Source organism: Tissierella pigra (assembly GCF_009695605.1).
GTDB classification, from domain to species: domain Bacteria; phylum Bacillota; class Clostridia; order Tissierellales; family Tissierellaceae; genus Tissierella; species Tissierella pigra.
Window position 1 is genome coordinate 1 of sequence record NZ_VUNQ01000023.1, and the last position, 57,671, is coordinate 57,671.

The window sequence follows — 57,671 nt, forward strand, 5'->3', positions numbered from 1 at the left end:
ATTTAACCTTTGATTTTGTTTATAATTCATAGTAGATCCTCCTTTAAATTAAGAATTGTTTTCTCTCAATTACAATTATACCTTAATTTATTTGTGAGGATTTTCTATTTTTATCGTATCACAGGAAGCTCGTATAGTATGAAGATGTTTAGTGACTTTTTCGTAAGGGTATATTATCAATACTCAAGGACAATATCAAATTGACATATATATTATTGAAGGGAGAAATGATGATGGAAAAAGTTAAATTAGCAGTAATATACTATAGTTCAACAGGGATAAATTATAAATTAGCTAAAATGGCAGAAGAAGGAGCCTTAGAAGTAGGGGCAGAAGTCAGGGTCCTTAAAGTTCAAGAGCTAGCACCAGATGCTGCTATAGATTCCAACCCAGCATGGAGAGCCAATGTAGAGGCAACAAAGGATGTACCCATAGCTACATCGGCAGATTTAGATTGGGCAGATGCTATAATATTCTCAATGCCAACTAGATTTGGAAACTTACCTTCACAAATGAAACAATTCTTAGATATGCAAGGTGGAATGTGGGCACAAGGGAAGCTTACAAATAAAGTAGTTTCAGCAATGGCATCAGCTGGAAATCCTAACGGTGGGCAAGAGGTTACAGTAAAATCACTATATACGTCAATGATGCACTGGGGAGCAATTATAGTGCCACCAGGATTTACTGATGATTCAATATATAAAGCAGGAGGAAATCCATACGGTACATCTGTTACACAGGGGCAAGATGGAAACATGGTTGAGGATGTAAACGACGCAGTGAAACATCAAGCAAAGAGAACGGTAGAAGTAGCCAGTTGGATTAAAAAAGGGAAGTAATTGCAGAATAAAAAACTAGGTAATATATTACCTAGTTTTTACTTTTAATGGGGTAGTAGGAATTCTTTAGCATTTCATAGTAAAAATATTGTATAAAAATAGGAAAATTCATATAATTGATATAAAGATAATACCTTACTATATTAATATGAAATATTTATCTTTTATAAAAAGGAAAGGGGCAATGGATTCACTGCCCATAAGTGCTACAGGTTTATTTACTGTATTTTTAGCACCATGGTTACTTCAAATATTAATTTAATTAGGAGGTTTTTAAAATGATAAAAAGATCTGATGAATTAAGAAAAGACGTAGTTGTGAATTTAATGCAGGGAGAAGGAGAAATTAATAGAACTCATTTATTTGAAGTGGAAGATTTCTGCGGACATGGTAGATTATTTGCAAAGCATACAATAGAACCTGGAAAATCCATAGGATTCCATAAACATGAAGGAGAGCAGGAAGCTTATTATATACTTAAGGGTCAGGCTCTTTATAGCGATAATGGGAGTGAAATAACCATTAAAGAAGGAGATTTCACTTTATGTAAAAGCGGTGAAGGACATTCAATAAAAAACATTGGAAATGAAGATTTAGAATTTATAGGCTTAATTATAAAGGCTTAAATAATATAAAATAAAGGGAGGAATATAGGATGAAACCTAGGAAATTAGTTATGATTCCAGGACCAACACCTGTTGTAAGGTCTATTCAAAATCAGATGGGAAGAGAAACAGTTGCCTTTGGAGATCTAGGATTTATAAATGACTATAAAGAATTACTTAAAGATATGAAGGAATTATGGAAAACAGAAGGAGAAGTATTTGTTATTGCAGGAACTGGCACCATGGCAATGGAAATGGGTATAGCAAATACTTTAAAATCAGGAGATAATTTACTTATTGTATCAAATGGGTTCTTTGGAGATAGATTTATTGATCTAGCCGAAAGAAAAGGTATAAATGTAGATGTAATAAGTAGTGAATGGGGAAAAATCGTACCTATAGAAGATATTGAAGCAAAATTAAATGAAAAAAAATATGATGGAATTACAGTAACTCATGTGGATACATCAACGGGGGTTTGTGCTCCAATAAAAGAGATCGGTGAAATGCTGAAAAAATTCCCTGAGACAATATATATTGTAGACGGAGTTTGTGCTACAGCAGCTGAACCAGAGTATGTAGATGATATGAATATAGATATTCTGATTACTGGATCACAAAAAGCTTTTGGAGTAGCACCAGGACTTGCAATAGTATGGGCAGGGTCTAAAGCGATGGAAAAAAGAAAAGAACTTGGAAGAATTCCAGAGTATTATATAGACTTTGATAAATGGCTTCCAATTATGCAAGATCCTTCAAAATACTTTGCAACTCCAGCTGTAAATATGATTTGGGCACTTAAAGAATCAGTGAGAATTATTAAAGAAGAAGGAATCGAAAATAGATACGAAAGACATAGTAAAAATGCTAAAGCAATGCAAGCAGCATTAGAGGCCATGGGCTTTACATTACTAGCAGATAAAGACCATAGAGCAGTTACATTATCAAATGTTCTATATATGGAAGGAGTAAATGATTTAGAATTTAGAAAGATTTTAGGAGAAGAAGGAGTAGTCGTAGCAGGAGGATTAGCAGCCTACGCAGGAAAAATGTTTAGATTAGGTCATATGGGAAATATAGATATTCACGATATGGTTTCAACAATAGCATCCATAGAAAGAGCCTTATATAGATCAGGAATTGAAGTAGAACTTGGTAAAGGCGTAGGAACATTAATGGCAGAATTGCTTAAATAATAGATAGAAGAGGATGGTAGTAGTCCTTCTTTTTTCTGTAAAGATAAACTCTGTTAAATTTTATTGAAAGCATAATTCCCTGATATAATGAAGATATAAAGTCGAAAACTAGGTGAACTTCACCTAGTTTTTTTAATAATATAAATATATAATAGAAGTAATTGAGAGTGAGGGGGAAAAATATGCAAACTTCTTTTGTAATACAGCAGGTTGTAGTATTAGCTTTACTTATGGCAGTAGGATATATAGCAACAAAGAAAGATATAATAAATGAAAATATATCTAAGGGTATGACTCAGATACTTACAGCAATAGCATTACCTGCACTTATAATTTCATCCTTTAATATGAGCTATTCAAAGGATACATTGAGGGGAGTGTTATTGATATTCGGATATTCTATAGGAATACACATTATCACTCTATTAATATCCAAGATTCTTTTTATAAAATATCCTAAAGAGAAAAAAGCTGTTTTAATATTTGGTACAGCATTTCCTAACTCTGGGTTTATGGGACTCCCATTGATATTGGAACTGTTTGGACAAGAAGCAGTACTTTCTGCCTCTGTATTTATGATACCTTATCATACTATATTGTGGACCTATGGAGAAAAAATGCTTTCAAAGGAAAAAACACAATCTCCATTTAAAGTATTAGTGAAAACTCCAGCACTGATTGCAGTATTTCTAGGTACAATAATGTTCATACTAAAAATAGAGATGCCTTATGTAGTTAGCAAGCCTCTTACAATGTTAGCAGCACTTACCTCACCATTATCAATGTTAATATTGGGTGAAAAAATGACTAAGCTAAAATTAAAAGAAATAATTGGAGATAAGGATATATATTATGGTTGTTTTATTAAATTAATTATAGCACCGATTACTGCATTATTGCTTCTTAAGGCCATAAATGCCCCACAACTTCTTACAAGTATAGTAGTTACAATGCAGTCCTTACCAACAGCAATACTACTTGTAGTCTTGACTCAAAAGCATGATTGTGAAATAGAGTTTGCTTTAAAATTCAATATAATGAGCCATATATTATCTATATTGACTATACCAATAATTTCAGTACTACTATAAAAAGATTAATAGATGATTATCTAAATTAGAAATGGGTGATTAATATGCTTATAACAGTAAAAGATGTGCTAGAATTAGACGGATTTAAACATTCTAGAATAATTGCTGGTAAAAATGGATTATCTAATGTTGTAGATAATGCGACTTTAATGGAGGTTCCAGATATATTTCCTTATGTAGATACTCGTAGTCTGCTGATTACCACTTTATATCCAATATATAACAATGAAACTGCCACTAATGAACTTATTCCAAAATCAGCAGAGCTAAATTTAGCTGGAATATGTATAAAACCTATTAGATATATAAAAGAAATACCACCAACCATGATAAAGCAAGCTAATGATTTGGATTTTCCCATTATAGAGTTACCTCCAGATGCTAATTTATCTAAGCTGGTAACAGAAATCCTTGAATTGTCCCTAAATAAACATATAAATATACTAAATTTTAGAAATCGTGTTCATGAAAGTCTAATGAAGCTTTTTCTAAAGGGAGAAGATATAGATTCATTAGTAAATAATTTATCTGAAATAGTAAAGCTTCCAGTTCTCTTATTAGATAATGATTTAAATATTACATATATGTCTAAAAATCTAAATGAACAGGAAGTTTCTATAGTATCATCCCCTAATAATCATGGAAACAATAGATTTAAAATTAAAGTAGAAGCCACAGAGTATGAAGAAGAATCTTATATAAAACACTATATAAATGCAGGAAAGACTAGATTTGGATACATCGTACTGCTAAAAGGAGAAGTTAATAATCAGAGTTTAGTAGTGGCTGTTGAACAAGCTTCTCTATTAATAGCTTCTGTGTTTTATAAGAATTATGCTGTATTAGAAAAGGAGAAAAGCTTTCAAGATGCGTTTATTAGAGATATACTACAAGGAAAGATAGATTCTCCTATAGATACTATCAATAAAGCTAAAACCTTTGGATGGAATATGGAATTTCCAGAGGTAATAATGATTGCAAAATTATTAATGGAAGATGATAAAAAGAAGAAGCTATTATATGAATATATTTTAGACTCCAAATATATAGAAAAGATTCTTGAGGAAAAATTATTAATAAATAGTAATAAAATTAAAACGGTTTATATAGATGATTCCATTGTAATTTTTATCAATGTTATATTTATGAATAATATTAAAGAGAATTGCATAGAAGTGGGAAAGCTAATTGTCGAAAGGCTAAGAGATAAAGTTAAAGTAGGGATAGGAATATCTAATACAGCAAAGGATATGGACAGTTTTGCCTTAGCTTATAAAGAAGCTCAAAGCAGTTTAATTACAGGCTCTATTTTAAATCAGAATTCCTTCGTAAGTCATTATAGTGATTATGAAATGTTTAATATTATAAAAGAAGTAAAGGATACAGAGATTCTAAATAGATATGTAAACAATAAGCTAGGGAAAATAATAGAATATGATAAGATAAATGATATGAGGTTAATGGAGACTTTGAAGGTCTTAATAGAGGAAAATTTTAATGTTAAGAAATCAGCAGAGAGTTTGTTTATACACTACAATACTTTAAGATATAGAATAGATAGGATAAAAGAATTAGGCATAAATATAAATAATGGATTTGAAATTGGGGAATTGGTATTAGCATATAATATTTACTTATGGCTTGCATCAAATCAAAGATAATTATATATATATAATAATGGAAATAGTAATAAAACGAGTATCATTGTCAATAGTTGACAATGATACTCGTTTTTTTTGGCTAGATATAATGATGACTATAAAAAATGTATATGATATGCTTTTGTCAAGAGAAAATTTAAAATATTTTTAATTACAAATAAATTATTAAATTTTAACCAATGAAGGAACACTAATCAATATAAATAAGGAGGAGAAAGCAATGATGGATGTAAAAGTATATAAAATTCCAATGGCAGGCCCAGATGATGTAGTTGGTTTGAAAGAATTAATAGAAGCAGGTGAGATTGTACCTGAAGAAATTGTAGCTGTTTTAGGTAAAACAGAAGGTAATGGTTGTGTAAATGATTTTACAAGAGGATTTTGTACAGCTTCCTTTAGAAGTTTTTTAGCTGGAGAGTTAGGGAAAACTGAAAAAGAAGTAGAAGAAAAAGTTGCTTTTGTAATGTCTGGTGGAACTGAAGGAGTAATGACTCCCCATGCTACTATTTTTACTAAAAAAGAAGTAGAAGAAGTGAAAACAGAAGAAAAATCTTTAGCTGTAAGTGTAGGTTTTACTAGAGACTTTTTACCTGAAGAAATGGGTACTTTAACCATGGTTAAAGAAGTAAAGAGAGTGGTTTTAGAGCTTATGGAATCAGCAGGAATTGAAAAAAAGGAAGATGTACATTTTGTACAGATAAAATGTCCTTTATTGACTTCTGATAGGATAATAGAAGCAAAATCAAGAGGAAAGTCTGTTGTTGTAGAAGACACTTACAAATCAATGGGATATACAAGAGGAGCTTCTGCTTTAGGAGTGGCTGTTGCTTTAGATGAAGTAGAAGAATCAAAAGTTACAGAAGAAACCATATTAAAAGATTGGTCTTTATATTCAAAGGTGGCTTCAACTTCTGCAGGTGTAGAGTTAATGAACTGTGAAATCATATTGATGGGTAATTCTAAAAAATCTATTAGTAAATATAGAATAGGTCATAGTGTTATGAAGGATGCCATAGATTTAGAAGGAGTTATTGAAGCTATGATTGATAGCGGATTAAATATAGATAAACTGCCAACTGAAGAAGATAAGAAAAGGATAATGAATATACTTGCCAAGGCAGAAGCTTCTCCAGATGGATATGTAAGAAATAGAAGAAATACCATGTTAATAGACTCAGATATAAATCATACTCGTCATGCTAGGGCAGTAGTAAATGGTGTTATAGCCTCAATTGTAGGAGACCCTATGGTTTATGTATCAGGTGGTGCAGAACATCAAGGTCCAGCTGGTGGAGGTCCTATAGCTGTTATCATTGAAAAATAATATAAGAGTTGAGGTGGCCAAATGAACTATATCTTGAAAAATGGATATTTGCCTTTTATTAATGAAATACAAGATGTCTATATTAAAGATGGATTAGTTGAAAAGATTGGAAGAGATATTAAACCTATAGACTTAGATACTAAAATCATAGATTTAGAAAATAGGATAGTGATAAATGGATTTGTAGATGGGCATATGCACCTTGATAAAGCTTTAATAGGAGAAAAAGTAATAAATAAAAGTGGTACCTTATATGAAGCAATTGAAATTATGAGTAAATATAAACATAGTATGACCAAAGAAGATGTAAAAGAAAGGTCTAAGAAGATCTTAGATCTTTCTTTTAGAAATGGAACTAGGTTCCTTAGAACCCATATAGATGTAGACCATAAAATTCAACTAAAATCAATAGAAGCTTTATTAGAATTAAAAGAAGAATATAAAGAATTAATAGATATTCAAATAGTGGCTTTTCCTCAAGATGGAATAATAAAAAATAGTAAATCTTATTTTTATCTGGAAGAAGCTTTGAAGATGGGAGCCGATATAGTTGGTGGAATACCAGCAATAGAAGAAGATTCAATAAAGCATATGAATATGATATTTGATTTAGCAATGAAATATGATGTAGACATTGATATGCATATAGACGAAACCGATGATGCCAGTTCTTTAATAATAAATGATTTGGCAAAGTTAACTATAGCCAATGGATATATTGGTAGAGTAACAGCAGGTCATTGTTGCAGTCTAGCAGCAAATGAAGAGGAAATTATATTACCTATTGTTGAGTTAATTAAGAAAGCAAAGATAAATATAATTTCATTACCTTCCACTAACCTATATCTACAAGGAAGAGGAGATAAAATAAATATTAGAAGAGGCATAGCACCAGTTAAATATTTATTAGATCATGATATACCTGTAGCAATTGGATCTGATAATATTAGAGACCCCTTTAATCCTTTTGGAAATGGAAACTTATTAGAAGAAATATTAATAGCTGCCCATGGATGCCATATGGGTGGAGAAAAAGACCTAAATAAATTATTTGATATGGTGTCTATTATTCCTGGGGAAGCTTTAAAATTCCAGTATAATATCAAAGAAGGAAATAAAGCAAACTTCATAGTTATAGATGCTAAAACTAAAGCAGATTCAATAATTAGACAAGCTAATATATATGGATATTTTAAAAACAATGTTTTCGAAACTAATTTAATAAATAATTAATAAGGAGGGGACTAGGCATGAGTTTGTTAATAAATATAATACCATTAGTCGTAATACTGGCACTTTTATTTAAAAAGCAGCATATGCTTTTTGCAGGACTGGTGGGAGGAATTCTAGCCGTTTTAATAGGTGGATTAGAAATGTCAAAGGCAACTCAAATGTTTGTTGATGGTATAACCAATATGTTGGGCATTACAGTTCCAATAATTTATGCTGCCTCAGCTGCAATGGTTTCAAAGGCTGGAAGTATAGAGTCATTGGTAGAATTAGCTAGAAGAAGTTTAAAAGGAAAAATAGGCATACTAGCAGGAATTATAGTTTTAATACAAGGTTTTGCAACATATATGGCAGGAATGGGTGCAGGAAATACCATGGTTACTGCACCATTAGCAGCAGCTGCTGTAGGAGCAATTCCTGAGGTTATTGTGGCAATGGCAATTGTTTCAGCAGTGGGATTTACCACATCCCCAGCTTCTACAGAAACAGTATTAGCAGCAGAAAGTGCTGGAAGAGATGTAATAGCCCATGCAGCGGCTATGAGACCATATACTATAGCTTTCTATTTACTAGCTGCTGGACTAGCTATTTACGGTGTTTATAAAAGAGGTGTTCTAACAAAAGACAACGGAAAAGAAGAAGATAAAGATGATGGCAAAAGCAATGGTACATTACTAAAACAATCTATACCAGCCATCGCATTATTAGTTATGGTAGTAGGTGGCAGTAAGCTAAATTCATTAATTGGAATAAACTTGTTTTCACCTGCAACAGCTGTTATTTTTACAAGTATTTTAACAGTACTCTTAACTCCTCTTACTATAGATGAGACTTGTGAATCCCTAATTGATGGTTCAAGATTTATTTTGACTACTTTATTTGCAGTAGGAATGTTTTTATCCTTTATAAATATGATTGGAGAATTGGGAACCTTCGAGCAAATAGCAGCCTTAGCAAGTAATGTTCCAGAAGCAATAATACTACCTGTGGCAATGATTATAGCATTTTTAATAGCTATTCCTTCTGGAGCATTTGCAGCCGGAGTTCTAACATTGATACTTCCTACCTTATCAGCATTAGGATTACCTTCAGAAGCTATGGGTTTTGTAGCTATAGCAACAGGACTTGGAACTCAAGTAAGCCCGGTTCAGATAAATGTTGCAGCATTAGCAAAAGGTTTCGAAATAGACATAATAGACGTTATAAAGGGAAACCTAAAATATATATTGGGAGCTTTAACTCTTCTGATTATCATTGCAGTTATAGTAATATAAAAAAACTATATGAAAGGGATATAGCATCACTATATCCCTTTCATAAAATAGAGGTGATATTATGGAAAATAAAAAAACGGAAATGGATATTGTTTATGGTATTGAGGATAAGCCAGAGTTATCAAAAGCCATACCTTTAGCATTCCAACATATATTAGCTATGTTTGCTGCCAATATTACTGTACCTCTTTTATTATCAACGTTATTAGATTTACCTCCAAGTGAAACAACATTTTTAATACAATGTGCTTTATTTATGGCTGGAGTAGCGACCTTTATTCAGATAATGAAATATAAAGGGATAGGCTCAGGGCTTCCTATAGTAATGGGAACTAGTAATGCTTTTATATCTACAGTTCTAATTATAGCTAAAGATTTTGGAATAGGTGGAGTTTTAGGTGCAAGCTTCATCGGAGGATTATTTGAAATACTTTTAGGGAAAAATCTCCTAAGATTAAAGAAAATATTCACACCTTTAGTAGCAGGTATAGTAGTACTAACAATAGGAGTAACACTTATACCTGTTGGTATAAAACAAGCAGCAGGTGGAAGTACCAATATGGGGGATCTAAAAAGCTTACTAATTTCAACAACAGTTTTGGTTATAATAATTTTATTTAATCAGAGCAAGAATAAGTTCTTAAAATCCTCATCAATATTAGTAGGATTAGTATCTGGATATTTAATATCTTATTTTCTAGGAATGATAGATGTAACACCAGTTATGGAATCAAGTTGGGTTTCACTACCTAAGCCTTTTGCATATACATGGTCATTTAAACCAACTGCTATTATAGCAATGCTTTTCATGTACGTTGCCACAGCAATAGAAACCATAGGAGATATATCTGCCCTTACTATTGGAGCAGAAGGTAGAGAAGCCACTGACGAAGAAATGAGTGGTGGAGTAATTGCCGATGGATTAGGAAGTAGTATAGCTGCTTTATTTAATGGATTTCCCAATACTTCCTATACTCAGAATATAGGAGTAGTTAATTTGACAGGTGTATTTAGTAGGCATGTGGTAAAAATAGGAGGAATTATTTTAATAGTTCTATCTATATTTCCTAAGTTTGGTTCCTTAATAGCTATAATGCCAGAACCAGTATTAGGAGGGGCAGCTATTGCCATGTTTTCTATGGTGGCTGTATCTGGTTTATCTTTATTGAGAAATATAACAATGAATAGTAGAAATATGCTTATAATAGCAATATCTTTGGGACTTGGTATAGGACTAAATATAGTACCAGAAGCAACTCAAAATTTGCCTAGAGATATACAACTTTTCTTGACATCTGGAGTAGTTCCAGCAGGATTAGTATCAATAATCTTAGATCTATGTCTACCAAATAATGATTAAGGATTAACTAGGAGGAAGGGACGATTTATGGAGAAAGATGAATATGAAATTATAAGTTTTAGTGCTTATGCCTATGATAAACATTTCATTGAGTTTTTTAATGAAAATAAGAATTTAAAGGAAGTAGGCAAAATCCACAGCATCTACTCTAGAACTATAAATTTTTTAGATAATAAAGACAATATGTATACCATAGGATCTAAAAATATAGATAATAGTCCCTTCACTTTGAGAATAGATAATAGAAATATAAGTTTTGAAGATTTGGATTTAGAAGAAGGAAATAGATTATTTAAAATAGACAACAGCCTCATTATAGAGGATAAAGTAAGAATAGATTTGGAGTCTAATTGTATATTGTGGAATCCTAATGTAGAAAAGAGAAGAGATTTAAATAGAAACCTAATAATGGAGAATATAGGATATTTCAATGATTTTATTTTAAAAAAGGGTTCAAATGGTGGATGTAGATATTTTTATTTAGAAAATTTTTTAAAAGTAAAAGCTTATACCCCTGGATTAATTGAAAAAGAATTATCAAGGAGAATAGAAGTATTTTTAGATGCTTTAGAGGATGGAAATATAGATGAAGTTAAGATTAACTCCTTAATCGGATTTGGAATTGGATTAACACCTTCTGGAGATGATTTTCTAACAGGTTTTTTATCTGTACTAAATATAATCTCAACAGATTATTCCAATAAAATAAAGAGAAAATTAATAAATTTAATTGATATAGATAAAATCGCAACTACAGATGTAAGTAAACAAATGCTTTCAATTACTTTAAGAGGCGAATCTAGAGAATATATTTTAAGTTTTATAAATGGATTCCTAGATGAAGATAAAAAACAGTTTCTTTTATTTTTGGAGAGATTACTGAATATTGGGTCTTCTTCAGGGACTGACTTAGCTGTTGGAGTAGTTACTGCATTTATTTTATTAACAAACAATTTCAATATGGAGGAATAAGAACTATGAAAAATACAATAATTAGAAAAAATGCTTATTATGACTCTGTTACTTTGATGTCTTTATCCAGTAAAATACTAGATGTAAATGGAGTAGAAGAAGCAGTAGTATCTATGGCAACAGAAATGAATAAAGAATTGCTACAAAATGTTGGACTAGCTACAAAGGAGTCAGATGATGCTGGAAATAACGATTTAATAATTGCTATAAAAGCAGAGAATGAAAATAGCTATGACGAGGCTTTAAGATTAGTAGAAGAACTTTTAAGTCCAAAAAATAAGAAGAAGAATAAAGGAGAGCTAGAAAGTCCTAAGACAATCGATTCAGCACTAGAGCAAATGGAAGATGCTAATTTAGCAGTAATTTCAGTACCGGGACGATATGCAGCTAGGGAAGCAAAAAAGGCTTTAGAAAAAGGTCTTCATGTAATGATGTTTAGTGACAATGTAACTCTAGAAGAGGAAAGAGAGTTAAAGGAAATAGGTCGAGAAAAAGGACTTTTAGTAATGGGACCTGATTGTGGTACTGCTAGTATAAACAATGTTGGATTATGTTTTGCCAATGAAGTAAGAAAAGGAAATATAGGAATAGTTGGAGCTTCAGGTACGGGGCTTCAAGAGGTTATGGTCCAAATTCATAGACTTGGAGGAGGAGTCTCTCAAGGTATAGGAACAGGAGGGAGAGACCTTAAAGAAGAAATTGGTGGAATTATGATGATAGAAGGACTAAAGGCATTAAGTAGAGATAATGATACTGAAGTAATAGTATTGATTTCCAAGCCACCAGCAAAATCTGTAGAAAAGAAAATACTGGAGGAAATAAAGAACGTAGATAAGCCAGTGGTTATATGTTTTATAGATGGAGATAAAGAAGATGAAAAGGATTCAAAGGCTGTATTTGTTTATAGACTTTATGAAGCAGCAAAGAAAGCTGTAGAGTTATCAGGTGGATGTAGAGAGGAAATTGAAAAAGAGAATAATTCATATATAGATACTAAAGAGTTAAAGAAGTTATTAAAGCCAGAACAAAGATATTTTAGAGGATTATTTTGTGGAGGTACACTATGTGCTGAAGCACTGTCTATTTTAAGAGGAAGCTTTGAATCTGTTAAAAGCAATGTAGCAAAAAATGAAAATGAAAAGCTTGAGAACATAAATGATTATCATGGGAATGTATTATTAGATTTAGGAGAAGATGAATTTACTGTAGGAAAACCTCATCCCATGATAGAGCCTACTTTAAGACTTCATAGAATAACAAAAGAAGCAGAGGATGAAGAAGTAGGTATTATATTAATGGATTTTGAACTAGGATATGGGTCTCATGAAGATCCTGTAGGAGTTACTATAAAATCTATTAAAGAGGCAAAAAACATTGCTAATTCTCATGGAAGAAATTTAATATTTGTAGCTTATATTTGTGGTACAGATATTGATAAACAAAATTATGAAGGTCAAAGAAAAATGCTAGAGCAGGAAGGCGTACTAATTGCAGAAAGTAATATTGAAGCGACCAATATAGTAATAGAAATATTATCATAATAGGAGGGTTTTACATGAGTGATATTAATAATCTGTTTTCACAAGAATTAAAGATATTAAACATAGGGACAAGTAAATTTAAAGATGATCTAGAATTTCAGGGGCAGGATGTATTGCAATTAGATTGGGTACCTGCTGCTGGTGGAGATATAGAATTATTAAATATAATTGATGAATTATCTAGTAGAGAAGATATAAAAGAAGCTAATAAAAAGGCAGTGGAAAGAATGATGAATTCTCATCCTATGCTCATAGATATAGATAAGGCAATAAATGTAATCCCGGGGATGAAGGAAAATATGATACTCCATTCAGGGCCACCTATAAAGTGGGAAAGAATGGCTGGACCAATGAAGGGAGCCGTAATAGGAGCTTTAATTTATGAAGGCAGAGCTAAAAATGAAGAAGAAGCAATAAAGATAGCGGCATCAGGGGAAATTGAGTTTTCACCTTGTAATGAACACTGTGCTGTAGGACCTATGGCAGGTATAGTATCTCCTTCTATGCCAGTACATGTAGTATATAATAAGACCTATGGAAATTATGGTTATTGTACAATTAATGAGGGACTAGGAAAGGTTCTAAGGTATGGTGCATTTAATGATGAGGTTATAGAAAGACTTAAATGGATAGAAGAAGAGTTTGCTCCTACTATGAAAAAGGCTTTAAAGAGTATTGATGGGGGAATAGATATAAAGTCTATAATTTCTCAAGCAGTTCATATGGGGGATGAATGTCATAATAGGAATAAGGCTGCTACTAGTTTATTCTTTAGGGAAATAACTTCTTATATTATAGATACTGATGTAGATATAGACATAAAAAAGAGAGTATTAAATTTCATAAAAATGAATGAACATTATTTTCTAAATTTATCTATGCCATCTTGTAAGGTTGCAACAGATGCAGCCCATGGCGTAGAAAATTCTACTGTAGTAACTACAATGGCTAGAAACGGTGTAGATTTTGGCATAAGAGTAAGTGGACTTGGTGCAGACCAATGGTTTACTGCTCCTGCAAATATGATAAAGGGATTGATGTTCCCAGGATTTAAAGAGGAAGACGCTAATCCAGACATAGGAGACAGTGCTATTACAGAAACCATGGGTATAGGAGGATTTGCCATGGGTGGGTCTCCAGCTATAGTTCAGTTTGTAGGAGGAACTGTAGAAGATGCTATTGGATATAGTGAAAAAATGTATGAAATAACTGTAGGTGAGAATACTAATTATTCTATTCCAACTTTAGATTTCCGTGGTTCTGCCATAGGAATAGATATTGTTAAAGTAATTGAAAAAGGTATTTTACCTATAATCAATACTGGAATGGCACATAAGGTTGCTGGAATAGGACAAGTTGGTGCAGGTTTAGTAAGTCCGCCAATGGAATGCTTTAAGAAAGCAATTCTTGAGTTTAATAAAGATAACTAGGAGGTAAATATGAGCAGAATATTAATTGCTTTAGGAGGAAATGCTTTAGGAGATACTCCAAAGGAACAATTTGAACTAGTAAAGGAAACAGCAAGACCAATAGTAGACCTTATAGAGAAAGGGCACGAAGTAATAATTGCTCATGGAAATGGCCCCCAAGTAGGTATGATTAACCTAGCTATGGAAGAAATATCTATGCCTTTTCCAGAATGTATTGCAATGAGTCAGGGATATATTGGATACCATCTCCAAAATAGAATATATGAAGAGTTAAATAGAAGAAATATAAATAAAAATGTGGTAACCATAGTAACTCAAGTTGTAGTAGATGAAAATGATGAAGCTTTACAGAATCCTACAAAGCCTATAGGAAGATTTTATTCTAAAGAGGAAGCAGAAGAATTAGTAGTAGCAAAAGGATATAAAATAATAGAGGATTCTGGAAGAGGATATAGAAGAGTAGTGGCTTCACCAAAACCTACAGATATTGTTGAAAAAGAATGTATAAAAACTTTAGTGAAGGATGGACATATAGTAATAACAGTTGGTGGTGGCGGAATTCCAGTAGTTAAAAAAGATTTTGGATATGAAGGAGTTAATGGTGTAATAGATAAAGATTTTGCTAGTGGGAAAATTGCAGAATTAATTGATGCAGACTATTTATTCGTCCTAACAGCCGTAGATAGAATAGCCATCAACTTTGGAAAGGAAAACCAAATTAATTTAGATAAGATGTCTATAGAAGAGGCTTATAGATATATAGAAGAAGGACAATTTGCACCGGGAAGTATGCTTCCAAAAGTAATAGCGGCAGTAAATTTTGCTAAATCAAGAAAAGGAAGACAAGCAATAATAGTTTCATTAGAAAAAGCAAAAGAAGCATTGGTTGGAGAAAGCGGAACAATAATATATAATAGTTAGAGTAATAATAGGATGGATTATATGATATAATTAGAACATAATTTTGATTATAGATTCACAAATTAATCCTTGAGGTGATGTAAATATGTTCAATATAATCCAAGAAGTAAAGAAGATAGAAAAAGATATAATCAACTGGAGAAGAAAGCTTCACCAAATACCAGAAGTAGGACTAAATCTACGAAAAACCTCAAAGTTTATAATGGATGAATTAGATAATATGAATATAGAATATCATACCTTAGTAAACGGAAATGCCATCGTAGGGTTAATAAAAGGTAGAGAAGAAGGAAAGACGGTGGGATTAAGGGCTGATACTGATGCACTTCCTGTTAAAGAGGAAACTGGTTTAGAGTTCGCATCAAATAATGGATGTATGCACGCCTGTGGACATGATGGACATACTGCCATTTTGCTGGGAGTAGCTAAGGTATTGAACGAAAATAAAGATAAATTTAAAGGTAATGTAAAGCTATTATTTCAACCTGGGGAAGAATATCCCGGTGGTGCAAAACCTATGATAGAAGAAGGTGCTTTGGAAAATCCTAAGGTAGATGCTGTAATGGGATTACATTTAGGTAACTTAGGCAAGGGAATTCCTAAGGGAAAAATAGGAGTATCCTATGGAGCTATGATGGCAGCAGTAGATGTAATGTATATAAAAATAAATGGTAAAGGCTCTCACGGTGCATATCCTCATCAAGCTATAGATCCTATTGTTACAGCGTCAGAAATTGTTTTAGCATTACAGACAATAATCAGCCGTGAAGTAGATCCAGTGGAACCAGCAGTAGTATCTGTTACTAGAATAGATGGAGGATTTAACCATAATATAATTCCAGATTCAGTTGAAATTCAAGGAACAATAAGGACAGTAAATGAAGATACTAGGCAGAGAATCTCTAGAAGAATCGAGGAAATAGTAAAGGGAATAACCATGGCACATGGAGGCAGTTATGAGATTGACTATGAATTCTGTTATCCCGCACTTATAAACTCAGAGGAGTTTACCAAGGGATTTGTAGAATCGGCTAAGAAGATAATCCCAGAAGATGATATAGTAGAGATGAAAGTACCTGTAATGGGTGCAGAGGATATGTCCTTTTTCTTACAAAGAGTTCCAGGTACATTCTTCTATCTAAGTAACCCAGGGGAAATAGACGGACAATTCTATCCACATCATAACCCTAAATTTGACATAGATGAAGAAGAAATATGGAAGGGTGCAGCCCTTATTATACAAAGTACAATAGATTGGTTAAATGAAAACTAGGCTTATGCCTAGTTTTTAGTATATAATGGTGATAATAGGATAAGATGGAGTGAGTTATTAATATGAAATCTAAAGAGTTCAATGCACATAATAAATATATGATATTGAAACATGCCATAAAGGAAGGAAATGTTTCCCGTACCTGTGAGTTATTTGGTATTTCTAGGACAACCTTTTACAATTGGCAAAGAGCCTATCAAAAACATGGTATGCTAGGTTTAGAAATAAAAGAGCCTAAGAAACCTGAAATGCCAAATAAGATTAGTAAAATTATTGAGCAGGAGATACTAGAGTATGTTGGAAGCTATCCTTCAGATGGTCCTAAAAGAATATACTATGAACTAAAAGCTGAGGGCATTGATGTGGGGGAGACTGGGATATATAATGTTTTAAAGAGAAATAATTTGACGAGGAAAACTGACAGACTAAAATATTCTCAGAATAAAATATTACATAAAAAAATTAACCCTAAGGAAAACAAGGAGTTAATAGGACTTTTTAATAAACAAAGAATATACCCAGGATATTTAGTTGTTCAGAGAATTGACTTTATAGGAACTTTTGATGGTATAGGCAAAATATATCAATATAGCTTTTATGATATGGATTCAAAATGGGTAGCAGTGAAATTATATAATAAAAAGCAGGATATTGATGTTTGGCATCATTTTGAGCGTAAACTAGTTTATCTATTGAGGATATTCAATATAAATATTGAAAATTTAGCGACCAATAGGAAAAAAGAATTTCTTCCTTACTTCGTAAGAGGTGATAAATATAAGGAGCTTATAGGAGAACTGAATATAAATCATATATTTATATCTTTAGAAGATACTATGGAATTAGAGGATTTAACACTATTTAACGAGTTTTTAGTAACAGAGTTTTATAATAAAATCAATTCTAATGATGAACTCAATTCATTTATAAAGGTTGAACGAGCATTAAATAAATTTATACGTGATTATAATTTTAGCACCATAATCCAAGAAGGCTACAATAAAGGCAAAACTCCTGTAGAAGTTGTACTTGAAAGAGCATTACAAAATAATGTGGATTTAGACACATTGCCACTGTGGATTTTAGCATTGATAAATCATTCCAATTGAGGTGATAACAGTGAATAAAGAAGATTGTAAAATTGCAGTAATAGGTGGAGGACTTTCAGGTCTTGTTATAGCCGAAGGACTGCAAAAAAGAGGATATAGAAATATTACTGTTTTTGAAAAAGCTGAACGTATAGGTGGAAAACTTTATACAATATGGCATAGAGAAAAGTCTCATGAATTAGGTGCTATTTTTGGACTGCCATCACAGCCGTATCTTAAATCCTTGATGAAAAGGCTAAATATTAAAGCAGATGGTCCAAAGCTATCTCGTACCAATTACAATACTAAAGGTCAGAAAATCATGCCAATATCAAAGGAAGAATTAAGAGATTTTATCAATGAATTAGACAGATTGCCCCATGTATTGGAGATGTATAAATCATTTAGAAAATCAAATATTGAAAATATCGAACCAGCACTAATGCTTCCATTCTCAAAATGGTGTGATATACATGAATTTCGAATTTTAAAGACAATCTATACCCAATATTTTACTATCTTTGGATTAGGCAATATTGAAGAAGTACCAGCCCTATATGTACTTAGAATATTAAATTATGAGAATTTAATGTCCTTTATGGAATTACCAGAATTTATTACATGGAAAAATGGAGTATCTTCATTGACAGAACGTTTGAGTCAGGAGATTAGAGATATTAGATTAGGGCAAAAGGTAGTGGACATTATACTTTCTGACAAAGAAACATTATTGGTAAAGACTGAATTAGAATTACTTGAATTCAATAAGGTTATTATTACTGCACCTTTGGAGCAATTTGCATATCTTCACCTTTGGGATGAAGATATGAGAGAAAATCTAAAAAACATAAAGTATCAATCCTTTAATGTCTATGGATTTATAGCAAATGAAATACCTAAGGGATGTGGTTGTATATTGGAGAATTTATCTATTGACCAAAATGGTCATATAAATATATGGAATTCCAGATGGGATGAGGAAGAAGGCGAAGGAATGACTATGGTTTACGCATATAATCCTCCTAAAAATACTAAGATTCCCCCACTAGACATTATTAAAAACGATTTATTAAAGCTAGGAGTAGAAAATCCAAGACTCTATCAGGCTAAGAGTTGGAAACATTGTCCCTATGTGGATACTAATACATTGGAAAATGGGTTTTATGATAAAATGGAGGAAATGCAGGGGAAAAATAATATATTCTTAGGAGGGGAAATTATGAGCACCCTTTCCATGGAAAATTGTATTCGGTATTCTATTGATCTGTTAAATAGATTTTTTTAACCATGAGAAAACTCCCTTTTGGGAGTTTTCTATATTATATAGACTTTAACTTTGAACTTTTTTCTGCATTGTTCCAAATTTCATCTTTTAGAGGATTTAAACCATATTTAAAAATCCTATGGAATTGCCAAACTGCCAATATTACATTGAGAGCCAAGGATATTATTGCTAGAGTCCAATTGGCATAAGGATTATAACTAACCTTTACATTAAAAATACTACCTGTAGCAAAGAAATATGGGAAGGTCATGACCCACGACATCCAGAAAAATAGAGTATGGGCACGGTTCTGCATCCAAGTTCCTTTAGACCATAAAAGAGCAGAGATAGTAGGAGCAAGATTAAGAGCCAGTCCAGAATATATGGCATTGCCAGGTGCACAGGAATATACATATGATATATTCCATATTCCATAAGCTATAATATATAAAAAGTTTTGATCAGGCCATATCATATCTTTTCTTTTACCTGATGTAGAGTGGATACCAAACCAGCCACATATTACTAATATATTTATAATTCCAGCTATGGCATTTAAGTAATTCCATCCTCCCGAAATATAATACATACCATCAACTACTCCGTTGAATCTAGCTATACCAACTTGAAATTCCCTTATTACAGCTTCTAGAATATTAATAGCTAAGATTGCAGGAATAAGTGTTAAATACCATTTATGTTTCTTATGATAATCTGTAAATCTAACAACCATATAGATTAGACAGCCAGCTAGTGCTGAATATACCTTGATCCAGGTAAACCAAGAAGTAATTTCATTAGGGCCTCTAACAACCCAAATGATGGTAAAGATTATTGGCAGAATCATAAACATAAAGATACTTATCTTTTTGCTAGATCGTGACAGTTCATTTAAACCCATAAGAATAAAAAGAACTACAAACCACATAATTATGTTATACCAAGGAAGTGATTCAAAAAAGAACATAGCCAAAAACTCCTTTCATATTATATTTTTAAAATTAGGTTAAAAAAATAACATATATTTAACTACTAGTTTATCACCTGGTTAATGTATTTCAAGGACTTTTTTACATTCAAGTAATATTTACATATAATAATCTTATAACCCATTGATATAGGGGTTTGTTATATTATAAGTGTAAACCATACATGAAATGAAAAGTTAGATAACATTGGAAATGCTCAATCCTTGAATTTTTGACAATAAAATTTATTTTAAATACAATTAAAGTGACAAAAAAGTAACGATTCATATTGATTATAGTAACCACTTTAGATTAATGAAACTTTATAGGAGGCGGATAGAATGAAGGAATTTAAGATTTTAGAAATTAAGGAAAGTATTTTTGAGGATAACAATAAGCAGGCAGATTTACTTAGAGGTGAATTGAAGAATAATAAGACGTTTTTACTAAACCTAATGTCAGCACCAGGTTCTGGAAAAACAACTACAGTTTTAAAGACCATTGAAGCATTGAAAAATGACATGAGAATTGGAGTAATGGAAGCAGATATAGACTCTGACGTAGATGCTTATGCAGTAGCTCAGACAGGTACAAAGGTTATTCAATTACACACAGGGGGAATGTGTCACTTAGATGCTGATATGACTAAGCAAGGTCTAGAGGGATTAGGTACTGAAAACCTTGATTTTATAATATTAGAAAATGTAGGAAATCTTGTATGTCCAGCAGAATTTGATACAGGCGCCTCTAAAAACGCTATGATACTAAGTGTACCAGAGGGAGACGATAAACCATTAAAATATCCATTGATGTTCTCAATTGTAGATGTTTTACTTATTAATAAAATAGATGCCTTAGATTATTTTGATTTTGACCTAGAAGCTGTAGTGGAACGTGCGAAGAAATTAAATCCAAATATAAAAATAATCCCAATATCTGCAAGAACAGGAGAGGGAATTGATGAATGGGCAAATTGGATTAGAGCAGAAGTGAGAAACTGGCAAGAGTAGTAGAGAGTATACAATAGGAGGGAAAGTCTATGGGAAAACCAAAAGTATTAGAATTAGCAAACCATATTGGTAGAAAAAAGCAAGGCTCAAAATCTTCATATAACTATAATGACCCTGAGTATATGATTTTAGAACCAGTTGTCACAGATGAAATGGCAGAAGTAGGATTATGTTTGGAATTTAGAAAGCCAAAAAGTGCAAAAGAAGTAGCACCTTTATGTGGAAAGTCTATAGAATATGCAGAAAAACATCTATGGGAATTGGCAATGGCTGGTGCTTGTTTTGTAAACGAAATAGATGGAGAAGATAAATACTGGCTTGATACTTGGGTGCCAGGGGTTATGGAAATGATGGTAAACAATAAGGAAAATGTAAAAAAATATCCTCAAATAGCAGAGGCATTTGAAGCCTACGGAAGAGTAAGAGGACCAAAGACAGCAGGTGTATTTCCAGTAGGTAAAGGTCTAATGCGTGTTATACCTATAGAAACTGCCATTGATGGTGAGACTAGGAGAGCATCTTATGAGGAAGTATCAAAATACTTAAATGACAGTGATATATTTTCAGTATCTGACTGTTCTTGTCGTACATCTAGGGAAATCATGGGAGAAGGATGTGGACATTTAAAGGAAGATATGTGTATTCAATTAGGTCATGCGGCAGAATACTATATTCGTACAGGCAGAGGTAAAGAAATAACTAAAGAAGAAGCTTTTGAAATCATAAAAAAGGCAGAGGAAAATGGGCTGATGCACCAGATACCTAATTTAGATGGAACTGGAAAAACCCATGCAATATGTAATTGTTGTGGCTGTAGCTGCTTATCTTTAAGAACAGCAGGAATGTTTTTAAATAACGACATGGTTAGGTCTAACTATGTATCTCATGTAGATAAAGAAAAATGTGTTGCCTGTGGAGAGTGTGTTCAAGTATGTCCAGTGAATGCCTTAAAGCTAGGTCAAAAAATATGTACAAAGACTGCTATTGAAGAAAATAAAAGAATAGACCTACCATCTAATACAGAATGGACTTCAGATAAATGGAACCCAGATTATCGTATAAATAGAGAAAATGTAGTAGATTCTGGTACAAGCCCTTGTAAAACTCAGTGTCCAGCTCATATTTCTGTACAAGGTTATATCAAATTAGCTTCTCAAGGTAAATATAAGGAGGCTCTTGAATTAATTAAAAATGAAAATCCTTTTCCAGCAGTGTGTGGACGTATATGTCCAAGGAAATGTGAGGCAGAATGTACTAGGGGAGATATAGATGATCCAATAGCCATAGATGATATTAAAAAGTTTATAGCAGAGCAGGATTTAAATGAAGAAAATCGATATATACCAAAACTTAGACATAACTATGGAAAGAAAATAGCTGTTATAGGTGCAGGACCCTCTGGTTTATCCTGTGCATATTATTTAGCAATTGACGGATATAAAGTAACAGTATTTGAGAAACAACAAGTATTAGGTGGTATGCTAACTCTTGGAATTCCATCCTATAGACTAGAAAAAGATGTTGTAAATGCAGAAATAGATATTCTAAAGGAATTAGGAGTAGAGTTTAAAACTGGTATTGAAGTAGGCAAAGATATAAGCTTAAAGACATTAAGACAACAGGGATATGAAGCATTTTATCTTGCAATAGGAGCACAATCAGGAAGAAATTTAGGCATTGAGGGAGAAGATGGAGAAGGCGTTATTACAGGTGTAGATTTTCTTCGTGAGGTAAATCTTGGTAAAGAAGTAAATCTCCAAGGAAATGTAATAGTCATAGGCGGAGGAAACGTAGCCATAGACGTAGCTAGGACAGCTACAAGAGTAGGAGCGGCAAAGGTAGATATGTTCTGTTTGGAAAGTAGAAAAGAAATGCCAGCCTTAGATGAAGAAGTCCAAGAAGCTGAATCAGAAGACATTGTAATTAACAACTCTTGGGGACCTAAAAGAATCATTAGAGAAAATGGTCGTGTAGTGGCTATGGAATTTAAAAAATGTATTTCCGTATTTGATGAAAACAGAAGATTCAGTCCACAGTATGATGAAGATACTACTATTACAGTAAAAGCAGACCATATATTGTTATCCATAGGTCAAGGAATTGAATGGGGGAATCTATTGGAGGATTCTAAAATAGAACTTAATCCAAATAAGACAATTAAAGCCGACTCATTTACACTTCAAACTGCTGAACCAGATATGTTCGCAGGTGGAGATGCCATGACAGGTCCTAGATTTGCCATAGATGCTATTGCTTTAGGTAAAGAAGCAGCAATTTCTATTCATCGTTTCGTTCAGCCTGGACAAAGTTTAGTATTAGGTCGTGATAGAAAACTATACCATAAGTTAGATAAGGAAAATCTAGTATTTGAAGGCTATGATAATACTCCAAGACAGAAAATAGACCATGTAGATGGAAAAGTAGCAAAGACTTCTTTTAAAGATTTAAGAGATACTTTCACTGAAGAACAGGTAAAGAAGGAAACAGAACGCTGTTTAAGTTGTGGAGCAACAGTATCAGATGAGTACCTATGTATAGGATGTGGAGCTTGTACAACAAGATGTAAATTTGATGCCATATCCCTCGTAAGAAAATATGATGAAGAAAATATATCCTTTGAAGATTTAAAACCAATAATAGTTAAAAATATGATTAAGCGTAAAGGCAGAATGGTTGTTCATAAGGTAAAAAAATCTATAGGTGTATATAAGTAGAACATAGGAGTGAGTTATTTGCATGAACTAGGTGTAGTTATTAAAGTTGCTAAAACAGTGGAGAATTTTGCTAAGGTCAATGGAATAACAGATATAGATACTATAGTACTTCAAATAGGACAATTATCTTCTATGATACCCAGATATATTGAGGCTTGTTATCCAGCAGCAGTTCATGGAACCATACTTGAGAACACAAAACTTCAAATAGAGGTTTTACCAGCAAATGGAATGTGTGGAAACTGTGGCAAAGTATTTAACCTAATTGAGAATAAATACTGCTGTCCCTATTGTAGTGGAGAGGATATAGAGTTATTAAGCGGAAAAGAATTTATGATTAAAGAAATAATTGCATGTTGAGAGAGAGGATTATATGAAAAATAAAAAAACAAATGATTTAGTATTAGCAGGAATATTTGTATCTATGGGACTTATATTGCCTATAGTATTTCATGGATTTGGAGGGGGAGGTCCAGTCTTTCTTCCTATGCACATTCCTGTATTAATTGCTGGTTTCTTTTTAGAACTACCATTTGCAATTGCTGTAGGTATATTGACTCCTGTTTTAAGTTCGTTACTAACTGGGATGCCGCCAGTTTTTCCAGTACTGCCATATATGGCTTTAGAATTGACAGTTTATAGTGCTGTAGTAAGTTTACTTTATAGAAAATTAAAACTTAATGTCTATATATCACTTATTATTAGTATGATATGTGGTAGAATAATGGCTGGCATAGCTGTATGGGCATTGATAACATTTTTTACAGTACAACTTCCAAGTCCAGTTTTATTTATACAAGGTGCAATTATTAATGGACTTCCAGGAATTGTAATACAATTAATCTTAATACCTATAATTGTATTATCAACTAACAGATTTAAAAATACAGCAGTATAGGGGAAAGAAATGAAATCACAAAAAGATTTTTTCAACAATATAGCAAATACTTGGGATGAAGTATGTAATCACAATATGATAAAGGTAGAATATATACTGGACCTAATAGACATAAAGAAAGGCAGCCATGTTTTAGATGTGGGAACAGGAACAGGAGTATTGATTCCAAGTTTATCTCAAAAAGTAGGTAAATTAGGCAGAGTAAAGGCAGTTGATATAGCTGAAAAAATGATTGAAGTCGCTAAGGAAAAGAATAAATATGAAAATATCGTATTTGAATGTACTGATATTTTAGAGAATAATGAAATAGAAAGTTATGATTATATTATTTGCTACTCTATGTTCCCTCATTTTCAAGATAGAAAAGAGGAAGCAGTTTGTAAATTAGCAAAAAAACTAAAGGAAAATGGTAGACTTATAATTTGTCATTCCCAAAGCAGAGAAGATATTAACAATCTTCATAAAAGTGCAGACGAAACTGTTAAAGAAGATAATCTTCCTACAATGAAAACTATGGAATCATTTTTTTCAAAGGCAGGACTTAAAATTTTAGAAGAAGTGGATAATGAAGATATGTTTATAATCATGGGATATAAATAATATTATAATATATTAAAAAAACTAGGTAAATCCTAGTTTTTTTTAATATATTATAATATTCTCCGTATGATCAAAATCTGAAATTATATTACCATTTTTATCAATAGTAAATTTGTCAATATTAGCTTTGATACTGAATCCTCTCATATCCTTAGCTGTTATATAGATTTCAAATGTATCATTAGTATCTAGTTTCAAGGTAAAGTCATCAATAGTAGCAAGGTAGTAGATATAAGAGTCATGGGTTTCCATAGGGTCCTCTTCCATAGGATAAGTTTTTATTATATTATTATTATGTTTTAAAGTAAGAGATACATCTCTTAAAGAAGCATTTTCATCTTTCTTTTTCAAAAAATGCTCAAAACCATAAGTAGCATTTGTAAAGGATAATGATTTGCTAGGATTGACATAGGAATATCCACCTCTTGTACTTACTCTAAAGCTTTCTAACAATTGCCATTCAAAGGCAGGTAGATTTTCTAGATGTTCAATTTTCTTTGTGGTACCATTATCTATTACAAAGTTTAGATTTAAAGTATCCTTCATAGGAATATTGATGGAAGAATTATAATTAATTCCATCGGAACTTACGGCTTCCATAAGACTATAATCACTGTCTCCAATTTTATATGAAAAATAAAACTTATCATCATTGGATATGGACTTAGGACTAACGGATAGAGATATATCCACATTTCCATCTTGTATACTTCCAAATTCGTAATAAAAATCATTGATTATACTAGCTTGTTTTTCCAGTTTGCTTGAAATATCATGAGATAAACCATCAAGGGTTCTAGATACATGATCATTAATTCCATTAACATTACTGGATAAATGATTTAATCTATTATCTATATTTATTACTTTATTAAGTAGAAAAAAGTTCATAAAAAGCAAAGCAATTAAAACTGGAATTACAAATTTATTTGTTTTCTTTTCCATAACAATATCTCCTAAAAATCATAATAACTTATTCCTTCGCAAGAATCTTTGTTATTTCGCCTATATATAATGTATGATGGTCAGCATTAGGATAATTTTTTTCGTTAAGATCTTGAACTATGAAAGATTCAGGCTTATATTCCTGTGCAAATAATTTTTTACAAAAAATTGATATATTTGCTTCCTTAAAATAAGGAATATTGTCATCATATATAACTGTAAGATTAGATTTTTCAATCTTATTTTCATCTCTACCAGATTTATTACCAAGATAGGATAATATGTCTTTAAAATTGTCATCAAAGAAAGTCAAAGAAAATGAATCAGAACTATCTACAAATTCCTTTGTATATCTTTGAGGTCGAATAACAATATATGCTACATTTTTATTCCACATTACACCTAAACCACCCCAAGAGGCAGTCATAGTATTGACTTTTCCTTCCTTCTCAGCAGTAATCAACATCCAATCCTTACCGATTAACTTAAATGGACTAAAATTAAATTCTTCAGGTCTAATTTCTTTAAACATAAACACTACCCCCTACAAAATTTATTATATATCTTATTATATAACAAAAGATGAAGACTTGACAAATCATTAGATGAACCCATTCTATATTTTAAACTTATTTATTTTGTCATTTAGATTTATAGAAAGTTCATTTAAGATTTCAGCATTTTTAGCTACTTCATCAATGGCAGATACTTGTTGTTCCATAGATGCAGTAATTTCTTCAGAAGCAGCAGCTGTCTCTTGTGATACGGCTGAAATGTTTTCAATGGAGCTAACAATTTTGTCCTTATCTTCATTTAAAATATCTATAAAGCTATTTACACCTTCTATTTCAGCAGTAATTTTTTTAATAGATTCATATATGGCATTAAATGTTAAGTTAACACTTTCAACAGCCTTGGTTTGTTCTTCCGATATAGATTTTACTTCACTCATTATAGAAACAGTATTATTACTTTCCAGTTGAAGACTTTCAACGATTTCAACTATTTTACTAGCAGCATTTTTGGAGCCTTCGGCAAGTTTTCTAATTTCATTTGCAACTACAGCAAATCCTCTTCCAGCATTTCCAGCTCTTGCAGCCTCTATAGAGGCGTTTAATGCAAGCAAATTAGTCTGCTCAGCAATTGAAGATATAGTGTCTAATATTTCTCCAATATTACTGGATTTTTGATTTAATTCTTGGATAGCTTTCTCGATTCTAACCATAGACTGATTATTTGAATTTGTCTTTTCTATTAGTTCTTTAACAGCTAAGGTGCCAGAACTATTTGCTTTATTTGCTTCATGGGCATTTTCATACATTATACTACTATTAATCTTTAATGTTCTAAATTTTTCATCTAAAGATGTGGCTATAATTGAAGAACTTTCTGCATCGTGGGCTTGGTCTTCAGCTCCACGAGCAATTTCTTCGATAGTTCTAGCAATTTCTTCAGAAGAAGCAGCAGTTTCCTCTGATGTTGCAGCTAAATTAGTGGCAGAATTTGAAACTTCATTACTTATATTTATTGCATCAGATAAAAGATTTCTTATACTATGAACCATAGAGTTGAAACTATTTGATAAGACACCTATTTCATCTACAGAGTCTATATCTGTGCTAACTGAGAAATCTCCGTCAGCAAGAAATTCAGCCGTTTCTTTTAACTTAGTCATTTTTTTAGTTAAATTTATGGCATATATTACAACTCCTATGGTTACTAGAATTAAACTTATTATAAAAGATATAAATATATTTGTCATTAAACTCTTTAAGGGGGTATATAATTCACTTTGAGATATGGTAAGTCCAATAATCCAACCTGTTTGTGGAATTTGAGAATAATGTACTGTAAACTTTTCACCATTATCTAAATAATCTCCATTTCCATATTTAGTTTCCAGGATCTTATTTCCCATTTCTACGAAACTTTGATTAGATTCCATTAAAATATTATCTTTCATAATCTTATCTAAATTTTTATCTGCAATATACAGTCCATCATTATTAAGTAAAAATGCCCATCCTGTTTTTCCCACTTCTACTTCAGCTATTAGATTTTGTATACTATTTAAGTCTATATCTGCTGTGACTACTCCTAGTACTTCTTGAGAGTCTCCCAAAAATGGAACAGAAGTAGTAATCATCGTAATATTTGAAGTTTCATCATAATAAGGTTCACTCCATGCAGAATCACTAACGGCATTTTTGCCGTTAATATACCAATCATATTCAAAATAATTATAACTATCATTGCTATATTCCATAGTTAAGTACACTTGTCCATTTTCTTTATGAACATAAGGACCAAAGTATTTTTCTTCATTATTAAGGGCATAAGGTTCAAACCATATACCAGATCCAAAAGTATCATTATTAGTAGTTACAAATTTTTTAATAGTTGAAATATATGTCTCCTCATTAGCAGTAGAAAGAGAGGCTTCAACAGATTTAGCTAAAGTTACAGCCAATTGGTTATGAGTAGACAAATTTTTCTCAATGGATTCAGCAATAAAGTTTATTTGAGAATTCATCTTCTCTGCAATTTCATTATTAATTATAGACTTAGAATAAAAATAGCTGATTATTGAAATAGAAATCATACCTATAATTACTAAAGGTAAAATAATACTTAACAATGAAGCTCTTATACTTTTAAACTTTATACTTCTAAATTTCATCATATAAACTCCCCCCTCATACTTATATATCTAAAGATACCCGAATGTGACATAAAAATGCAAATGTTGATAAGATTCGCAAAGTTTAACATACATTTAACATAAGGTAAAATATATGGTTTTAAGACAAACAACTCTAAAGAATAAAAGATTAAAGACAAAAATAGACAAAGATAGTCAAAAAAGTTTATTTGTTTAGAATTTTTTCAGAGTTAAGGGGTATAATTGGTGAAATATGTTTATTAAAATAAATATGGCATAAAGTAGTCGGTTTTTAATTTCTAGATTGGAGGAGATAAAATGAGTAAGGAGATATTATTAGAAAGTGGAACTAATGAATTGGAGATTGTTGTATTTAATGTGGGGGAGAGCATACTTGGAGTAAATGTGGCAAAAGTGGAGAGCATTATTGAAACTTTGCCAATTACAGATGTTCCTAATGCTCATAAAAATGTAAAAGGTGTTATAAACTACAGAGGAAGAGTTATTCCAGTAATTAATATGTTAAAAGCTTTAAGTAAAGAGTGTCAAGACCCAAATGAGCCCAGATTGTTAATTTTAATCCATATTAATAATAATGATTTTGCCATTGAAGTTAGTGGAGTTGAAGGTATTAAAAGATTATCATGGCAAGATATAGAATCACCTTCACATATACTAATTTCTGATAATGAAACGCCTACAACTGGAGTAGTTAAAGATAATGAAAGGATTATCTTAATGCTAGATTTTGAAAAAATACTTGCTGACATAGACCCATCTTTGTCATTAAAAGAGTCAAGCCGTACACGAGGATTAGAAGGAAAGAAAATAGTAGTAGCAGAAGACTCCGTTTTTTTGATTAAAATAGTAAATGAATCATTTATTAAAGCAGGAGCCATTGTAGAAAAATTTAGTAATGGTAAATTGGCACTAGATTATTTACGTCAAGTATCAGAAGATGAAGTATATTGTGTTATTACTGATATAGAGATGCCGGTTATGGATGGATTGACTTTAACAAGAGAGATAAAAACCAATGAAAGATTAAAAAGTATTCCTGTAATTCTATTTTCATCTATTGTTAGTGAAAACTTAAAACATAGAGGTTTAAGTGTTGGTGCTGATGGACAGATTACAAAGCCAGAGATAGATAAATTAATCAGTATGGTTATGGAAATTGGAAGTCAAAGAAATATAAAAAAATAAGGAGGAAAGTTTTGTGAAATTAAAATAGAAGCTATTAGTATTTACAACAGCAATTTGTATTGTCTCAATTTTGATTATTTCAGGTATTGACTATTCTTTGTTTATTAAAAACTTAGAAAAGGAAATTAATGAGAAACTTATATTAGAGGCAAATAGTGCTGCTAAGGAAATGGATAAATGGATAATAGAACAAAAAGAGTTTTTAAACGGTATTATAGAAACATCAATCTATGATGAGGTCTATGACAGTGACACCATGGTATCCTTTCTAAAAAGACTGACTAAACAATATTCGGAAAATGTCTTCTATATTGGTTATGATAATAAAGAAACCTACTTAGGAGAAGATGTAGATCTTCCCCCAGATTTTGATGTAAGGACTAGACCTTGGTATGTAGGAGCCATGTCTACTGAAGATTTTTTCATAACTGAGCCATATATAGATACCATAACAGGAGATATGGTAATTACTATTGCTAAACAGTTTGAGACTAAAAGTGGTAGAAAAGGTGCAATGGGAATGGATATATTGGTTAATTATTTAGTAGATTATGTTGACTCCGCTGACTATGGAGAAGATTCATATGCTTTTTTAATAGATAATAATGGAAGTATATTGACACATCCGGAAGATGAATTTAAACCTAAAGAAGGTAATTTTAGTAAGATAGAAGATTTGTTGGAAGGAAAAATAGCAGGAATTATAGGACTAACAGGAGATGAAATTAAAGATAGAACTATAAAAGATTTAGATGGTACAGAAAGACTTTTCTTCTATGGAAATATAAAGGAAGCAGATTGGAATGTAATTATAGCCATATCAAAAGACAGTACAATGGGGATTATAGATACGGCAACATTATTTACTATAATAGCTGCAGTGGCTGTAATTCTTGTATCTACAGTATTAGTTTTATCTATGGCAAATACTATAACAAAACCTATTGTTGCGTCAGTTAAAATTGCTGAGAATATATCAAATCTAGATTTATCACAGAAGATTGAAGAAAAAGACTTAAAAAGAAAAGATGAATTGGGGCAGATGTATCAGTCTTTTGACCTTATTATAGAAAGACTTAAAGTATTCATGGAGAATATGGATGATTCTGTTAAGGTCAATTATGAAGTAAATAGGGAAACTGTGAGTAAAATTTATTATCTATTAGGTCAAGCAGAAGATACTTCAGCAACTACAGAAGAATTATCAGCAGGTATGGAAGAAAGCACAGCCACTACTTTATCCATAAATGAATCCGTTGGTGAAATAGAAGGGGCATTATCAGATTTTGCAATTAAAGTAGAAGATGGGGCAAATGCTTCTAATGAAATAAGTATAAAAGCAGATGGATTAAGTGAACAGTTTATTCAAGCTAGAAGTAAGTCCATGGATGTTTATCGTGATGCAAAAACTGAAGTTGAAAGAGCTATAGAGGCTTCAAGAGAAGTAAATAAAATAAATGTACTATCAAATGCAATACTTGAAATATCAGAGAAAACGTCACTATTGTCATTAAATGCAGCAATAGAAGCAGCAAGGGCTGGAGAAAGTGGTCGTGGGTTTGCAGTAGTAGCAGACGAAATAAGAAAACTTGCTGAAGGTTCTAATTCAACTGTTGGAGAAATACAAGATGTAACAGATAATATTACTAAGGCTGTAGAACGCCTAATAGATGGAGCAAGTGTATTAGTAGAGTTCTTGGAAAAAGATGTGACTAATGACTATGATTCAATGGTACATGCTATAACCCAGTATAAGGAAGATGGTTCTTATTTAAGCAATATAATATCAGATCTTAGTGCAACGGCAGAAGAACTTGCAGCAACTGTAAATCAAATAACTGTATCTATGAATGAAGTATCTACTACTGTAGAGGAGTCAACTATAGCAGCAACAACCATAGCAGAAAAAAATATGAATATAGTAGAGGGAATAAATGATATAAGCAGTATAATTGAGAAAAATGAAGATATATCACAAAAATTAGAAGAAATAGTTTCTCAAGTTAAATTTTAATATAAAATAAAAAATATCATACTCTACCATTACTATATTACTGCCAGATAAATACATGGAGAAGTAATTAAATTTAAAGTATAATATAATATATAAAGTATTTAATCTGGTGGTGAATAGATGTCAAGACTAACAAATGAAACAATAATAGATAGAATAGATTCCTATAATACTTTTATAATGGGGAGAGAATATTATAATTCTGGTAAAGTAAAAGAAGTAAAATCAACTCCAAGTCATAACTATTATGTTGCCAGTATATATGGGAATTCCAAATATGAATCAACAGTTGAATTTAATATGAGCAATTCAATAAAAAAAACAACTTGTACCTGCCAAGATTTTAAAGAGCATTATGGTGATTGTAAACATATAGTGGCATTACTGATGTTGATTATGGACTATGAAAATACAGGGTCAATAAAAAAGCAAAAATCTGAAGGGGATATAAAGAACATACTTCATTATTATAGACAAACTCCTAACAATGCTAAAATGCCTTTAAATTTAGAAATAAATTTTAAATTTACAGATAAAATTCCTAGACTTGAAATGCGAATAGGAGAAAATAAGCTATATGTAATTAGAAGTCTAGGAAAATTTATATCGGATATACGTGGAGAAAAAATAATAGAATTTGGGAAAAACTTCGTATATTCTCCAGAGATTCATTGTTTTGATAATGAAGACCAAGAGCTAATAGACTATTTAACCATATTATATGAAAACTATGAAATAAACTACAACAATTATTTTGGTTCTAGACATTTTAGTATATTTAAAGGAAGCCAAGTAAACTTTAGTCCAAAATCCTTAGAAAGATTCTTTGAAATAATTAAAAGTCGAAAATTCAATGCAGAAATAAATCATATAGATTTCAAAGAAATATCCATTATTCATAGAGATTTAGATTTAAACTTAAAACTGGTGGAAAGTCAAAATGACCTTCTTTTGAAGGTAGACGATATAGATATAGTTCCTTTAACGGAAGATTGGAAATATGTTTTTTATAAAGGAAATATTTATAAACTATCAGAACATCAAACAAATACCATAAGACCTATATTCAATGAAATAAATAGAAAAGATACGGATGCCATAAGAATAGAAAAAGAGTTAAAGAATACTTTTGTATCTGAAATCCTTCCAATTATTAGACGAAACTCCAATTTAGAAATAGATAAAACTGTACAAGATTCAATTCATAGTGAACCGCTGAACTCAACTATATACTTTGATAGACAAGGAGATTTAATTTTAGGTAAAGTTATATTTAATTATGGAGATATAGATATAAATCCATTTTCTTCTCAAGATATAAACAAAAAGACCAATAAGATTTTGTTAAGAGATATAGAAAAGGAAAGAACTGTAATGTCTTTTCTAGAGCATGGAGATTTTAAAGTGGAAGATGGAGGATTTTACTTAGAAGAGGAAGAAGAAATTTTTGATTTTATAAATGATATTATTCCAGAACTACAAAAACATTCAGAAATATATTATTCCGAAAGCTTTAAGAATATGGGACTGATAGGGCCTAAAAACTTCAGAAGTGGATTAAGACTTGATAATAAGTTGGATATGCTTCATTTTGATTTCAATATAGAAGGTATAGAAGATAACGAATTAGAAGAAATCTTTAGGAGCATAAAAAAGAAAAAAATATATTATAAGTTAAAAAATGGATCTTTTTTATCCCTTAATAATAAAGAATTTAATGATATAATAGATATGTTAGATTACTTAGATATTGATATAGGAAACTTTCAAAATGGTACATTGGAGATCCCTAAATTTAGAACAATGTATTTAGATAAATTTATTCACAATAGGGGAATCGACTTTATTAAGAAAAACATAGACTTTAGAAGATTGGTAAGGGATATAAATGATCCAGAAGATATAGAATACAAATTACCAGAAAACCTAAATGCAGATTTAAGGGATTATCAAAGATTTGGATTTAAATGGTTAAAAACACTAACTAACTATGGCTTTGGCGGAATCTTAGCTGATGAAATGGGGTTAGGAAAGACTATTCAAATCATCAGTTTCTTATTATCGGAGAAAAAAGAAAAAGGTATAGAGCCTAGTATAGTCATAGTACCCACATCTTTAGTGTATAACTGGGAAGATGAAGTGGAAAAATTTGCTCCAAGTCTTAGGACTTTGGTTATAACTGGAAATAAGGTGGACAGAGGAAATCTAATCAGCAATTCCAAGGATTATGATTTATTAATTACATCATATCCATTGATTAGAAGAGATATAGATGAATATAAAAATATATCCTTTAGACATTGTATATTAGATGAAGCCCAATACATTAAAAACCAAGAATCTTTAAACGCTAAATCCGTTAAAAACATAAGGGCAAAACATTATTTTGCTTTAACAGGAACTCCAATGGAAAATTCCTTATCTGAGCTTTGGTCTATATTTGACTTTCTAATGCCAGGCTATCTTTTAAGCAGTAGAAAATTTGGAGAAAAATATGAAAGACCAATATCTAAGGAAAATAATAATGAAAAGCTAAAGGAATTAAGGGATCAGATTAAACCCTTTATATTGAGACGAACTAAGAAAGATGTACTCAAAGAATTGCCGGATAAGATAGAACAAAAAATAGTGATAGAAATGTCTAAAGAGCAGAAAAAACTATACTTAGCATATTTACAGGCAATAAAAGGGGAAATTTATGATGAAATAAATTCAAAAGGATATGGCAGAAGTCATATAAAAATACTTGCAGGACTGACTAGACTAAGACAAATATGCTGTCACCCTGAAATATTTATAGAGGGATATAATGGCGGAAGTGGGAAGCTAGATTCCTTAGAGGAAATCGTAGTAGAAGCTGTAGAATCAGGACATAGAATACTAATATTTTCACAATTTACCACAATGTTACAAAAAATTAGAACTCTTTTAGAAGAGAAGAAAATTAAAACCCTATATTTAGATGGCTCAACTCCCATAGTAGAAAGGGGTAATCTAGTAAGGGATTTCAATAAAGGCATAGGAGATATATTTTTAATATCTTTGAAGGCTGGAGGCACGGGACTCAATTTAACCTCAGCAGATATGGTAATTCATTTTGACCCTTGGTGGAATCCAGCAGTAGAAGATCAAGCAACAGATAGAGCACATAGAATAGGTCAAGAAGAAACTGTGCAAGTAATAAAACTAGTTACTAAGGGAACCATAGAAGAAAAGATATTTAATATACAAGAAAGAAAAAAGGAAATGATAGATAAAGTAATCAAAGAAGGAGAAACATTAATTACCAAATTATCTGAAGATGAAATAATGTCATTATTTGATATGTAAAAGACTAGACTAAGTTCTAGTCTTTCTATTGTGCTTTGTTCAGTGAATGTTCAGAAAAAACATATATAATTAAAAGATATGCTTTAAAAGAGGTGAAAGATTTATGCAAAATTCATATAAAGGTACTAAGAGTGTTGAAAAAATAGGAGTTATAGGTCTAGGTTATGTAGGTTTACCTTTGGCAATGGCTTTTTCAAAGGAAATAAAAACCATAGGATATGATAGTGATAAAGAAAAAATAAAGGTCTATATGGCTAGTGAAGAATTTAAGAATTCAAATTTAGAATTTACTTGGGATGAAAATAGATTAAAGGAAGCCAATGTTATTATTGTTGCTGTTCCCACTCCCATTAATGGTGAAAATATTCCAGATTTAAACTTAGTTAAAGAAGCTTCTATAGTTGCAGGACGTAACCTTACTAGGAACACAGTAGTAGTATATGAATCTACAGTGTATCCAGGTGTAACAGAAGACATATGTATACCTATTCTTGAAAGAGAATCCAAACTTATAGTAGGAAAAGATTTTAAAGTAGGATACTCTCCAGAAAGAATAAATCCAGGAGATAAAACCAATGTTTTAGGAAATATAGTCAAAATAGTATCTGGTATAGATGATGAAACTATAGAATATATATCTTCTCTATATGAACTTATTATTGAAGCAGGAACTCATACTGAATATTTAAGCTATCAAAGCTTTAAAGATTATAATCAAGTTCTAAACTATGTAAAAAATTTGAAGAAGGGTTCAATTATTACAATTAAAATGGACGGAGTATTGGAAGAAGATGAATATAGTAAGCCACCAGAACCAGCTAAACCAGCCATAGATAAGCAGTCTACAGTGCCAAAGAATAATATAGTAATTGAATTAACTCCAAAAGAAAGACTAATCAATATGGTAGATTGGCTGTTAAGAGCCTTAGAAGAAACAGAGCATAAAAGTGTACTGGTAGAGGATTTAGAATTCTATGATAATGATGATTTAGATAATGAAGTAAATAAAGAACAAATTAAAACTAATACTACTAAAAAAATTAAAAAAGCCCTCTGGCTCAAAAAACACCAATCAAAAGAATCTGCAAAAGAGCCTATAAAAGGAATTACAAAGGAAGAATTAGATGAATTTAGAAAGAATAACAATGGAAAAAAATCTAAGGAATATAGCACCATATATACAACTGAGAAATCACTTTCCTATACATTTTATGGAGTTAGCAATATAGAGGTTTTAAATAAGGTTTTAGATAATCTAGATATATTGGAAGTAAAGGGAACTTTCTATATAACTAAAAAAGATTTAATAGATATGCCAGATACAATTAAAAGAATTGCAGAAAAAGGCCATGAAATAGGAATAAGTCTGAAGGAATCGGAAGATAAAGATTTTTATTCTACACTAGAGACTATATTGTTTGTTCAAAGAGAGGTAAATAAACTAACTGACCAAACCCCTGCCTTAGTTCGGTATCCATATTATTTAGAGCTTAATGATGAAATCCTTGAGGCAATATCCAGTGGGAATTGTACAGTACTATGGGATAATATATCCATATCCAGTTCCAAAGTAGGAAAGGATGGAACCTTGAAAGATGTTATGAATAATGCCTTTGGGGAAAGCAATATATCAGTTCATAGGGGTTATGTCATATATTATCGTATGGATTATTATAACGATATAAATATTATTCCAGATTCCATGTTAAAAATAGTAAAAGATAGAATTGACACAATAGCCTATAGTGATGAAATTCCAGATAATGGGTCTTCATATAGTATTCGACCAGCAGGAGATATTATGAAGGGAAATAAAGTATATAATTATCCATTAAAGGATGAAGAAATACTTCATATAGTAAAAGATAAAATTCATTCAGGTTATCTTCTAAACTATAGTGAATCAGATAAGTTTGATTTAATAAAGAATAAATATATAGGAAATCCTTTTATTGGCACTCCCAATACATTACCTGGATTTACGGAGGAAGAATTAAAAGAAGTAGATAAAACAGGAGTATTTACAGATGATAAAGTGCTATTCTTAACATTTGATGATTGGGCAACAGATAAAGCCGTTAACCAATTATTATATGTTTTAGACAAGCACAATGTAAAGGCAAGCTTCTTTATTAGAACTAACTATATAGATAATAATCCTAATCTTTTACGAGCCATTGCCGAAGCAGGTCATGATGTAGGCAGCCATACAAATAACCATTTGCCTTTTGCCATAGCAGAAGATAAACAGGAGGAAGATGATACTAAGTCAATTTATTATTCTCCTAATGAAGAGGAGATTCTAGAAAGAAAGAAGGATTTGCTTGTATCATATAATAAACTTCAATATGTAATAGGTGATATATATATGGATAATCGACCTGCTTTAAACACCATATTAAGACCACCTACTTTAGCAATGAGTAGGTCTGGAATGGAGGCAATTTTAGATATGGGGTTTAGCCACATTGTCAGTGGGGACTTCAGTACCCGTGATTATGAAGATAAGAAATCTGAAGCATTAGTATATAAAATAATAAATGGAATGGTGACAGATAATGGAAATCCTATGAATATACAAAATGGCAGTATATTGGTTATGCATATGTCTGATTTTAAGGGAAATCCATTCCATGATCCAAATTTAACGGCTAAGGCGTTGGATATGGCAATTCCTATATTAAAGTCAAAAGGATATAGCTTTGCAAGATTAAGCGACTATTTAAAGTAAAGGAGATAGTATGACAGGGAAGGAAATTGAAAAGAAAGAAAAAGTATATGAAGAAGATGTTTTTTTAGAGACTAAAGAAGATCGCCGTCTACTTCCTAATGTACCTGATGATACGCAAAAAAGAAGTAATATAGATAGGCGAGGAAAAGGTAGACTAGATGATTCTACTAATGTTAATGATTTTATTAAAGCCAGTGAGTCAGGAATTAGATATAAGGTAAATTATAAAGTAAAGGTAATATTTGAAAATAACGGTGTGAAAGGCAGCTTTTACTGTAAAGGAATAGATATATCTATGACAGGAATACTGCTTGAAATATATAATGAAGAAGATAGAGAGAAGATAGAAACAGCAGATTCTATTAAATTAAACTTTGAGATAATACCAGGAACTATGCCAGAAGGTATGGAAATGACAGTGAAAACAGAAGCTAAAATTGCTAGATCAAAAGTAGTAGATAGGGGCAGAGGGCTATATGGATTGCAATTCAAAGAAGAATTATCCATCTATAGCAGAAGGAAAAAAGATGGATATATACTGACGATTTCAGGTATATTATTATTTTTCATTACAGCTTTTATTGTTTTAATGAGGGCAGAAAGTGTTATTTACTTTAGATTCAACAAATGGTTATACCTATATAGTATTATAGCGGCTTTTTTCCTTCTAAGCAGATATTTATTTGCCGTTTTTTATAAAAGTATTCCAATAGATACTAAGTTTACTCCAGGAGTAACCATAATAATCCCTTGTTTCAATGAGGAAAAATGGATTCAGAAAACTATATTAAGCTGTATAAATCAAGATTATCCCATTGAAAAGTTAGAAGTTATAGTAGTAGATGACTGTTCTACAGATAAATCAGCTGAGAAAATTAAAGAGATTGTCCATAAATTGTATGAAGAAAATGATTTTAAAGTAAAGGATAGGCTAAAATATATTCTTATGAAAGAAAACGGAGGTAAAAGAGAGGCTCTTTCAAAAGGTGTATTGGAAGCTAAACATGACTTAATAGTATTTGTAGATTCAGATAGTTTTTTAAATCCCTTTGCAATACGAAATCTGGTGCAGCCCTTTAAAGATTCTAAAATAGGTGGAGTAGCGGGACGAACTGATGTTGCCAATACCTATACCAATAATCTAACTAAGATACAGTCAGTTCGCTATTATATTGCCTTTCGGATAATGAAGGCAGCAGAAAGTATTTTTGATACGGTTACCTGTTTATCTGGACCACTGTCCTGCTATAGAAAGGAAATAATCTTAGAAAATATGGATTCATGGCTTAATCAGCAATTTTTTGGACAGAAAGCAACCTTTGGAGACGATAGGGCAATGACCAACTTTGTTCTTAGAAAGTATAGAACTTCATATCAGGACTCTGCCATATGCTATACAATTGTTCCCAATGACCATAAGGTGTTTTTAAAACAACAGATGAGATGGAAAAGGTCTTGGCTTAGGGAGTCTCTAATAGCATCTAAATTTATGTGGAAGAAAGAACCCCTAGGTTCACTGACATTTTATATAGGAGTAATGGTTCCAGTATTTGCACCTATAGTAGTAATATATAATTTACTTTATGTACCAATTGTCCATAGAATATTTCCAACTACTTTTTTAGTAGGATTACTTCTAATGGCAATGCTTATGAGTACAGTACAGCTGCTTTTACGAAAAAGTACAACTTGGGTCTTTGGTATATTGTTCTGCATATATTATGAAGCGGTACTTCTATGGCAAATGCCCATTGCTTGGTTTACCTTTTGGAAATCAACCTGGGGAACTAGAATGACTCCAAGTGATGTAGATGCCCAGCTTAAAAAAGATAAAAAGAGACTGAGGAAAGCTAGGAATGTGTAAGAGGTGAAGGCTTATGAAATATTTACAAACTAAAAAAGATAAAATAAAGTTTATAAGAAGTATTTTTCAAGGCATAATCCTCTTACTATTAATTCGACTATTATTTAATGTGATTTTTGATTCTAATAAATATGAACCCTTTGATGATAGCTTGATAAATGAGGATAAGGGATTTATTGCCTTATCATATTTTGGAGTAGATAGAGAAGGTACCAACACAATGATTAGTACTGAAAGGTTGGAAGAACATTTTGAAGCATTGAACAAAAATGGCTATGTTACCCTAACTCAAAAAGATATTGAATATTATTATAAAAACAATAAAAGCCTTCCAGAAAGGTCTATGTTTCTAATGTTTGAAGATGGAAGAAGAGATACAGCAATTTTTTCAAGTAATTTACTAGAGAAATATAATTATATAGGAACTACTTTAAACTATGGAAATACCTTTGAGGAAAAGGACCCTAAGTTTCTAATGGAGAAGGATTTAAAAAAGTTGGAGAAAAGTACATTTTGGGAAATTGGCACCAATGGATATAGATTGGCCTATATAAATGTATTTGATAGGTACAACAATTACTTGGGAGAACTTAATCCTGTAGAATTTTCTGCATTAAGTAAATATATAGGGCGAAATTATAATCATTATTTAATGGATTTCATAAGAGACGAAAATAAAATACCAAAAGAAAGCTATGACCAGATGAAAGAACGTATAGAAAAAGACTATATATTAATGGATAAAATATATAAGGAAAAATTAGGAAAGTTGCCAAAAACATATGTGATTATGCACTCCAATACAGGTGGTTATGGTTCTAATAAAAATGTAAGTGCAGTTAATGAGACAATGATTTATAAGCATTTTATTATGAATTTTAATAGAGAAGGTTTTTCTCTAAATAAAAAAGAAACAAATATTTATGACTTAACTAGAATACAGCCTCAAGCATATTGGTATCCTAATCATTTGTTAATGAGAATAAAATCTGATACAAATGAAGATATAATATTTATGGAAGGAGATCCTAATATAAAAAGAGACTGGGATACTATTAGTGGAGTAGCTGAATTTAGAAAATCATCTATTATTCTTACTTCAGAGCCAAGAGGAAAGGGACTAATACGCTTAAAAAATAGTAGCAATAAAGATTATGCTTTACATACTACTCTCACAGGAAATGTACTAGGAACTCAAACCATCTATTTAAGGGCAGATGAAGGGCTAAAAAATTATATTGCCATAAAGCTAAAGAATAATAATTTATATATAGAAGATAATGATAAAGAAATCTTCTCATTAGACCTTGAAGAACATGATGGAGTGTTGCCACAATCAATAGAAGAAAATCAACTAGAGGCCTTAAATCATGAATATAAAGTCTATAATAAGAATATAAAGAAACAAAAAAACAAAACCAAGATGGAACCACAAAGAGAAGTAGAAATTCAAGAGGTTAAAAGTGTAGAAGATGGAGCAGAAAGATTTGTCAAAGAACTACAAATCAATGAATTAGGAAATAGAAAATTGGATATATATCTAAAGGATAATAAGTTATCAATAGATATAGACCATAAGGAAGTAATTAAAGATTTATCTATATCCACAAAGAATTCAGATTATATCTATTTAGAATCTGCCTGGGAGGAGTATGGATATAGTCAAAGAAATATAGCAGATGATGTATATGATGGAGTATTTGAAAATATAATTATTACAAATATTCATGATGAAAATAATATTATATATATCAATAAACTTCAAGGGAAAGAACTAGTAAAGGATAATATATTAAATATATGGAATAAGATAATTAACTGGTTCATTATAAATCTATAAATAAGGGTATAGGAAATCATATTTTGTAAGGGAGAAAAACTATGACTAAAAAACTAATGTTAATTTTTGTATTCACAATATTGCTATTGGTTTCTTGTACCAATGAAAAAAATATAGATGTAGAGAATTATATGGATAAAGAGATTGAAGATAATGAGAATATCAGATTTTCAATATGGACTGCTTATTGGGATACTGATGATTTGGAGCATGAAATAAAGGATATGGGGAAAGTTGATAATATCTGTTACTTTGCAGCTTATTTTAATGAAGATAAGATATTATTTGTTCCTAAAGAAACAAAGGAAAGCCTTAAAAGAATTGAAAGTCTTGGAAATAGGAAATATGGAAGCTATTTAACTATTGTCAATGATTTACTCCTTGCAGACAATAAGTCCTCCTTAAAGGATACAGATTTACTATACACCTTATTTGCAACAGAAGAAACAATGAATAATCATATAGAGGATATATTGAATATAGTAATCAAAGAGGGGTTTGATGGAATAGAAATAGACTATGAAGCAATAAATAAAGATATAAATCTTTGGGAACTTTTTATTGAGTTTATTGATAAATTATATAAATCGGCTAATGGAAAGGATATTCCAGTAAGAGTAGTGCTAGAACCCAATGTTCCCTTAGATAAAATAACTTTACCTGAAGGACCAGAATATATAATAATGTGTTATAATCTACACGGATATGGTACTGAACCTGGTCCAAAGGCTAATAAAGTATTTATAGAAGATATGATAAAAAAATCTGAAGGGTTGAAGGGGGATATAGGATTTGCACTTGCCACTGGTGGATATGATTTCCAAAGCAATGGTATAGTAAATGCTTTAACAGAAAGGGAAGCTGTGGAGTTGTCAAAATTTTACAATAAAATTCCCCAAAGAGATGAAAGCGGTGCTTTATTCTTTAATTATATGGATAACGAAGAAGTAAGCCATCAAGTATGGTATGCCAATAAAGATACTATAAACTACTGGATTGGTATTATCACAGAAGCAGGAGACTATGGTATAAGCATATGGAAAATAGGCGGAAATATAAACTTATTAAATGAAAACTAGGCTAAGACCTAGTTTTTTGTATTTCCATTAATATGCCATGATTTTCCTATTAATTTTATTTATAGTATTAGACAAATTATAGGTATAGTTAATTGGATTTTATAAAAACGTAGTGCTATACTTTTCTAGAGATTTGGTTTCATACAAACAAAAATATCATTATAAAATACCATGGGAGGTTTACTAATGAAAAAAAGATTTTTTGCACTATTGCTTGTAATAGTGTTAATGACTAGTGTATTTGTAGGATGTACACAGCAACCTAAAGAATCAAATGATGCTTTAGTAGGTGAAGGAGAAATAGATAAGGAAACTCAAGATAAAAATGAACAGGAAAAAGTTGAGCCTGTAGATATAAAGAAGGTTTTTGTTTCCCCGCAATGGGTTAAAAGTGTTATTGATGGAGGACAAGAGGAGTCAAAAAACTATATAGTATTAGAAGCGTCTTGGGGAACTGCAAATGATAGTCCTGATTATAACACAGGCCACTTACCAGGTACTGTTCATGTTGATATTGCAAGTATAGAGGGAGAGCCTTATTGGAATTTAAAATCTCCAGAAGAAGTAGAACAAGCAATGCTAGATTTAGGAATCACAAAGGATACAACTGTTATTTTATATGGTTCTGATCCCTCTGGTACAGCTAGGGTTGCCTATGCTTATATTTGGGCAGGAGTAGAAAATGTTAAAATATTAGATGGAAGTCTGAATGCTTGGACAAAAGCAGGATATGAACTAGAAACTACTGCAAATGCTCCAACACCTGCAACGGAATTTGGTGCAGTGGTTCCAGCTAATCCAGAATATTGGTTATCAATAGAAGATGCAGCTAAGAAATTAGAAGGGGACCCAAATTTTAAATTAGTAAGTATTCGTTCCTACAAAGAATTTAATGGTGAAACAAGTGGTTACTCCTATATTGATAAAGGAGGCGAGCCTAAAGGTGCTGTTTGGGGCAAAGGAGGCAGCGATCCATACCATATGGAAGATTATGTCCATGAAGATGGAACTTATATTACTATGGATGAAATGAAAGAACTATGGAAAGATTTGGACTTTACCTTAGAAAATGAACTTTCTTTTTATTGCGGAACAGGATGGCGTGCATCTATTCCATTTTTAATTATGTATGAAAATGGATATACAAATATGAATATGTATGATGGTGGATGGTATCAATGGCAAATGAATGATAATCTTCCAGTTCAAGTAGGAGATCCAGCTACAGATCAAGTTAAATATACAACAGTAGGTGATTTACCTAATGATAAGGCAGCAAAATAAACTTCAATATGTATTGATTATTTTATTTAGTATATTGGAGACTTTAACACTAATTGGCGCATACTCAGCTCATTATTTTACCAAAACTCGTATGGGAATGCTTCGTCATGTTGTATATCTTAACGGTAAATGGGAAAAGAGTTTTCCAATTTCAACTATAAAATGGATTGCAATATGTATAATTATTGTTCTTATAATCTTTATATTTCTAGACTTTTTCAAAAGAGATAAAAGGTATAGAGCAAAAATATTGGTAATGTTATGGACTATGGTCACAAATGGGTGGACACTATACTTCCTGTTTGCTTATGGTACAGAAAGAAATCGTGCATATTATATTTTAAGTATTTGTTTTATCTTAATGACATTGTTCCAAAATATTATATATTTTAATAGTGGGTTCAGAAAACTAAAATATTGATATAAAAAGCTAGGCTAAGGCCTAGCTTTTTTATGTAAATTTTGATAAGAAAGTTAAAATTGTGGGTAATAAATAAGATAGTGATAAAAAGGATAAAAGGTGATTCCATGAACAGGAATAGAAAAATAAAAACTCAGAGTATAATATCTATAATAATTTCAATCATAGTTGTAATTTGGGTTACGATACATATTATAGCACTGAATTATGTGGATATAGAGGAAAGGTATATAGCAGAAAAGGGAGTATTGGATATTACAGATTGGAATATAGAGAACGAAGGAAATCTTAAATTAGATGGACAATGGGAGTTTTATCCTGGAGTACTACTGAAGTCAGAAGAAATAAAATCCAATAGACATGATGAAATTAAAAAATATGCAGATGTACCAGGTTCATGGAAAGACTACTTAAATGAAGATGAATCCTCTCATGGAGCAGGTACATATAGGCTTGTTATTAAAGTTCCCGAAGATAGAATATATGGTGTCAAGACTAGAACCATACGATCAGCAGCTCGTATTTATTTAAATGGTCAGGAAGTTGCTCATTTAGGAAATCCGTCTGAGAATAAGGAGGATTTTAAAAGGGAAAGCAAGTACAAATTAGGAACTGGAAATAGTTTAAATAAGGAAATTGAATTAATAGTTCAAGTAGCAAACTATGATTATAAAGTAGGAGGAATAGTTAAATCAGTTGAATTCGGTTCATTTGAATCAATTATGAGGGCAAATAGCCAAAGGCGTGCAATAGAAACACTGATGATTTCAGTCTGTTTAACACTGTGCATATATTTTCTTATAATATATTCTGAACGGAGAAAAGAATACTATTTACTGTATTTCAGTGGAATGAATCTATTTATGTCAATATATTTAGCAACAATGAATGAACAGATTTTAGACTTAATATATGACTATAGTTACAATACTAGAACCACAATTCAAGTTATATCAATGATAATAGTAACTATTTTCCTAAGTCAGTTTGTCCGCTATTTTTTCAATGACGATAGCAGCAACAAGATTGTAAATAAAATATCCATAATAGTTTTTCTTGTACTAGGAATTTTAGGTTACAGACCTAATGTGGCTATATATACTTATTTAAGACATTTACATGGCATACTTTTAACTACACTGATTATTAGATATGTTTATATCTTTTATATTTTAATAAGAGAAATATATAAAAAATCTGACTTACTGGAATACATTTTAGTAATTACAATATCTATGTTTTTGTACTGGTTTACAATGGCATTGAAAATATTAATAGAGATTGATTTAGGAAACATACATATATTATTGATTCTAATATGTATGTTTGGTATAGCAACATTGATGAATCGCCGTCTACAATTAGATTATGAAAGAGCAAATGAACTTTCAGAAAGGCTCATGAGACATGATATGTTAAAAGATGAGTTTTTAGCCAAAGCATCTCATGAATTGAGAACACCCTTACATATTATACTTAATTTAACAAAGAACTTATTGGAAGGGAAAAAGGGAACATTGAACTCCAAACAGCAGGAAAACTTATTCTTTATACATCAAGAAGGTCAAAGGTTAACTCGTTTAGTGGAGGATTTATTAGATGCTTCTCAGATAAAAAAAGAAGAGATAAAACTAAGATTAAGTCCAATTAAACCCTATGAAATTGTGGAAGATATTTTAAAAGAAATGAAAGTTTTAATTCCTAAGGATAAGTCTATTATACTAAAGAATCAGATTCCAAGTGAATTTCCGTTGCTAAAGGCTGATCCAGACAAATTTAGACAGATTGTTTATAATCTAGTACACAATGCAATTAAATATACAAGAGATGGAGAAATAGTTGTGTCTGCATCTATTATATCTGGGCAAGGTGAAATTAGAGTATCAGATACGGGAATTGGAATCAAGGAAAAGTATTTAGAAGAAGTTTTTGATATTTTTTACAAAGAAAATGAAGAAGGCCAAGGAGAGCAAGGTTTAGGATTAGGATTGTCCATAGTAAAGCATTTGGTTGAAAATCAAAATGGGAAAATATGTGTTGAGTCCCTACATGGAAAAGGCTCTATTTTTAAATTTACATTACCGATTTATAATGGACAAATAGAACAACAAGAGGACATAATTCCCATAGAAGAAAATGTTATTCAGTCTAATATATATTTGGAAAAGTATCCTAAGTTACAAAGAGAAAATATAGAGAATATAGGTAAATTAATGGTTTTAATAGTAGATGATAAACCCTTAAATCAAAAGGTACTGGTAAATATTATGAGTCAATTGGGACTCAATACTATTTTAGCAGACAATGGAAAAGAAGCATTAGATGTACTTGAAAAAAATAAAATAGATTTAATAGTTCTAGATTTTATGTTGCCTGATATATCAGGAGATAAAGTATGTAAAAAAATACGTCAAAAATACTCTATGGTAGAGCTTCCAATTTTAATTTTAACTGCATCGGGAAGAACTATTGACTTGATGAATGCCTTTGACTATGGTGCAAATGATTTCCAGAGAAAGCCTATAGACTCTGAAGAATTAAAATCTAGAATTCAGTCCTTATTATTGATGAAAAAATCAGTAGAAGAAGGGTTAGAAAAAGAATTTCAGTACTTTTATTCACAAATTTCGCCGCATTTTCTATACAATACAATAAATACTATTATAGGTCTTAGTTACAAAGATAGTGAAAAAGCAAGAATAGCTTTAAACAATTTATCCATTTATTTTAGAGGAAAATTGGATATTCATAGAGAGAAAGGTCTAGTTACTTTGGAATCGGAGTTGGAACTAATAATGGCATATCTTGAAATAGAACAAATGAGATATGGAGAGAGATTGAATATAGAATATGATATAGAGGAAGGGTTAAAAGCTATGATTCCACCACTGACATTGCAGCCAATAGTAGAAAATTCTGTACGTCATGGAGCTACAACTAAGGCTAGCAACGGAACTGTAAAAATTACTGCAAGACGAGATATGGAAGGCTTTATAAAAATAACCATTGAAGATAATGGAATAGGGATGACAGCTGAAAAACAAGAAGAAATTCTGAAGGGCAATAATCAAAGAATTGGATTTAAAAATGTTATTGAAAAAATGAAAATAATAAAGGGGGCAGAACTAATATTAAAAAGCAATATAGAAAAGGGGACTGTAGTAGAGATAATTATTCCGGAGGTGGGATTAAATGAAAGTAATTTTAATTGATGATGAGTCTATTGCTCTAGATTTACTGGGATTTAAGCTTTCCTCCTATAAAGATGTGAATATAGTTGGCAGTTACACTAACCCTCTTGAAGCATTGAAGGAGGTCAAAAAAATACAGCCTGATGTCATATTCTTAGATATTGAAATGGGAGAAGTAAATGGATTGGAGGTTGCTGAACTTTTTACAAAGGAACTGGCAGCTGTAGAAATAGTATTTATTACTGCTTATTCAAAGTATTCTGTAGATGCCTTTGAAATAAATGCAATTGACTATTTATTAAAACCAGTTCAAGAAAAGCGTCTAAATAAAACCATTGAAAGATTAAGACAAAAAACCATGGGAAATCATGAAATTGAAACTTTAGATAATGGATTAAAAGTAAATAGTTTTGGTACTTTTCAAGTGCTGGATAGTATGGATAACCCTTTAATCTGGCGTACTCAAAAATCTAAGGAACTATTTGCTTTCTTATGGAATAAGAAGGGAGAAGCTATTTCAAAGATGCTTATAATGGATGAAATTTTTCCCGATAAGAACTTAGATAAAGCCACTACCCTCCTACATACCACCATATATCAATTAAGAAAGAATTTAGAAAAACTAGGATATGGAAATGGAATTATCTATTTCAATGAAAGCTATCAGTTAAATGTACCTATTGTAAGTGATGTGGAAATATTAAATAAAGTATTAAGCTTAAAAGAACATGGTGAGGAAGAAATAAAAGAAATATTAAGGATTTACAAAGGTGACTTCTTAGGAGAAGAGGGTTATCTTTGGGCAATGGGAATCCGAAAAACATATGAAGATATGGTATTTAACATATTGAATAAATATGCAGGGACACAGTTAAGGGAAGGGAAATTATCTCCAACACTAAAAGCTGCTTTAGACAGTCTTTATAAAATAAATAGTTTCAATGAAGATATAGTGAAAATGATAATATATTACTATGGTATACAGAGAAATAGAGCCAGTCTCAAGGAGTTCTTTGAGGAATATGTAGTAAATATTAAAGTAGAAATGCAACTAAGTCCAATGGAAGATACTTTAAAATTGTATAAAAGGTATATGGATTATATATAAACTATATAATCCATATTTCTTTGTTCAGAGATTGTTCAGAGCCTATGGATATTATATATCTGGGAAGAACATATAAAATAATTGTATGTAGCTAAGATATAGAACAGAAAGGAAGTATAAGAATGAAAAAAGGTTTCAATGTTAATTTAAAATACCTAAGTTTAAGTACAAAATTACTAATTTCAATATTGACAGTATTTTTGATTGTCACATCATTTTTAGTCTTTGTAGGATTAAATAGTTATGTGAATATAGCCATAAATACAGAAAAAAGAAACTTAGAAAATGTAAATAATATTTCAGTAGATGCCTTAACATCTGCTAGCCGTGCCAGTAATTATATAAAGACTCATAGTAATGAAACCAGTGAGGAATTGGAAAAAATACTTTCTGCTGAAAATTATATAAAAGGTTTAAGTGTTGGTAAAGAAGGATTTTTCGTAGCATTTAATAATAAGGGACAAATAAAATTACATTCCAATATGGAACAGATAGATAAATATGGATTTAAAACTCAAGATGGATATGCTTTGATATATGATGATATACTGAGCTACGCCCTAGAAAATACCCCTAAGACAGAAAAGACTCAAGAATTTCAACAACAGCTTATTGGAGAAGAAAGTTTTATAGTTAATGGTGAAGAACATTATGCAAGAATTGAAAAATGGGAAGACCTGTACATAGCAAGTATATTAGATGAATATTCAATTAGAGATGATGCTAAGAAAGAAGTGGGAAAGTTACTTGTTTTTCTTATACTTATAATTATAATCTCTTCAGTAGTGTTTATCTATCTAATTAAAATATTAATTGGGAATAAGATGAAAGTCATACGAGATAATATACAAAAATTTGGACATGGTAATTTTGAAGATTTAAAAGAAATGAAAAGCATAATTAAAGATGAAATATTTGAAACCAATGAGGTACTGGTGGATTCTTCTAGAAATATGCTGGATATAATGAAAACCTTAGGTGAGAATAGTGAAGACTTACTATTAAAGGAAGAAGAACTACAAAAATTAAGTGGAATTTATAGTACTGGTAGCAAAGAAATAGTAGCAGCAGTAGATGAGATCGCCAGTGGAAGTGAGAAACAAGCAGATGAAACTATGAGGGGACTAGAAGAGTTAAATGAGCTTAAAGAAATAATTGACGAAGAAAGACAAGGGTTTAAACTATTGAATTCAAAGGTTGAAGATATAGATAATCTTAAAAGAGAAGGTAATGAAATAATTGATGATTTAGTGGAGTATACCAATAGGAGCAACAATTCTGCCATAGAAGTACAAAAGGTAATAGGAAAATCCAATTTAAGTGCCAATAAAATAGAAGAAGCAAGTATAAAAATAAGGGAAATAGCTGACCAAACCAATCTGTTAGCACTAAATGCAAGTATAGAAGCTGCCCGAGTAGGAGAACATGGAAAGGGTTTCTCTGTAGTTGCAAGTGAAATAAGAAAATTGGCAGAAGAATCCACCTCATTTGCCATGGAAATTGGCGAAATTATAAAAGAACTATTATCAGGCTCTGAAAATGCAGTGGATTTAATCAAAGAAGTAAGAGAAGAAGCAAAAAAACAAACAGGAAGTGTAGAGAAAACAGGAGAAAAATTTCAAAGAATAAGTGAAGAAATAGAAGATATAAAAATTATAATAAATAATCTCAATGAGCAAGGTAATATACTTGAAGGAAAAAAAGAAGAAATAACAGAGGTAATAGAATATTTAAGTGCTATAGCACAAGAAAACAATAGCAATACAGAAGAAGTTTGTGCAAAAGTAGAAGAACAAAATAACAGTATTTTAGTATTGGAGGATTTAAGTAAAGACTTAAAGAAAGTCTCTGAAAATTTAGCGAATAAATTAAAGATGATATATCACAAATAAAACTTTGTTTTATAAATAAAGGGAGTTGCTGGTTATGGATATTTTTAAGGTAGATGACTTAAAAGGATACCTAGAAGGACTTAAAAGATTATTTGATATTGTTAGAGTTGTAAATCCCATATCTAAAAAAGTTGTATTTCAAAATGGACATGGAGAATATATAATTCACGGAGAGGATTGTTATGGATTCTGGAAGAAAGGTGAGTCTTGCAGCAACTGTATATCTAATAAGGCTATTCAAGACAAAAAATGTTTTACTAAAATAGAATATTTAGGTGATGGGGTATATATAGTTATTGCATCTCCCATTATATTTGAAGACAATTTATATGTTTTAGAGTTAGTTAAGGATATTACAGAAACAGGAGTTGTAACTGGACTCAATGGACTAAATACCATGGAAGCCAATAATATTATATATACACTTAACGAAAAAGCCATTAAAGACGATTTAACAGGAGTATATAATAAAAGACATATAAACAAAAGACTTCCAATAGATATAGATTATGCTAAAAAGCATAGAGAGAAATTGACAGTTGCAATGATGGATATAGATAGTTTTAAAAAAATAAATGATATATATGGACATATGGTTGGTGATTTGGTATTGAAAAAGATAGCAGAAGCCATAAGTTCAGAAGTCAGAGTCAATTACGATTGGGTTGCCAGATATGGGGGAGATGAATTTCTAATAGTACTCAAGAATTTAGATGAAACAGCAGCCATGGAAATAATGAAGAGAATACAATCAACTATAAGGAAAATGACCATTAGATTTGAAGACAGTATAATAAACGTAACACTAAGTATCGGCTTTCATACAATAGATACAGAAACTGAGAATTTTAGTAGGATAGTCTCTAAAGTAGACCAAAATCTAAAAAAAGCCAAAGATGGTGGAAAAAATAGAATAGTATAAATTTCAATAGAATTAACATATATGAAATTTATAGAAGCATATCATAATGATATGTTCAAAAATAAAGGGGGGAGGAAAAATATGAAGATGTTTTACAGCAAAAGCAGGTCTGGAATAGTGTTTATGGTAGTATTGGCAATGCTATTACAGATAATAATTCCTGCAACAGAGTTTGTCTACGCAGAAGAAAATGACAGCATATTAATAGACAAAGATTTTAGTATAGAACTAGGCGAAGACGAAGAAGGAAAAGTAACAGTAAAATGGGAGTATGTATATAGACCTGATGGAAAAAGAAAATTTAATTTGAAACTTGGTTCTATCTTCGAACAATATAAAGAAGAAACCGAAAATCTAATGTCAGGTGAAATCAAAATTGGAGAATATACAGTTTCCAGAAATGGAGAAATAACTATAAATATTGATAAAGATATTGAGACTATAGTTGAAGGACTCCAAGAAAAAACAGGGGTGGAAGAACAAGAAACGATACCAGCACCAGTAGACACAGGAGAGACTACAATAATTGATGGTAATAAGGGGTGATGATACTGGTATAATAGAAGATGAAGATACAGATGGTTCTGAGGTAATAGATGGAACTAAGGAAGATGATGAAGTTGAAGGAACTATAGATGATTCAACTGATAAAACTGAAGAGCCAATACCAGAAGTAACAGGAAGAATAGGAAAACCACTAGTATTATTAGCATATACAGGAGATATGGAAGGATTAGACTTAGATGATGGTAATGATGAAAGTTATACTTTTAGTGGGAGTTTTGTGGTTTGGGAAGGTAAATTGGATTCTGATCCTAAAAAACTAAATGCAGAAGATATAGGTATTAAAAACCTAGTATTTGGCTCAACAAAAGATAAGGATCTAGTTGCTAAAGAAACAGCAGGAGGGTATTTACTGGAATTAGGAGTAAATGAATTGGAGGATGATTTCTATATATCCTTTGATTTTAGCCTAGATGGAAATCACTCAATAAATCCGGGTGACTATTATGAATTTAGTGTTCCCACTGCATTTGCCCTCGTAGCAACTACCGAGGATATAGTCTATGAGGGAGAAACAATTGCCACATACACTATTAATGAAAGTGGTAAAATTACAATCACCTTTGCAGATGCAATAAGAAACGAAGATGGCGATGGTCAACCCGTTGATGACGGAGAATTTAAAGCATCATGGGCACTTGGTGACATTGTAAAATCGGGGCAACTTAATCAAGAATATAAGTTTGATGTAAACGGAGAGAAAAAATTAAACATTATAATTAAGAATAACAATACAGAAACAATTAAAAAACATGATGGTAAACATCCTAATAATGGTGCTACTGTTCAATGGGAAGTTGATGTAAATAAAGCGATGGCAGATATTGGAGGATGGACTCTTTCGGATTCTATGCAAGAGTATATTGTACCTAATTCCATTCAAGTTTATGAATTAATTCCTAGAGTTCAAAATGGTAATGTAGAATTCAGTAGAGCAGCAATTCCTACCACAGATGGTTTTGAATTGACAGGAGATACTTTCCCAATTACATTTAAGACTGAGAATAATAAAGCATATAAGATTTATTATGAAACAAAAGTAACAGATGATCAAAGAGAAGCTGTGTTTAATGATAATAGTACAATTAGTAATACAGTAACTTTATCAAAAGATGGTGAACAAGAGAAAACTGATACTAAAATAGCTGAATTAAAGTTTGATAAACCTATTACCAAGACGGCAACAGATTACGATTCTCGGTCTGGGGAAATAGACTGGACAGTAACTGTTAATGCTGATGGTAGAGATATTTCAGAGGGAGTTACAGTAACCGACACCCTAACCCTTGTTAATCCAGATTCAAAAGACAATAACTATATGGAGTTTGTAAAAAATGGAGATACTGTAGTAGTAACTATCAGTCCGGAAGAAAAATCTGGGACTAAGAAAGTATCATTAACAGGAGATAAAACAAGTGGATATAAATTAGTAGTTGAATTTAAGCCTACTGAAGCCAATAAAACAGCCACACATACTATTACCTATAGTACAAAAGATGATGTAGTCGATCAAGAGTATAGAGTAAAGAATGAGGCAACAATTTCTCATGGATCTAACACTAAGGAATACAAATCTAATGTAGAAGAAAAAACTGTAAAGGATGATATGATTTCTAAAGGTGGGCAAAGTGAAGATTCTATTAATTATGAAGACAAAACTATACAGTGGAACTTTACATTTAATAACAGTGAGTATGATGACATTACTAATGTTAAAATTACTGATACTTTTGAAATTGGAAAGTATTTAAAGATGTATAAGAATGATTTTATAGACTCTAATAAGTCTAAAATAGATACTAACTCAGATGGAACAGCAACATCTAACGGATTTAAATTAGAACTAAACGAACCCAAAACGGATGAAGATGGTAAAGAATATACCTTAACAGGATTTACTTTAACTTTAGTAGATGGGGGAGTCATAAATGCTCCCGTAACATTCACTTATAAGACTACTTTTGACCCAACTGAACCCTATGAAAATGATAATATTACCAATAATATATCTGTAGACTGGACTAAAGGTATAACCAAATACCTTAATTCAACTTATCATACCTCATACTTTAATGATTTTACAAAGAACAATGGTGCTAAGGTAGGAGTATACAACCCAATTAATAAGACCATTGAGTGGTATGTAGATATTAACTATAACAAACATAAATTAGCAAATGCAAAGGTCATAGATGAGTTTGGGGCTAAACAAACAATGAATGATATTGAAAATACTGTGGAGGTATATTTATTAAGTATGGAAGGTAGTGCAGACCCAAAAGAAGTAAAAAAAGTGAATAATTACACAGTAAAACCATTAAGTAGTGAAACTAGTAAAACTAGTGATTTTACTGGTTTTGAATTAACCTTTAATAATGAGATTAACCAGCCATATAGAATTAAATATGTAACCAAATACAAAGAACAGTTCATAGGAGAATTAGATGGTGATGGAGTAAAGGCAGGAAATAAAGCTACTCTATATAATATAGAACATGGTGAAGATAAAAAGATTTCTGAGCTTCCGAAAGAGATTGATGTAACTAATGCAGGGGAGTATCTAAAAAAAGATGGCCGTGACATTAGTAATAAAGACTATCTGGAATGGAAGCTAAAAGTAAATGAAAGCCAATCTCATATCAAAACAGGTTCTACAATACAGGATACATTAAACGATGGACAAATATTAGTAGAAAACTTTGATGGTTTAACATTAAACGGTATTACAACACTTCGTGACACATTCCAAATTGAAAAGAGGGTATATACGAGAACCCATGGCACGGATGATTTTAAATCAAGTCTTCATCCATTAACGAAGACAGAAGTAGATGACTTATTTAATATAGAAGTATCAGTAGATAAAAAGAGCTTTACTATTACATTGTTACAAGATATTGACCATGAATACGAAATCTCTTATGTAACAGATATTAGTGATTCGGTAGCAGATTCTTTATCCAACTCCTATACTTACAATTTTATAGGGACTGGAACTAAAACTGATACAGTTACCGAGACGCAAGCAGTAACCTATGAATTTTCAGGGGGATCAGCTGCACTAAGAAAGTATAATTTAAAGCTAGTGAAGAAGGATGGAGTCACACCACTTCAAAATGTTAAATTTGGATTATACAACAAAACAGGTTTAACTTTAATCAAAGAGATAACATCGGATGCATCAGGTGTATTAGATTTTGGGTCAATTAAATGGGGAGAATATAGATTACGAGAGACTGAACCATTGTTAGGTTATACAAATTATTTCAAAATTGGTAGTACTGGGGAATTCATCTCAGAATATATACTAAAGACAACAGGAACAGCTCCTGATATTACTTTAGATATTTTCAATGAAAAATCTGCGAAGATTATCATAGATAAATATAATAAGGATAGTAACATAAAATTAAAAGGTGCAAAATTTGAAATCAAAAAAGGTGATACGATAGTAGATACTATTATAACAGATGCGAATGGTAAGGCTAGTTCTATAGATCTGCCACCAGGTGAATACACCTTAATAGAAATTCAAGCACCAGAAGACTATGCGAAAGTTGCTCCACAAGTAGTCACTTTAGTATCAGGAATAGATAGCGAGGTATCAATTCCTAATGAACTACTTCATCAATCAGTTGAGTTAACGAAAGTGGATTCAACTGATAATGGTATAAAGCTAGAAGGGGCGATATTTACAATTCATAGTGCTGTTGATAATAAACCAGTGTTAAAGAATACCAGAGATGAAGAGTTAGGGGTGCTAAAGACAGATTCTCAAGGGGAGATTGTTGTGAACAATCTACCACTAGGTAACTATTATTTCAAAGAAGTAGAAGCATCAGACTATTATATATTATCAGGAAATGATAAAATTGATTTTGAAATTAAAGAGAATCAAACAGACACCACAAAAGTAACAGTTAAAAATACTCGTGGTAAAGGTGAAATAATAATTACAAAAGTAGATACAGAAGATGATACTATTTTCTTAGAAGGTGCAGAGTTTAAACTTACAAAACCTAATGATCCTAATTTTGTAAGAACTGGCAAAGCTAACTCGGAAGGTAAATTAACATTTGAAAATCTACCATATGATACCTATATTTTAGAAGAAATAAAAGCACCAGAAGGATATACTTTGGTTAAAGAACCAATAGAAATTGTATTAGATGGAGAAATAAATGATGTAGAAATAAGAGAAACCATTAAAAATATAAAGAAAATCTCTGTTAAAGGTACTAAAAAATGGGTAGATGGACCAGTGGAAAAACCAACTATATGGTTTAAATTATATAGAAATATAAACAATAATGACCCAGAGGCAGTTGAAGGAGCAGAGATTAAAAAACTAGAAGGTACATTATCTATAGAATGGCATGATTTAGATAAGGTTGATAAGGATGGAAATGAGTATATTTATTCCATTAAAGAAGTCAATGAAGCTGGTGAAGATTTTACACCAGGAAACTATGAGAAGGCTGGAAATGGACTAGAAATAACCAACTACTATGTTAGCCCAACAAACGCAACTGCAAAGGCTGTTAAAGAGTGGGTAAATGGTCCAGAAAATAGACCGACTATATGGTTCAAATTATATCGTCATATAGAAGGTGGAGCTAAAGAAGAAGTACCAGCAGTAGAGGCTCCAATTAAAGAATTAAAAAGTGGAACAACTGAGGTAGTATGGAATACGCTGACAAAGACGGATTCAGCTGGAAATGAATATATTTTCAGTGTTGAAGAAGTAGATGCAGAGGGAAATCAACTGATACTGCCAAACTACGACAAACAGGAAGATGGTCTAACAGTAATCAACACCTATGTAATACCAAAAACTGAATTCACAGCAACTAAAAAATGGATAGGTGGGTCAAATACAAAACCGACTATAGAACTTCAATTATATAGAGATGGAGAAAAACTTGGAGTTCCTGTTAAATTGGAAAATGGTGAAACTGAATACACTTGGAATGATTTAGACAAAACAGATATAGATGGTAAAGAATATAAGTATACTGTAGACGAGGTCAATGTTCCAAGTAGATATAGAAAGTCAATAGATGGAGCAACTATAACAAACACTTATTATTCACCAACAAGACCAAGTCCAGACCCTGGCCCAGGTCCTGATAGACCAACAAGACCTACAGACCCAGAGAAACCTACTACTCCTGTTGATCCTACTAAGCCAACAGAGCCAACAGAACCAGTAGAGCCAACAGACCCAGTGGAAATAACAGAGGTACCAAAGCCAGAGGAGCCAGAAATACCAATAGTTATTACACCACCAAAGGGTGGAACTATTGAGTTTGATGAAGATGGTAATTGGAAATATACTCCGAATCCAGGGTTTACA

The 57,671-nt window shown here is 31.3% G+C and carries 40 protein-coding genes (1 of these 40 running past the window's edge); 36 read left to right on the plus strand and 4 right to left on the minus strand.

The window, feature by feature from the left end; all coding sequences use genetic code 11:
• Window positions 1–233 precede the first annotated feature (233 nt).
• From wrbA to FYJ83_RS11305, 16 genes are all read left to right on the plus strand, one after another.
• Window positions 234–842 carry an NAD(P)H:quinone oxidoreductase gene (gene wrbA / locus FYJ83_RS11230; protein ID WP_154440613.1) on the plus strand — a complete coding sequence of 203 codons (609 nt, stop codon included), beginning with the start codon at window positions 234–236 and terminating at the stop codon, window positions 840–842.
• Between the two features lie 278 nt (window positions 843–1,120).
• Window positions 1,121–1,468, plus strand: coding sequence for a cupin domain-containing protein (locus FYJ83_RS11235; protein WP_154440615.1), 348 nt, complete (start codon window positions 1,121–1,123; stop codon window positions 1,466–1,468).
• Between the two features lie 29 nt (window positions 1,469–1,497).
• Window positions 1,498–2,643 (plus strand): pyridoxal-phosphate-dependent aminotransferase family protein, encoded by a 1,146-nt coding sequence (locus FYJ83_RS11240; RefSeq protein ID WP_154440617.1) that lies wholly within the window; start codon window positions 1,498–1,500, stop codon window positions 2,641–2,643.
• 182 nt (window positions 2,644–2,825) lie between these two features.
• Window positions 2,826–3,734 (plus strand): AEC family transporter, encoded by a 909-nt coding sequence (locus FYJ83_RS11245; protein WP_154440619.1) that lies wholly within the window; start codon window positions 2,826–2,828, stop codon window positions 3,732–3,734.
• 44 nt (window positions 3,735–3,778) lie between these two features.
• The gene (locus tag FYJ83_RS11250; RefSeq protein ID WP_154440621.1) at window positions 3,779–5,395 is read left to right on the plus strand and encodes a PucR family transcriptional regulator; all 1,617 of its coding nucleotides are present in this window, start codon (window positions 3,779–3,781) and stop codon (window positions 5,393–5,395) included.
• 220 nt (window positions 5,396–5,615) lie between these two features.
• Window positions 5,616–6,719 (plus strand): cyanuric acid amidohydrolase, encoded by a 1,104-nt coding sequence (atzD, locus tag FYJ83_RS11255; RefSeq protein WP_195837987.1) that lies wholly within the window; start codon window positions 5,616–5,618, stop codon window positions 6,717–6,719.
• Between the two features lie 21 nt (window positions 6,720–6,740).
• Window positions 6,741–7,952 carry an amidohydrolase family protein gene (locus tag FYJ83_RS11260; protein ID WP_154440623.1) on the plus strand — a complete coding sequence of 404 codons (1,212 nt, stop codon included), beginning with the start codon at window positions 6,741–6,743 and terminating at the stop codon, window positions 7,950–7,952.
• 17 nt (window positions 7,953–7,969) lie between these two features.
• Window positions 7,970–9,223 carry a hypothetical protein gene (locus tag FYJ83_RS11265; RefSeq protein ID WP_154440624.1) on the plus strand — a complete coding sequence of 418 codons (1,254 nt, stop codon included), beginning with the start codon at window positions 7,970–7,972 and terminating at the stop codon, window positions 9,221–9,223.
• A 61-nt stretch (window positions 9,224–9,284) separates the two neighbouring features.
• The gene (locus tag FYJ83_RS11270; RefSeq protein ID WP_154440626.1) at window positions 9,285–10,583 is read left to right on the plus strand and encodes a uracil-xanthine permease family protein; all 1,299 of its coding nucleotides are present in this window, start codon (window positions 9,285–9,287) and stop codon (window positions 10,581–10,583) included.
• Window positions 10,584–10,610: 27 nt separating this feature from the next.
• A complete protein-coding gene (locus tag FYJ83_RS11275; protein WP_154440628.1) occupies window positions 10,611–11,555 on the plus strand; it encodes an oxamate carbamoyltransferase subunit AllH family protein in 945 nt (314 codons plus the stop codon).
• Window positions 11,556–11,560: 5 nt separating this feature from the next.
• Window positions 11,561–13,096 carry an acyl-CoA synthetase FdrA gene (fdrA, locus tag FYJ83_RS11280; protein ID WP_154440630.1) on the plus strand — a complete coding sequence of 512 codons (1,536 nt, stop codon included), beginning with the start codon at window positions 11,561–11,563 and terminating at the stop codon, window positions 13,094–13,096.
• Between the two features lie 14 nt (window positions 13,097–13,110).
• Entirely contained in the window at window positions 13,111–14,526 is a 1,416-nt protein-coding gene (locus FYJ83_RS11285; RefSeq protein WP_154440632.1) for a YlbE family protein, read from the plus strand.
• A gap of 9 nt (window positions 14,527–14,535) precedes the next feature.
• Window positions 14,536–15,447 (plus strand): carbamate kinase, encoded by a 912-nt coding sequence (gene arcC / locus FYJ83_RS11290; protein ID WP_154440634.1) that lies wholly within the window; start codon window positions 14,536–14,538, stop codon window positions 15,445–15,447.
• Between the two features lie 85 nt (window positions 15,448–15,532).
• Window positions 15,533–16,720, plus strand: coding sequence for a M20 metallopeptidase family protein (locus FYJ83_RS11295; RefSeq protein WP_154440636.1), 1,188 nt, complete (start codon window positions 15,533–15,535; stop codon window positions 16,718–16,720).
• A gap of 62 nt (window positions 16,721–16,782) precedes the next feature.
• Window positions 16,783–17,829 (plus strand): helix-turn-helix domain-containing protein, encoded by a 1,047-nt coding sequence (locus FYJ83_RS11300; protein WP_154440638.1) that lies wholly within the window; start codon window positions 16,783–16,785, stop codon window positions 17,827–17,829.
• Window positions 17,830–17,839: 10 nt separating this feature from the next.
• A complete protein-coding gene (locus FYJ83_RS11305) occupies window positions 17,840–19,093 on the plus strand; it encodes an FAD-dependent oxidoreductase (RefSeq protein ID WP_154440640.1) in 1,254 nt (417 codons plus the stop codon).
• A gap of 34 nt (window positions 19,094–19,127) precedes the next feature.
• Here the strand turns inward: FYJ83_RS11305 and FYJ83_RS11310 are convergent, their stop codons facing one another.
• Window positions 19,128–20,039 carry a DUF5692 family protein gene (locus FYJ83_RS11310; RefSeq protein ID WP_154440642.1) on the minus strand — a complete coding sequence of 304 codons (912 nt, stop codon included), beginning with the start codon at window positions 20,037–20,039 and terminating at the stop codon, window positions 19,128–19,130.
• A 342-nt stretch (window positions 20,040–20,381) separates the two neighbouring features.
• Between FYJ83_RS11310 and hypB the strand changes: the two genes are divergently transcribed.
• From hypB to FYJ83_RS11335, 5 genes are read left to right on the plus strand one after another with little or no spacing between them, the layout of a single operon-like run.
• Window positions 20,382–21,050, plus strand: a complete 669-nt coding sequence (gene hypB, locus FYJ83_RS11315; RefSeq protein WP_154440644.1) for a hydrogenase nickel incorporation protein HypB — start codon at window positions 20,382–20,384, stop codon at window positions 21,048–21,050.
• A 29-nt stretch (window positions 21,051–21,079) separates the two neighbouring features.
• Window positions 21,080–23,764 carry an FAD-dependent oxidoreductase gene (locus FYJ83_RS11320; protein WP_154440646.1) on the plus strand — a complete coding sequence of 895 codons (2,685 nt, stop codon included), beginning with the start codon at window positions 21,080–21,082 and terminating at the stop codon, window positions 23,762–23,764.
• Between the two features lie 18 nt (window positions 23,765–23,782).
• Entirely contained in the window at window positions 23,783–24,124 is a 342-nt protein-coding gene (locus tag FYJ83_RS11325; RefSeq protein WP_154440648.1) for a hydrogenase maturation nickel metallochaperone HypA/HybF, read from the plus strand.
• A 13-nt stretch (window positions 24,125–24,137) separates the two neighbouring features.
• The gene (locus FYJ83_RS11330) at window positions 24,138–24,662 is read left to right on the plus strand and encodes an ECF transporter S component (RefSeq protein ID WP_154440650.1); all 525 of its coding nucleotides are present in this window, start codon (window positions 24,138–24,140) and stop codon (window positions 24,660–24,662) included.
• A gap of 9 nt (window positions 24,663–24,671) precedes the next feature.
• Window positions 24,672–25,262 (plus strand): class I SAM-dependent methyltransferase, encoded by a 591-nt coding sequence (locus FYJ83_RS11335; protein ID WP_154440652.1) that lies wholly within the window; start codon window positions 24,672–24,674, stop codon window positions 25,260–25,262.
• 42 nt (window positions 25,263–25,304) lie between these two features.
• Here the strand turns inward: FYJ83_RS11335 and FYJ83_RS11340 are convergent, their stop codons facing one another.
• The 3 genes from FYJ83_RS11340 to FYJ83_RS11350 all read right to left on the minus strand — a co-directional run bounded on the left by FYJ83_RS11340 (window position 25,305) and on the right by FYJ83_RS11350 (window position 28,890).
• On the minus strand, window positions 25,305–26,207 hold the full coding sequence (locus FYJ83_RS11340; RefSeq protein WP_154440654.1) for a hypothetical protein: 903 nt from the start codon (window positions 26,205–26,207) through the stop codon (window positions 25,305–25,307).
• A gap of 28 nt (window positions 26,208–26,235) precedes the next feature.
• Complete coding sequence (locus tag FYJ83_RS11345; protein ID WP_154440656.1) at window positions 26,236–26,739, minus strand: flavin reductase; 504 nt, start codon at window positions 26,737–26,739, stop codon at window positions 26,236–26,238.
• 84 nt (window positions 26,740–26,823) lie between these two features.
• Complete coding sequence (locus tag FYJ83_RS11350) at window positions 26,824–28,890, minus strand: methyl-accepting chemotaxis protein (protein ID WP_154440658.1); 2,067 nt, start codon at window positions 28,888–28,890, stop codon at window positions 26,824–26,826.
• Between the two features lie 297 nt (window positions 28,891–29,187).
• Between FYJ83_RS11350 and FYJ83_RS11355 the strand changes: the two genes are divergently transcribed.
• The 15 genes from FYJ83_RS11355 to FYJ83_RS11425 all read left to right on the plus strand — a co-directional run.
• Window positions 29,188–30,075: a chemotaxis protein CheV gene (locus tag FYJ83_RS11355; RefSeq protein WP_154440660.1), complete on the plus strand. Its 888-nt coding sequence runs from the start codon at window positions 29,188–29,190 to the stop codon at window positions 30,073–30,075.
• 70 nt (window positions 30,076–30,145) lie between these two features.
• On the plus strand, window positions 30,146–32,089 hold the full coding sequence (locus FYJ83_RS11360) for a methyl-accepting chemotaxis protein (RefSeq protein WP_154440662.1): 1,944 nt from the start codon (window positions 30,146–30,148) through the stop codon (window positions 32,087–32,089).
• Window positions 32,090–32,209: 120 nt separating this feature from the next.
• A complete protein-coding gene (locus FYJ83_RS11365) occupies window positions 32,210–35,419 on the plus strand; it encodes a DEAD/DEAH box helicase (RefSeq protein ID WP_154440664.1) in 3,210 nt (1,069 codons plus the stop codon).
• A gap of 103 nt (window positions 35,420–35,522) precedes the next feature.
• On the plus strand, window positions 35,523–38,150 hold the full coding sequence (locus FYJ83_RS11370; protein ID WP_154440666.1) for a polysaccharide deacetylase family protein: 2,628 nt from the start codon (window positions 35,523–35,525) through the stop codon (window positions 38,148–38,150).
• Window positions 38,151–38,160: 10 nt separating this feature from the next.
• Window positions 38,161–40,014, plus strand: coding sequence for a glycosyltransferase (locus tag FYJ83_RS11375; protein WP_154440668.1), 1,854 nt, complete (start codon window positions 38,161–38,163; stop codon window positions 40,012–40,014).
• Between the two features lie 13 nt (window positions 40,015–40,027).
• Complete coding sequence (locus FYJ83_RS11380; protein WP_154440670.1) at window positions 40,028–41,854, plus strand: glycoside hydrolase; 1,827 nt, start codon at window positions 40,028–40,030, stop codon at window positions 41,852–41,854.
• Between the two features lie 41 nt (window positions 41,855–41,895).
• On the plus strand, window positions 41,896–42,933 hold the full coding sequence (locus FYJ83_RS11385) for a glycoside hydrolase family 18 protein (RefSeq protein ID WP_154440672.1): 1,038 nt from the start codon (window positions 41,896–41,898) through the stop codon (window positions 42,931–42,933).
• 186 nt (window positions 42,934–43,119) lie between these two features.
• Window positions 43,120–44,217 (plus strand): sulfurtransferase, encoded by a 1,098-nt coding sequence (locus FYJ83_RS11390; protein ID WP_154440674.1) that lies wholly within the window; start codon window positions 43,120–43,122, stop codon window positions 44,215–44,217.
• Complete coding sequence (locus tag FYJ83_RS11395; protein WP_154440676.1) at window positions 44,198–44,638, plus strand: hypothetical protein; 441 nt, start codon at window positions 44,198–44,200, stop codon at window positions 44,636–44,638. The genes FYJ83_RS11390 and FYJ83_RS11395 overlap by 20 nt, the downstream gene beginning before the upstream one ends.
• Window positions 44,639–44,745: 107 nt before the next feature.
• Window positions 44,746–47,850, plus strand: a complete 3,105-nt coding sequence (locus tag FYJ83_RS11400) for a hybrid sensor histidine kinase/response regulator (protein ID WP_154440678.1) — start codon at window positions 44,746–44,748, stop codon at window positions 47,848–47,850.
• The gene (locus FYJ83_RS11405) at window positions 47,831–48,937 is read left to right on the plus strand and encodes a response regulator (RefSeq protein ID WP_154440680.1); all 1,107 of its coding nucleotides are present in this window, start codon (window positions 47,831–47,833) and stop codon (window positions 48,935–48,937) included. Before FYJ83_RS11400 ends, FYJ83_RS11405 begins: the two co-directional genes overlap by 20 nt.
• Window positions 48,938–49,059: 122 nt before the next feature.
• Window positions 49,060–50,829, plus strand: a complete 1,770-nt coding sequence (locus tag FYJ83_RS11410) for a methyl-accepting chemotaxis protein (RefSeq protein ID WP_154440682.1) — start codon at window positions 49,060–49,062, stop codon at window positions 50,827–50,829.
• A gap of 34 nt (window positions 50,830–50,863) precedes the next feature.
• The gene (locus tag FYJ83_RS11415) at window positions 50,864–51,751 is read left to right on the plus strand and encodes a GGDEF domain-containing protein (RefSeq protein WP_154440684.1); all 888 of its coding nucleotides are present in this window, start codon (window positions 50,864–50,866) and stop codon (window positions 51,749–51,751) included.
• Window positions 51,752–51,832: 81 nt separating this feature from the next.
• Window positions 51,833–52,297, plus strand: a complete 465-nt coding sequence (locus tag FYJ83_RS11420) for a hypothetical protein (RefSeq protein ID WP_154440686.1) — start codon at window positions 51,833–51,835, stop codon at window positions 52,295–52,297.
• Window positions 52,281–57,671 carry the 5' portion of a SpaA isopeptide-forming pilin-related protein gene (locus FYJ83_RS11425; protein ID WP_229768572.1) on the plus strand. Its footprint extends 216 nt past the window's final position, so 5,391 of the gene's 5,607 nt are visible here — the first part of the coding sequence; its start codon is at window positions 52,281–52,283; the stop codon falls past the right edge of the window. The genes FYJ83_RS11420 and FYJ83_RS11425 overlap by 17 nt, the downstream gene beginning before the upstream one ends.

Bases quoted from the DNA above. Each gene is read 5' to 3' on its own strand.
- wrbA (WP_154440613.1), top strand. From the start codon at position 234: ATGGAAAAAGTTAAATTAGCAGTAATATACTATAGTTCAACAGGGATA.
- FYJ83_RS11235 (WP_154440615.1), top strand. From the start codon at position 1,121: ATGATAAAAAGATCTGATGAATTAAGAAAAGACGTAGTTGTGAATTTA.
- FYJ83_RS11240 (WP_154440617.1), top strand. From the start codon at position 1,498: ATGAAACCTAGGAAATTAGTTATGATTCCAGGACCAACACCTGTTGTA.
- FYJ83_RS11245 (WP_154440619.1), top strand. From the start codon at position 2,826: ATGCAAACTTCTTTTGTAATACAGCAGGTTGTAGTATTAGCTTTACTT.
- FYJ83_RS11250 (WP_154440621.1), top strand. From the start codon at position 3,779: ATGCTTATAACAGTAAAAGATGTGCTAGAATTAGACGGATTTAAACAT.
- atzD (WP_195837987.1), top strand. From the start codon at position 5,616: ATGATGGATGTAAAAGTATATAAAATTCCAATGGCAGGCCCAGATGAT.
- FYJ83_RS11260 (WP_154440623.1), top strand. From the start codon at position 6,741: ATGAACTATATCTTGAAAAATGGATATTTGCCTTTTATTAATGAAATA.
- FYJ83_RS11265 (WP_154440624.1), top strand. From the start codon at position 7,970: ATGAGTTTGTTAATAAATATAATACCATTAGTCGTAATACTGGCACTT.
- FYJ83_RS11270 (WP_154440626.1), top strand. From the start codon at position 9,285: ATGGAAAATAAAAAAACGGAAATGGATATTGTTTATGGTATTGAGGAT.
- FYJ83_RS11275 (WP_154440628.1), top strand. From the start codon at position 10,611: ATGGAGAAAGATGAATATGAAATTATAAGTTTTAGTGCTTATGCCTAT.
- fdrA (WP_154440630.1), top strand. From the start codon at position 11,561: ATGAAAAATACAATAATTAGAAAAAATGCTTATTATGACTCTGTTACT.
- FYJ83_RS11285 (WP_154440632.1), top strand. From the start codon at position 13,111: ATGAGTGATATTAATAATCTGTTTTCACAAGAATTAAAGATATTAAAC.
- arcC (WP_154440634.1), top strand. From the start codon at position 14,536: ATGAGCAGAATATTAATTGCTTTAGGAGGAAATGCTTTAGGAGATACT.
- FYJ83_RS11295 (WP_154440636.1), top strand. From the start codon at position 15,533: ATGTTCAATATAATCCAAGAAGTAAAGAAGATAGAAAAAGATATAATC.
- FYJ83_RS11300 (WP_154440638.1), top strand. From the start codon at position 16,783: ATGAAATCTAAAGAGTTCAATGCACATAATAAATATATGATATTGAAA.
- FYJ83_RS11310 (WP_154440642.1), bottom strand. From the start codon at position 20,039: ATGTTCTTTTTTGAATCACTTCCTTGGTATAACATAATTATGTGGTTT.
- hypB (WP_154440644.1), top strand. From the start codon at position 20,382: ATGAAGGAATTTAAGATTTTAGAAATTAAGGAAAGTATTTTTGAGGAT.
- FYJ83_RS11320 (WP_154440646.1), top strand. From the start codon at position 21,080: ATGGGAAAACCAAAAGTATTAGAATTAGCAAACCATATTGGTAGAAAA.
- FYJ83_RS11330 (WP_154440650.1), top strand. From the start codon at position 24,138: ATGAAAAATAAAAAAACAAATGATTTAGTATTAGCAGGAATATTTGTA.
- FYJ83_RS11335 (WP_154440652.1), top strand. From the start codon at position 24,672: ATGAAATCACAAAAAGATTTTTTCAACAATATAGCAAATACTTGGGAT.
- FYJ83_RS11340 (WP_154440654.1), bottom strand. From the start codon at position 26,207: ATGGAAAAGAAAACAAATAAATTTGTAATTCCAGTTTTAATTGCTTTG.
- FYJ83_RS11345 (WP_154440656.1), bottom strand. From the start codon at position 26,739: ATGTTTAAAGAAATTAGACCTGAAGAATTTAATTTTAGTCCATTTAAG.
- FYJ83_RS11350 (WP_154440658.1), bottom strand. From the start codon at position 28,890: ATGATGAAATTTAGAAGTATAAAGTTTAAAAGTATAAGAGCTTCATTG.
- FYJ83_RS11355 (WP_154440660.1), top strand. From the start codon at position 29,188: ATGAGTAAGGAGATATTATTAGAAAGTGGAACTAATGAATTGGAGATT.
- FYJ83_RS11365 (WP_154440664.1), top strand. From the start codon at position 32,210: ATGTCAAGACTAACAAATGAAACAATAATAGATAGAATAGATTCCTAT.
- FYJ83_RS11370 (WP_154440666.1), top strand. From the start codon at position 35,523: ATGCAAAATTCATATAAAGGTACTAAGAGTGTTGAAAAAATAGGAGTT.
- FYJ83_RS11375 (WP_154440668.1), top strand. From the start codon at position 38,161: ATGACAGGGAAGGAAATTGAAAAGAAAGAAAAAGTATATGAAGAAGAT.
- FYJ83_RS11380 (WP_154440670.1), top strand. From the start codon at position 40,028: ATGAAATATTTACAAACTAAAAAAGATAAAATAAAGTTTATAAGAAGT.
- FYJ83_RS11385 (WP_154440672.1), top strand. From the start codon at position 41,896: ATGACTAAAAAACTAATGTTAATTTTTGTATTCACAATATTGCTATTG.
- FYJ83_RS11390 (WP_154440674.1), top strand. From the start codon at position 43,120: ATGAAAAAAAGATTTTTTGCACTATTGCTTGTAATAGTGTTAATGACT.
- FYJ83_RS11395 (WP_154440676.1), top strand. From the start codon at position 44,198: ATGATAAGGCAGCAAAATAAACTTCAATATGTATTGATTATTTTATTT.
- FYJ83_RS11400 (WP_154440678.1), top strand. From the start codon at position 44,746: ATGAACAGGAATAGAAAAATAAAAACTCAGAGTATAATATCTATAATA.
- FYJ83_RS11405 (WP_154440680.1), top strand. From the start codon at position 47,831: ATGAAAGTAATTTTAATTGATGATGAGTCTATTGCTCTAGATTTACTG.
- FYJ83_RS11410 (WP_154440682.1), top strand. From the start codon at position 49,060: ATGAAAAAAGGTTTCAATGTTAATTTAAAATACCTAAGTTTAAGTACA.
- FYJ83_RS11415 (WP_154440684.1), top strand. From the start codon at position 50,864: ATGGATATTTTTAAGGTAGATGACTTAAAAGGATACCTAGAAGGACTT.
- FYJ83_RS11420 (WP_154440686.1), top strand. From the start codon at position 51,833: ATGAAGATGTTTTACAGCAAAAGCAGGTCTGGAATAGTGTTTATGGTA.